Annotated in this window: 42 protein-coding genes (1 of these 42 running past the window's edge); 18 read left to right on the top strand and 24 right to left on the bottom strand. The window is 63.8% G+C overall.

Annotated features, from left to right (window positions below):
- Together typA and thiI are read right to left on the bottom strand one after the other, a co-directional pair.
- Positions 1-226: the beginning of a translational GTPase TypA gene (gene typA, locus E3U47_RS10585; protein ID WP_134691390.1), read on the bottom strand. 1,595 nt of this gene lie to the left of the window's left edge; 226 of the gene's 1,821 nt are visible here — the first part of the coding sequence; its start codon is at positions 224-226; its stop codon lies beyond the left edge, outside the window.
- Between the two features lie 127 nt (positions 227-353).
- Positions 354-1,808: a tRNA uracil 4-sulfurtransferase ThiI gene (gene thiI, locus E3U47_RS10580; RefSeq protein ID WP_134691389.1), complete on the bottom strand. Its 1,455-nt coding sequence runs from the start codon at positions 1,806-1,808 to the stop codon at positions 354-356.
- A gap of 390 nt (positions 1,809-2,198) precedes the next feature.
- Here thiI and glnA point away from each other — a divergent pair, with 390 nt between their 5' ends.
- The 4 genes from glnA to ntrC all read left to right on the top strand — a co-directional run bounded on the left by glnA (position 2,199) and on the right by ntrC (position 7,067).
- The gene (glnA, locus tag E3U47_RS10575; protein ID WP_134691388.1) at positions 2,199-3,605 is read left to right on the top strand and encodes a type I glutamate--ammonia ligase; all 1,407 of its coding nucleotides are present in this window, start codon (positions 2,199-2,201) and stop codon (positions 3,603-3,605) included.
- Positions 3,606-3,751: 146 nt separating this feature from the next.
- Positions 3,752-4,294 (top strand): gamma subclass chorismate mutase AroQ, encoded by a 543-nt coding sequence (gene aroQ, locus E3U47_RS10570; RefSeq protein WP_134691387.1) that lies wholly within the window; start codon positions 3,752-3,754, stop codon positions 4,292-4,294.
- Positions 4,295-4,548: 254 nt separating this feature from the next.
- Complete coding sequence (gene glnL / locus E3U47_RS10565; RefSeq protein WP_134691386.1) at positions 4,549-5,634, top strand: nitrogen regulation protein NR(II); 1,086 nt, start codon at positions 4,549-4,551, stop codon at positions 5,632-5,634.
- The gene (gene ntrC / locus E3U47_RS10560) at positions 5,631-7,067 is read left to right on the top strand and encodes a nitrogen regulation protein NR(I) (RefSeq protein WP_134691385.1); all 1,437 of its coding nucleotides are present in this window, start codon (positions 5,631-5,633) and stop codon (positions 7,065-7,067) included. The genes glnL and ntrC overlap by 4 nt, the downstream gene beginning before the upstream one ends.
- Before the next feature lie 243 nt (positions 7,068-7,310).
- Here the strand turns inward: ntrC and E3U47_RS10555 are convergent, their stop codons facing one another.
- Positions 7,311-7,748 (bottom strand): hypothetical protein, encoded by a 438-nt coding sequence (locus E3U47_RS10555; RefSeq protein WP_134691384.1) that lies wholly within the window; start codon positions 7,746-7,748, stop codon positions 7,311-7,313.
- Here E3U47_RS10555 and trmL point away from each other — a divergent pair.
- Positions 7,747-8,208, top strand: a complete 462-nt coding sequence (gene trmL / locus E3U47_RS10550) for a tRNA (uridine(34)/cytosine(34)/5-carboxymethylaminomethyluridine(34)-2'-O)-methyltransferase TrmL (RefSeq protein WP_134691383.1) — start codon at positions 7,747-7,749, stop codon at positions 8,206-8,208. The two genes, E3U47_RS10555 and trmL, sit on opposite strands and share 2 nt — an antisense overlap.
- A gap of 83 nt (positions 8,209-8,291) precedes the next feature.
- Here the strand turns inward: trmL and secB are convergent, their stop codons facing one another.
- From secB to E3U47_RS10535, 3 genes are read right to left on the bottom strand one after another with little or no spacing between them, the layout of a single operon-like run.
- Positions 8,292-8,777, bottom strand: coding sequence for a protein-export chaperone SecB (gene secB / locus E3U47_RS10545; protein ID WP_134691382.1), 486 nt, complete (start codon positions 8,775-8,777; stop codon positions 8,292-8,294).
- Between the two features lie 39 nt (positions 8,778-8,816).
- The gene (gene grxC / locus E3U47_RS10540) at positions 8,817-9,071 is read right to left on the bottom strand and encodes a glutaredoxin 3 (protein ID WP_134691381.1); all 255 of its coding nucleotides are present in this window, start codon (positions 9,069-9,071) and stop codon (positions 8,817-8,819) included.
- A gap of 1 nt (position 9,072) precedes the next feature.
- Positions 9,073-9,486: a rhodanese-like domain-containing protein gene (locus E3U47_RS10535; protein ID WP_134691380.1), complete on the bottom strand. Its 414-nt coding sequence runs from the start codon at positions 9,484-9,486 to the stop codon at positions 9,073-9,075.
- Between the two features lie 206 nt (positions 9,487-9,692).
- On the opposite strand from E3U47_RS10535, the gene gpmI reads away from it, so the two are divergent.
- From gpmI to E3U47_RS10515, 4 genes are all read left to right on the top strand, one after another.
- Positions 9,693-11,228, top strand: coding sequence for a 2,3-bisphosphoglycerate-independent phosphoglycerate mutase (gene gpmI / locus E3U47_RS10530; protein WP_134691379.1), 1,536 nt, complete (start codon positions 9,693-9,695; stop codon positions 11,226-11,228).
- Positions 11,229-11,414: 186 nt separating this feature from the next.
- Positions 11,415-12,713: a murein hydrolase activator EnvC gene (locus E3U47_RS10525; RefSeq protein ID WP_134691378.1), complete on the top strand. Its 1,299-nt coding sequence runs from the start codon at positions 11,415-11,417 to the stop codon at positions 12,711-12,713.
- Positions 12,714-12,800: 87 nt separating this feature from the next.
- Positions 12,801-14,132 carry a S41 family peptidase gene (locus E3U47_RS10520; RefSeq protein WP_134691377.1) on the top strand — a complete coding sequence of 444 codons (1,332 nt, stop codon included), beginning with the start codon at positions 12,801-12,803 and terminating at the stop codon, positions 14,130-14,132.
- 8 nt (positions 14,133-14,140) lie between these two features.
- On the top strand, positions 14,141-14,908 hold the full coding sequence (locus tag E3U47_RS10515) for a divergent polysaccharide deacetylase family protein (RefSeq protein WP_134691376.1): 768 nt from the start codon (positions 14,141-14,143) through the stop codon (positions 14,906-14,908).
- Between the two features lie 4 nt (positions 14,909-14,912).
- Here E3U47_RS10515 and E3U47_RS10510 read toward each other — a convergent pair whose 3' ends face one another.
- Together E3U47_RS10510 and E3U47_RS10505 are read right to left on the bottom strand one after the other, a co-directional pair.
- A complete protein-coding gene (locus E3U47_RS10510; protein WP_134691375.1) occupies positions 14,913-19,544 on the bottom strand; it encodes a dermonecrotic toxin domain-containing protein in 4,632 nt (1,543 codons plus the stop codon).
- A gap of 145 nt (positions 19,545-19,689) precedes the next feature.
- On the bottom strand, positions 19,690-21,693 hold the full coding sequence (locus tag E3U47_RS10505) for a BCCT family transporter (protein WP_134691374.1): 2,004 nt from the start codon (positions 21,691-21,693) through the stop codon (positions 19,690-19,692).
- Positions 21,694-22,171: 478 nt separating this feature from the next.
- On the opposite strand from E3U47_RS10505, the gene betI reads away from it, so the two are divergent.
- From betI to trxC, 7 genes are all read left to right on the top strand, one after another.
- Positions 22,172-22,828 (top strand): transcriptional regulator BetI, encoded by a 657-nt coding sequence (gene betI, locus E3U47_RS10500; RefSeq protein WP_134691373.1) that lies wholly within the window; start codon positions 22,172-22,174, stop codon positions 22,826-22,828.
- A 38-nt stretch (positions 22,829-22,866) separates the two neighbouring features.
- Entirely contained in the window at positions 22,867-24,339 is a 1,473-nt protein-coding gene (gene betB / locus E3U47_RS10495) for a betaine-aldehyde dehydrogenase (RefSeq protein WP_134691372.1), read from the top strand.
- Between the two features lie 75 nt (positions 24,340-24,414).
- The gene (betA, locus tag E3U47_RS10490) at positions 24,415-26,112 is read left to right on the top strand and encodes a choline dehydrogenase (protein ID WP_134691371.1); all 1,698 of its coding nucleotides are present in this window, start codon (positions 24,415-24,417) and stop codon (positions 26,110-26,112) included.
- 248 nt (positions 26,113-26,360) lie between these two features.
- A complete protein-coding gene (locus E3U47_RS10485) occupies positions 26,361-28,103 on the top strand; it encodes a potassium/proton antiporter (RefSeq protein WP_134691370.1) in 1,743 nt (580 codons plus the stop codon).
- 35 nt (positions 28,104-28,138) lie between these two features.
- Positions 28,139-31,444, top strand: a complete 3,306-nt coding sequence (mscK, locus tag E3U47_RS10480; protein ID WP_134691369.1) for a mechanosensitive channel MscK — start codon at positions 28,139-28,141, stop codon at positions 31,442-31,444.
- Between the two features lie 156 nt (positions 31,445-31,600).
- Positions 31,601-33,061 (top strand): protein adenylyltransferase SelO, encoded by a 1,461-nt coding sequence (gene selO, locus E3U47_RS10475; protein WP_134691368.1) that lies wholly within the window; start codon positions 31,601-31,603, stop codon positions 33,059-33,061.
- Positions 33,062-33,189: 128 nt separating this feature from the next.
- On the top strand, positions 33,190-33,624 hold the full coding sequence (gene trxC, locus E3U47_RS10470; RefSeq protein WP_134691367.1) for a thioredoxin TrxC: 435 nt from the start codon (positions 33,190-33,192) through the stop codon (positions 33,622-33,624).
- Here the strand turns inward: trxC and E3U47_RS10465 are convergent.
- Together E3U47_RS10465 and E3U47_RS10460 are read right to left on the bottom strand one after the other, a co-directional pair.
- Positions 33,621-34,394 (bottom strand): ParA family protein, encoded by a 774-nt coding sequence (locus tag E3U47_RS10465; RefSeq protein ID WP_134691366.1) that lies wholly within the window; start codon positions 34,392-34,394, stop codon positions 33,621-33,623. The two genes, trxC and E3U47_RS10465, sit on opposite strands and share 4 nt — an antisense overlap.
- A 52-nt stretch (positions 34,395-34,446) precedes the next feature.
- Positions 34,447-35,352, bottom strand: a complete 906-nt coding sequence (locus E3U47_RS10460; protein WP_134691365.1) for a LysR family transcriptional regulator — start codon at positions 35,350-35,352, stop codon at positions 34,447-34,449.
- 124 nt (positions 35,353-35,476) lie between these two features.
- Here E3U47_RS10460 and E3U47_RS10455 point away from each other — a divergent pair, with 124 nt between their 5' ends.
- The gene (locus E3U47_RS10455) at positions 35,477-36,739 is read left to right on the top strand and encodes an MFS transporter (RefSeq protein ID WP_134691364.1); all 1,263 of its coding nucleotides are present in this window, start codon (positions 35,477-35,479) and stop codon (positions 36,737-36,739) included.
- A gap of 75 nt (positions 36,740-36,814) precedes the next feature.
- Here the strand turns inward: E3U47_RS10455 and E3U47_RS24950 are convergent, their stop codons facing one another.
- From E3U47_RS24950 to pilM, 13 genes are all read right to left on the bottom strand, one after another.
- Positions 36,815-36,991: a diguanylate phosphodiesterase gene (locus tag E3U47_RS24950; RefSeq protein ID WP_167659467.1), complete on the bottom strand. Its 177-nt coding sequence runs from the start codon at positions 36,989-36,991 to the stop codon at positions 36,815-36,817.
- A gap of 59 nt (positions 36,992-37,050) precedes the next feature.
- Positions 37,051-37,398 (bottom strand): NirD/YgiW/YdeI family stress tolerance protein, encoded by a 348-nt coding sequence (locus E3U47_RS10450; RefSeq protein ID WP_134691363.1) that lies wholly within the window; start codon positions 37,396-37,398, stop codon positions 37,051-37,053.
- A 116-nt stretch (positions 37,399-37,514) separates the two neighbouring features.
- Positions 37,515-38,579 carry a uroporphyrinogen decarboxylase gene (hemE, locus tag E3U47_RS10445; RefSeq protein ID WP_134691362.1) on the bottom strand — a complete coding sequence of 355 codons (1,065 nt, stop codon included), beginning with the start codon at positions 38,577-38,579 and terminating at the stop codon, positions 37,515-37,517.
- Between the two features lie 86 nt (positions 38,580-38,665).
- Positions 38,666-40,150, bottom strand: coding sequence for an amidase family protein (locus tag E3U47_RS10440; RefSeq protein WP_134691361.1), 1,485 nt, complete (start codon positions 40,148-40,150; stop codon positions 38,666-38,668).
- A 128-nt stretch (positions 40,151-40,278) separates the two neighbouring features.
- Positions 40,279-41,697 (bottom strand): FAD-dependent oxidoreductase, encoded by a 1,419-nt coding sequence (locus tag E3U47_RS10435; RefSeq protein ID WP_134691360.1) that lies wholly within the window; start codon positions 41,695-41,697, stop codon positions 40,279-40,281.
- A gap of 123 nt (positions 41,698-41,820) precedes the next feature.
- Complete coding sequence (gene gltB / locus E3U47_RS10430) at positions 41,821-46,266, bottom strand: glutamate synthase large subunit (RefSeq protein WP_134691359.1); 4,446 nt, start codon at positions 46,264-46,266, stop codon at positions 41,821-41,823.
- Positions 46,267-46,641: 375 nt separating this feature from the next.
- On the bottom strand, positions 46,642-48,252 hold the full coding sequence (locus tag E3U47_RS10420; protein WP_134691358.1) for an SPOR domain-containing protein: 1,611 nt from the start codon (positions 48,250-48,252) through the stop codon (positions 46,642-46,644).
- 15 nt (positions 48,253-48,267) lie between these two features.
- Complete coding sequence (gene aroB / locus E3U47_RS10415; protein ID WP_134691357.1) at positions 48,268-49,365, bottom strand: 3-dehydroquinate synthase; 1,098 nt, start codon at positions 49,363-49,365, stop codon at positions 48,268-48,270.
- 98 nt (positions 49,366-49,463) lie between these two features.
- Positions 49,464-49,982 carry a shikimate kinase AroK gene (gene aroK, locus E3U47_RS10410; protein ID WP_134691356.1) on the bottom strand — a complete coding sequence of 173 codons (519 nt, stop codon included), beginning with the start codon at positions 49,980-49,982 and terminating at the stop codon, positions 49,464-49,466.
- Between the two features lie 4 nt (positions 49,983-49,986).
- The gene (locus E3U47_RS10405; protein WP_372239498.1) at positions 49,987-51,228 is read right to left on the bottom strand and encodes a type IV pilus secretin PilQ; all 1,242 of its coding nucleotides are present in this window, start codon (positions 51,226-51,228) and stop codon (positions 49,987-49,989) included.
- Positions 51,179-52,189, bottom strand: coding sequence for a pilus assembly protein PilP (locus E3U47_RS10400; protein ID WP_134691354.1), 1,011 nt, complete (start codon positions 52,187-52,189; stop codon positions 51,179-51,181). Before E3U47_RS10400 ends, E3U47_RS10405 begins: the two co-directional genes overlap by 50 nt.
- Entirely contained in the window at positions 52,186-52,725 is a 540-nt protein-coding gene (locus tag E3U47_RS10395; RefSeq protein ID WP_134691353.1) for a PilN domain-containing protein, read from the bottom strand. The genes E3U47_RS10400 and E3U47_RS10395 overlap by 4 nt, the downstream gene beginning before the upstream one ends.
- Positions 52,722-53,561, bottom strand: coding sequence for a type IV pilus biogenesis protein PilM (gene pilM / locus E3U47_RS10390; protein WP_167659466.1), 840 nt, complete (start codon positions 53,559-53,561; stop codon positions 52,722-52,724). Before pilM ends, E3U47_RS10395 begins: the two co-directional genes overlap by 4 nt.
- A 172-nt stretch (positions 53,562-53,733) precedes the next feature.
- Between pilM and E3U47_RS10385 the strand changes: the two genes are divergently transcribed.
- Positions 53,734-56,184, top strand: coding sequence for a penicillin-binding protein 1A (locus tag E3U47_RS10385; protein ID WP_372239500.1), 2,451 nt, complete (start codon positions 53,734-53,736; stop codon positions 56,182-56,184).
- A gap of 103 nt (positions 56,185-56,287) precedes the next feature.
- Here E3U47_RS10385 and E3U47_RS10380 read toward each other — a convergent pair whose 3' ends face one another.
- Complete coding sequence (locus tag E3U47_RS10380) at positions 56,288-57,556, bottom strand: malic enzyme-like NAD(P)-binding protein (RefSeq protein ID WP_134691350.1); 1,269 nt, start codon at positions 57,554-57,556, stop codon at positions 56,288-56,290.
- Positions 57,557-57,671 lie beyond the last annotated feature (115 nt).

The following is a 57,671-nucleotide window of genomic DNA, read 5'->3' as shown; positions in this document are numbered from 1 at the left end:
GGGTGTCGACGATGTTGATGTGGTAGCCGTTCCAGTTGATGGCGGTGTTCTTCGCCAGAATGGTAATGCCGCGCTCTTTTTCCTGGTCGTTGGAGTCCATGACGCGCTCGTCGTTGAGCTCGTTACGCTCCAGGGTGCCGGACTGGCGCAGGAGTTTGTCGACCAGGGTGGTTTTACCATGGTCAACGTGGGCGATGATGGCGATGTTACGCAGATTTTCGATCACAACTGTATCTCGAGCAGAGGATTCGGTTGCCACCAGTGTAGGCGGCGAATATGTACGGTTTGCGGCTCAGCGGGCCCGGTGGTCGGGAGGGCGATGGCGGATGCTGCCGCCATACAGCCCTGGCGTCTTATGTCGGACGATAAACACGCACATTGGCATGTCCCTCACTGAGCAGGTGGTGTGCGTGCAGACGGCTCATCACACCCTTGTCGCAATACAGCAAGTACTGGCGCGTGGGGTCCAGGTGCTTGAACTTGCTGTTGATGGCGTAGAACGGCATGGCCTGGACTTCGATGCCTTCCAGCACCAGAGGTTCGTCTTCCTGGGCGTCGGGGTGACGAATGTCGATGACGATCTGGCCTGGCAGCGCCTCGGCCACTTCCTCGATTTCGATGTCCTTGCCCAGCTCGTCGATCACATGGTCGATGGAGATGAACTTGGCACGCTCCAGGGCGCGCTCCAGCACGGCCATGTCGAACTGCTTTTCTTCGTGCTCCATGCGGTGACGCTTGGCATGGGTAGTCGGGTTCACCGAGATCACGCCGCAATATTCGGGCATGTGCTTGGCGAAGTCGGCGGTACCGATTTCGCTGGCCTGGTCGATAATGTCCTGCTTGTGGCTAGCCAGCAGCGGGCGCAGCACCAACTTGTCGGTGGCCGAGTCGATGATCGACAGGTTCGGCAAGGTCTGGCTCGACACCTGGGAGATCGCCTCGCCGGTGACCAGCGCGTCGATCTGCAGACGGTCGGCCATGTGGGCGGCGCCGCGCAGCATCATGCGCTTGAGGGTGACGCCCATGTAGCTGTTGTCGACCTTGTTGAGGATCTCGCCGACCACTTCCTCGAACGGCACGCTGATGAACAGCACGCGCTGGCTGCTGCCGTACTTCTTCCACAGGTAGTGGGCCACTTCCATCACGCCCAGCTCGTGGGCACGGCCACCGAGGTTGAAGAAGCAGAAATGGGTCATCAGGCCGCGACGCATCATCTGGTACGCCGCCACGGTGGAGTCGAAGCCACCGGACATCAGTACCAGGGTCTGCTCCAGGGCGCCCAACGGGTAGCCGCCGATGCCGTTGTGCTGGCTGTGGATCACGTACAGGCGCTGGTCACGGATCTCCATGCGTACCACGACTTCTGGCGTCTTCAGGTCGATGCCGGCGGCGCCGCACTGCTGGCGCAGTTGGCTGCCGACGTAGCGGTCGACGTCCATCGAGGTGAAGTCGTGGTGACCGCCGCGCTTGCAGCGTACCGAGAAGCGCTTGCCGGCCAGCAGGTGGCCGAAGTGGTGCTTGCACTTGGCGACGATGTCGTCGAAGTCGCCCAGTGCATACTCCTCGACCTGCAGGAAGTGGGTGATACCCGGCGTGCAGGTGAGGCGCTCGATCATTTCGCGCTGGATCTTTTCGTCCTCGACGCGGGTGACCACCTCGAGATTATCCCAGACACCATCAACCGCGAGCTCGGGATCAAGGTCCTTGAGCACGTTGCGGATGTTCTTGGCGAGCTGGCGGATGAAGCGTTTGCGCACCGGCCGGCTCTTGATGGTGATTTCTGGGAAGACTTTGACGATAAGTTTCATTGGTTTAACAGCGCGCCCAGGGCCTACCGAAAATGAGGGGCGCGAATTATAGCGGAAATTGCTCAGCTTTTGACCAACTTTTGTACAGAGGTTGGATTTCTCGCGCACGTACCCGTGGGAGCGGGTTTGCCCCTCGATGAGGCTTTCACCCAGGCAAGCACCATAATGGTGCATTAGTCCCGAAAAGCGCATCTTATGAGTGCACTCTTTATCAGCGCCACCTTGGCAAATGCCCGCCAACGTCCCCTTTTATCCCGCCCTCGCCATTTTCGGGCACTGGCATGCAATTTGCTCCCTTGTGAGGCAGGTAAGCTTGGCCGACTATCCGCGCCCAGCGACACCCTTTTTCCAGGGCCGCGGCCAAGCGCCCTAGACCATCCGGAGGACAACATGTCGAAGTCGGTTCAACTCATCAAAGATCATGACGTCAAGTGGATTGATCTGCGTTTCACGGACACCAAAGGCGTTCAGCATCACGTGACCATGCCGGCGCGCGATGGCCTGGACGAAGACTTCTTCGAAGTCGGCAAGATGTTCGACGGCTCCTCCATCGCTGGCTGGAAAGGCATCGAAGCCTCGGACATGATCCTGATGCCGGTCGACGAGACCGCCGTGCTCGATCCGTTCACCGAAGAGCCGACCCTGATCATCACCTGCGACATCGTCGACCCGTCGAGCATGCAGGGCTACGATCGCGACCCACGTGCGATCGCCAAGCGCGCCGAAGAGTACCTCAAGAGCACCGGCATCGGTGACACCGTGTTCGCCGGCCCTGAGCCTGAGTTCTTCATCTTCGACGAAGTGAAGTTCAAGTCGGACATCTCCGGCTCGATGTTCAAGATCTTCTCCGAGCAAGGCTCGTGGATGTCCGATGCCGACGTCGAAGGCGGCAACAAAGGCCACCGTCCGGGCGTGAAAGGCGGTTACTTCCCGGTTCCGCCGTTCGACCACGACCACGAAATCCGTACCGCCATGTGCAACGCACTGGAAGAGATGGGTCAGACCGTCGAAGTTCACCACCACGAAGTGGCGACCGCCGGTCAGAACGAAATCGGCGTCAAGTTCAACACCCTGGTGAAGAAGGCTGACGAAGTACAGGCCCTGAAGTACGTGGTGCACAACGTTGCCGACGCCTACGGCCGTACCGCCACCTTCATGCCCAAGCCGCTGTACGGCGACAACGGTTCGGGCATGCACGTGCACATGTCGATCTGGAAAGAAGGCAAGAACACCTTCGCCGGCGAAGGCTATGCAGGCCTGTCCGACACCGCCCTGTACTTCATCGGCGGCATCATCAAGCACGGCAAGGCCCTGAACGGCTTCACCAACCCGTCGACCAACTCGTACAAGCGCCTGGTCCCAGGCTTCGAAGCCCCGGTCATGCTGGCCTACTCGGCACGCAACCGTTCCGCCTCGATCCGTATTCCCTACGTCGGCAGCCCGAAAGCCCGCCGTATCGAAGCGCGCTTCCCGGACCCATCGGCCAACCCGTACCTGGCCTTCGCGGCCCTGCTGATGGCTGGCCTGGACGGTATCCAGAACAAGATCCACCCAGGCGACGCCGCCGACAAGAACCTGTATGACCTGCCGCCGGAAGAGGCCAAGGACATCCCGCAGGTTTGCGGCAGCCTGAAGGAAGCCCTGGAAGAGCTGGACAAGGGCCGTGCGTTCCTGACCAAGGGCGGCGTGTTCTCCGACGACTTCATCGATGCCTTCATCGAGCTGAAGAGCGAGGAAGAGATCAAGGTCCGTACCTTCGTGCACCCGCTGGAATACGAGCTGTACTACAGCTGCTGATCTGATCGGCGCTCCGCGTCGATGACAGCATGACGGCCTCCTTCGGGAGGCCGTTTCTTTTTCACGCCCTCATCATCGAACAACACCTATATAGCCGCCGTAAAGCCAAAGGCGACACTCGAGGCTTCATTCCAAAGGAGATCGCCATGCGTGCCACCACCCTCGCCCTGACCTGCTGCTTCGCCCTATCCGGTTGTGCCTCCTCACCGAGCATCACGCCTTCCCTGGACCAGTTGCTTGCCACCATCGACCGGCGCCTGGACCTGGCCGAGGCTGTCGCGCTGCACAAGTGGGATCACCAGCAACCCGTGCAAGCCAGCGACCGCGAGCACCAGGTGTTGCTCAGCGCACGCCAGGCCGCCGTCGCCCACCATCTGGACCCGGCTCGCGCCGGGGCGTTTTTTGCCGACCAGATCGAAGCCAACAAGCTCCTGCAGTACCACCTGCTCGACACCTGGCATCGCGCCCGACAAGCACCAACCCAGCCACGCCGCGACCTGGCCAACGAAGTGCGCCCTGAACTGGACCTGCTCCAGGAACAGCTGTTGAGCGACCTGGCCCGCTTTGACCAGACCCCACCAGAGCATTGCGCCAATCACTTGGCCGACGCCTTGCAACATCGCACCCAGGACTCCACGCGCCATCTCGCCCTGGTTCGCGCCAGCGCCCAGCTGTGCAAATTGCGCTGACCACCCTATGCTCCATATTGGTGCACGGATAGGCGATGCGCCCTATCATGCACCCCATTTTGGATCGAAAGAATCAATAACCCAGGGCTTTCTGGCTAGAGTTCGCGCAATTTCAGGTCTTTGTCTGGATTTCCCGCTTCTTTTCGGAGCTTTGGTTTGGTTCTTGCATTTTCACTGCATCCAGCACTCTTCCGTGCGCGCCCCAGGCCAGAGCCCTCGGGCGCCACTGTGCCAAAAGAGGTCAACGACGCCTTATGACCATCAGCGATGCACAGCACCGTCTGCTTCTGGACAACCTGACCACAGCCACGCTGCTGCTCAATGGCGAATTGCGCCTGGAATATATGAACCCGGCCGCGGAAATGCTCTTGGCCGTCAGCGGCCAGCGCAGCCATGGGCAGTTCATCAGTGAGCTATTCACCGAATCGACCGAGGCGCTCAACTCGCTGCGCCAGGCCGTGGAGCACGCGCATCCGTTCACCAAGCGCGAAGCCCAACTGACCTCGCTGACCGGGCAGACCATCACCGTCGACTACGCCGTGACCCCCATCCTGCACCAGGGCCAGACCCTGCTGTTGCTCGAGGTGCACCCGCGCGACCGGTTATTGCGCATCACCAAGGAAGAAGCCCAGTTGAGCAAGCAGGAAACCACCAAGATGCTGGTGCGCGGCCTGGCCCACGAGATCAAGAACCCCCTCGGCGGCATCCGTGGCGCAGCCCAACTGCTAGCCCGCGAACTGCCCGAGGACGGTCTGCGCGACTACACCAACGTGATCATCGAAGAAGCCGACCGCCTACGCAATTTGGTCGACCGCATGCTCGGCTCGAACAAGTTGCCGTCGCTGGCCATGACCAACATCCACGAAGTGCTCGAACGGGTATGCAGCCTGGTCGAGGCCGAGAGCCAGGGCGGCATAACCCTGGTGCGCGACTACGACCCGAGCCTGCCGGATGTGCTGATCGACCGCGAGCAGATGATCCAGGCCGTGCTCAACATCGTGCGCAACGCCATGCAGGCCATCGGCGGCCAGAACGAGCTGCGCCTGGGCCGCATCACCCTGCGCAGCCGCGCGGTGCGCCAGTTCACCATCGGCCATGTGCGCCACCGCCTGGTGGCGCGGGTCGAGATCGTCGACAACGGCCCCGGCATCCCAGCCGAACTGCAGGACACCCTCTTCTACCCCATGGTCAGCGGCCGCCCGGACGGCACCGGGCTGGGCCTGGCCATCACCCAGAACATCATCAGCCAGCACCAGGGCCTGATCGAGTGCGAGAGCCACCCCGGCCACACCACGTTCTCCATCTACCTGCCCCTGGAACAAGGAGCCACCGCCCCATGAGCCGAAGTGAAACCGTCTGGATCGTCGATGATGATCGTTCCATCCGCTGGGTGCTGGAAAAAGCCCTGCAACAGGAAGGCATGACCACCCAGAGCTTCGACAGCGCCGATGGCGTCATGGGTCGCCTGGCCCGCCAGCAACCGGACGTGATCATCTCCGATATCCGCATGCCGGGGGCCAGTGGCCTCGACCTGCTGGCGCAGATCCGCGAACAGCACCCAGGGCTGCCGGTGATCATCATGACCGCCCACTCCGACCTGGACAGCGCCGTGGCCTCATACCAGGGCGGCGCCTTCGAGTACCTGCCCAAGCCGTTCGACGTGGATGAAGCGGTATCGCTGGTCAAGCGCGCCAACCAGCACGCCCAGGAGCAACAGGCCCTGGAAGTACCCCAGGCCCTGGCCCGCACCCCCGAGATCATCGGCGAGGCGCCGGCAATGCAGGAGGTGTTCCGCGCCATCGGCCGGCTCAGCCACTCCAACATCACCGTGCTGATCAACGGCGAGTCGGGAACCGGCAAGGAGCTGGTGGCCCACGCCTTGCACCGCCACAGCCCACGGGCGGCTGCGCCGTTCATCGCGCTGAACATGGCGGCGATCCCCAAGGACCTGATGGAGTCCGAGCTGTTCGGCCATGAGAAAGGCGCGTTCACCGGTGCCGCCAACCTGCGCCGCGGCCGTTTCGAGCAGGCCGACGGCGGTACGTTGTTCCTCGACGAGATCGGCGACATGCCCGCCGACACCCAGACTCGCCTGCTACGGGTACTGGCCGATGGCGAGTTCTACCGGGTCGGCGGGCATGTACCGGTGAAGGTGGACGTGCGCATCATCGCCGCCACCCACCAGAACCTCGAATCCCTGGTCCAGGCCGGCAAGTTCCGTGAGGACCTGTTTCACCGCCTGAATGTGATTCGCATCCATATCCCGCGCCTGGCCGACCGTCGCGAGGACATCCCGGCGCTGGCCCGTCACTTTCTCGGCCGCGCTGCCCAGGAGCTGGCCGTGGAGCCCAAGCTGCTCAAGCCGGAAACCGAGGCGTTCATTCGCAACCTGCCCTGGCCGGGCAACGTGCGCCAGCTGGAGAACACCTGCCGCTGGATCACCGTGATGGCCTCCAGCCGCGAAGTGCTGATCGGCGACTTGCCACCCGAGCTGCTCAACCTGCCACAAGACGCCGCGCCGGTCACCAACTGGGAGCAGGCCCTGCGCCAGTGGGCCGACCAGGCCCTGGCCCGCGGTCAGAGCGACCTGCTGGACAGCGCGGTGCCGAGCTTCGAGCGGATCATGATCGAGACCGCGCTCAAGCACACCGCCGGGCGCCGTCGCGATGCGGCGCTGTTGCTGGGCTGGGGACGCAATACCCTGACGCGCAAGATCAAGGAGCTGGGGATGAATGTTGACGGCGGGGATGACGACGAAGCGCAAGAGCACTGAGCCCAAACGTTGCAACGAATTGCAGGGCAAGCCCGCTCCCACGCTATGGATGTCGTGGGAGCGGTTCATGCACCGATTACGTGCCCCTTGCACCGTGGCGAGGCAAATAATCCGCCAAGACCGCTGTAGATATGGGCAAACCCTTGCTTTTCCATACCCATAAAACTGGCACGACACCTGCAATAACCCAGACATCTCCAGTTTCGGGGACCCTGGTACAGGCAGGCCGGGCAATCCCCTCTTTTATTCGTGCAGGCGCACCTGCACCCGCCAACGCCCCGCCTCCTGCGCGCCAGACCATTCCCCGCGCAGGGGGCGTGCGGCGACCAGCGTCAGCAGCAAGCCTTCCTCGCTTTTCTGCAAACGCCAACCCACCGGCTTGCCCTGCAACAGCAACTGACCGCGGGCGGCCTTGCCCTCGGCCTGGAACACCAGCGCCACGGTGCCCTCGACATTCTCGCCATGCAACTGCGGTTGTTCGTTGAACCACAGGTCGAGACCACCCTGTACCACTTCCACCTGCTCCAGCACCCGCTCCTCGGGTGCCGTCAAGCGGCCGATCATCAGGCCCACGAGCATGCCGAAGATCGCCAGCGACAACAGCACTCGCGGCCAGGCCTTCGAACGCGGGTCCGCTTCGGGGGTAGAATGCTCGTCATCTTCATGCTTGGAGCCGTGCATGTTTCACGTCATCCTTTTTCAACCAGAAATTCCGCCGAATACCGGCAACATCATCCGCCTGTGCGCCAACAGCGGCTGCGCCTTGCACCTGATCGAGCCGATCAGCTTCGAACTGGACGACAAACGCCTGCGCCGCGCGGGGCTGGACTACCACGAGTATGCCACGCTACAGCGCCACCAAAGCCTGGCCGAATGCCTGGAAAGCCTGAATCAGCCTCGACTGTTCGCGTTCACCACCAAAGGCTCGCACCCGTTCAATGAGGTCGAGTACCAGCCCGGTGACGCCTTCCTGTTCGGGCCCGAAAGCCGTGGCCTGCCGGCCGAGGTGCTGGACAGCCTGCCTGCCGAACAACGCCTGCGCCTGCCGATGCGGCCGGGGTGCCGGAGCTTGAACCTGTCCAACACCGTGGCGGTGACGGTGTACGAGGCGTGGCGCCAGCAGGGGTTTGCCGGAAGCTGATGTGCTCGCCTCTCAGGCCCTATACCAGCACAAGACATGAAAAAGGCGACCACGAAGGTCGCCTTTTTCTTTACCGGCAGAAATTACTGCACGGTCGGCACTTCACCGGCTTCCTGCATGCGCTGCATCTCTTGCGCGTACAGGGCGTCGAAGTTGACCGGCGACAGCATCAGCGCCGGGAACGAGCCGCGGGTCACCAGGCTATCCAGGGTCTCGCGGGCGTACGGGAACAGAATGTTCGGGCAGAACGCGCCGAGGGTGTGGCTCATCGAAGCGGCATCCAGGTTGGCGATCAGGAAGATACCAGCCTGCTGCACTTCGGCGATGAACGCCACTTCGTCACCGTTCTTGACGGTAACCGACAGGGTCAGCACTACTTCGTGGAAGTCGCCTTCCAGGGCTTTCTGACGGGTGTTCAGGTCCAGCGAGACGCTCGGCTCCCACTGCTGGCGGAAGATCTGCGGGCTTTTCGGCGCCTCGAACGACAGGTCGCGCACATAGATGCGCTGCAGGGAGAATTGTGGTGCGGTTTCTTCAGCGGCAGCGCCGTTGGTCTGTTGCTCGGTCATGGCAGATCCTTTTCCTAATGTTCTTGAATGCAGTGCGAATCAGGCCGCCAGCAGCGCGTCGAGCTTGCCGGCGCGCTCCAGGGCATAGAGGTCATCGCAACCCCCGACATGCATACTGCCGATCCAGATCTGCGGCACCGAGGTGCGGCCCGCCTTCTGGCTCATCTCGGCGCGCAGTTGGGGCTTGCCGTCGACCTTGATCTCTTCGAACGCCACGCCCTTGCTCTGGAGCAGGGACTTGGCGCGCATGCAGTAGGGGCAGTAGTCGCTGGAGTAAACGATGACGGGCTTCATGTCACTTCACCAGGGGCAGGTTATCGGCTTTCCAGCTGGATACGCCACCGCTGAGCTTGGCCGCGGTGTAACCAGCCTTGAGCAGCTCGCGGCAAATGCTGCCGGACTGCTGGCCCATCGCGTCGACGACGATCAGGGTCTTCTCTTTGTGCTTTTCCAGCTCGGTCATGCGGCTGACCAGCTTGTCCTGCGGGATGTTCACTGCCCCGACGATGTGCCCGGCCGAGTAGTCCTTGGCGGGGCGGATATCGATCACCAGCGCCTTGTCGGCGTTGACCAGCGCGGTCAGCTGGCCGTTGCTCAGGCTCTGGCCGCCGCGGCGGACTTCGTTGATCAGCAGCAAAACCAGCAGAACGACGAAGATCGCCACCAGGATGAAGTGATCTGTCGCGAATTGAATCAGGTGAGCAACCATCGGGGGTGTTCCAGGCGATTGAAAATGGCGGCCAGTATACACAGCCCCCCATGACCGCCAAAGCCCACCGGGCCACCGGCAAACCGGGCTGGATGGCACATAGCCGAGTGCGCCGGTCAGGCAAAGGGAGGAATATTCGCCGCCGCTGGCGTATTTGCCCTAAAATGCGTGTCTTTATCATCTTTGAACAACCGTGAGTTTGATTGATGACGAGCACGCCTAAACCCCTGGTCCTGATCATCCTGGATGGCTTCGGTCACAGCGAAAGCCCCGAATACAACGCCATCTACTCCGCCAACACACCGGTCTACGACCGCCTGCGCGCCACCCAGCCGCATGGCCTGATCTCCGGTTCCGGCATGGACGTGGGGCTGCCCGACGGGCAGATGGGCAACTCGGAAGTCGGTCACATGAACCTCGGCGCCGGCCGCGTGGTGTACCAGGACTTCACCCGGGTGACCAAGGCCATCCGTGACGGCGAGTTCTTCGAAAACCCGGTGCTCACCAGCGCAGTGGACAAGGCTGCCGCCGCCGGCAAGGCCGTGCACATCCTTGGCCTGCTCTCCGACGGCGGCGTGCACAGCCACCAGGACCACCTGATCGCCATGGCCGAACTGGCCGCCCAGCGTGGCGCCGAGAAGATCTACCTGCACGCCTTCCTCGATGGCCGCGACACTCCGCCACGCAGCGCCCAGTCGTCCATCGAACTGCTCGACGCCACCTTCGCCAAGCTGGGCAAAGGCCGCATCGCCAGCCTGATCGGCCGCTATTACGCGATGGACCGCGACAACCGCTGGGACCGCGTGCAAGCCGCCTACGACCTGATCGTCGACAGCGCCGCCGAATACACCGCGCCGAACGCCGTGGCCGGCCTTGAGGCCGCCTACGCCCGCGATGAGAGCGACGAGTTCGTCAAAGCCACGCGCATCGGCGAGGCGGTGAAGGTCGAAGACGGCGATGCGGTGATCTTCATGAACTTCCGCGCCGACCGCGCCCGCGAACTGTCGCGCGTGTTCGTCGAGCCCGAGTTCAACGAGTTCCCGCGCGCGCGCCTGCCCAAGCTGGCGGCCTACATCGGCCTGACCCAGTACTCGGCGAAGATCCCCGCCCCCGCTGCCTTCGCCCCGGCCAGCCTGCACAACGTACTCGGCGAATACCTGGCGAAAAACGGCAAGACCCAGCTGCGCATCGCCGAAACCGAGAAATACGCCCATGTCACCTTCTTCTTCTCCGGCGGGCGCGAAGAACCGTTCGAAGGCGAAGAGCGCATCCTGATCCCATCGCCAAAGGTCGCCACCTACGACCTACAGCCGGAAATGAGCGCGCCGGAAGTTACCGACCGCATAGTCGAAGCCATCGAGCAGCAGCGCTTTGACGTGATCGTGGTCAACTATGCCAACGGCGACATGGTCGGCCACACCGGCGTGTTCGACGCCGCGGTCAAGGCCGTGGAGGCCCTGGATGGCTGTGTCGGGCGCATCGTCGAGGCGCTGGACAAGGTCGGCGGCGAAGCACTGATCACCGCCGACCATGGCAACGTCGAACAGATGGAGGACGAATGCACCGGCCAGGCGCATACCGCGCACACCACCGAACCGGTACCGTTCATCTATGTCGGCAAGCGCAAGGTCAAGGTGCGTGACGGCGGCGTGCTGGCCGACGTGGCGCCGACCATGCTCAAGCTGATGGGGCTGGAAAAACCGGCAGAGATGACCGGGACCTCGATCCTGGTTGATGCCTGATCGAGACCTGTTCGCCGGCAAGCCGGCTCCTACAGAAGCCTCGTAGGAGCCGGCTTGCCGGCGAACGGTAGCGCTAAAACACCTGGATTCCAGACAAACGCCTCGCCACACACGCCGCGAGGCGTTTTTTTTGCAGGCCCGGGCGGGCATACTAGGCCAGTCTCCATCCCTGGTACGCCCAACCCCATGCTCCGCGCCCTCATCCTACTCGCCCTGTCATGCCTGCTCACCCCGGCCTTCGCCGCCGATGAGCGCGCACAGACCCAGCAACAGCTGGACGCCACCCGCCAGGACATCGCCGAGCTGAAAAAAATGCTGGGCAAGCTCCAGGAGGAAAAAGCCGGCGTACAGAAAGACCTCAAGTCCACCGAGACCGATATCGGCAACCTCGAAAAACAGGTGGAGGCACTGCAAAAAGAATTAAAAAAGACCGAGGGCGAGCTGGAGCGCCTTGATCACGAGAAAAAAAAACTCCAGAGCGCCCGCGTTGAACAGCAACGCCTGATTGCCATCCAGGCCCGTTCGGCCTACCAGAACAACGGTCGCGAGGAATACCTCAAGCTGCTGCTCAACCAGCAGAACCCCGAGAAATTCGCCCGCACCCTGACCTACTACGACTACCTGAGCCAGGCGCGCCTGGCGCAGTTGCGCGCCTTCAACGAAACGCTGCGCCAGCTGGCAAACGTCGAGCAGGACATCGGCCGCCAGCAGGAACAACTGCTGACCCAGCGCGCCGATCTCGACAATCGCCGCCAGGCCCTGGTCGCCGAGCGCGACAAGCGCCAACAAGTGCTGGCCAAGCTCAACAACGACATGAAAGCACGCGACCAGAGGCTGCAAAGCCGCGAGCAGGACCAGGCCGACCTGAGCAAGGTGCTCAAGACCATCGAGGAAACCCTAGCCCGCCAGGCCCGCGAAGCCGAGGAAGCCCGCCAGCGCGCCCTGCTGGCCAAGCAGGAAGAAGAACAGCGACGCAAGGCCCAGGCCCTGGCCGCCGCCCGTGACAATGCCCCCGAAGAAGCCCCGAAAAAAGCCCGCACCACCCTGGGCCCGGTGGTTTCCAGCGACGGCGCCAGCTATGGCGGCGCTTTTTCTGCAGCCCGGGGCAAACTTCCATGGCCGGTCAATGGTCGATTGCTGGCACGCTTCGGTGACGCCCGCGGCAGCGATGCCCGGGCCAAGTGGGACGGGGTGATGATCGGCGCCAGCGCCGGCACCCAGGTGCGCGCTGTGCATGGCGGGCGCGTGGTGTTCGCCGACTGGTTGCGCGGCGCCGGACTTCTGGTCATCCTCGACCATGGCAACGGTTACCTGAGCCTGTACGGCCACAACCAGAGCCTGCTCAAGAGCGCCGGCGACATCGTCAAGGCCGGCGAGGCGATCTCCACTGTCGGCGACAGCGGCGGCCAGGACAGCGCCGGGCTGTACTTCGCGATTCGCCAGCAAGGCCGGCCCAGCGACCCCGCGCAATGGTGCCGAGGCTAGTTAATGCTACTTTTACGGCGCCACCCACGAAACGGCGGCGCCGATGCTCCCAACAGGAGCACCAACAGGATCAGGAGTTCGTTCGACATGCTGCACTCGCCCCGCCTCACCCAGCTGGCCCTGACCATCGCCCTGGTCGTCGGCGCGCCCCTGGCCGTTGCCGCCGAGCCGGCCAAGCCGATGGCGGCCAAGCCCGCCGCGGTGCCGGCCACCGAGGTGACCGCCAAGGCGCCGCTGCCGCTGGACGAGCTGCGCACCTTCGCCGAGGTCATGGACCGCATCAAGGCCGCCTATGTCGAGCCGGTGGATGACAAGACCCTGCTGGAAAACGCCATCAAGGGCATGCTCAGCAACCTCGATCCGCACTCGGCCTACCTCGGCCCCGAGGACTTCCAGGAGCTGCAGGAAAGCACCAGCGGTGAGTTCGGTGGCCTGGGCATAGAGGTCGGGATGGAAGACGGCTTCGTCAAAGTGGTCTCGCCCATCGACGACACGCCTGCCTCGCGCGCCGGCATCGAGGCCGGCGACCTGATCGTCAAGATCAACGGCGCGCCGACCCGCGGCCAGAGCATGACCGAAGCCGTGGACAAGATGCGCGGCAAGATCGGCGAGAAGATCACCCTGACCCTGGTCCGCGATGGCGGCACGCCGTTCGACGTCACGCTGGCCCGCGCAGTGATCCAGGTCAAGAGCGTCAAGAGCCAACTGCTGGAAAACGACTACGGCTACATCCGCATCACCCAGTTCCAGGTCAAGACTGGCGACGAGGTAGGCAAGGCCCTGGCCAAGCTGCGCAAGGACAACGGCAAGAAGCTGCGCGGCGTGGTCCTCGACCTGCGCAACAACCCCGGCGGCGTGCTGCAATCGGCGGTGGAAGTGGCCGACCACTTCCTGACCAAGGGCCTGATCGTCTACACCAAGGGCCGTATCGCCAACTCCGAACTGCGCTACTCCGCCGACCCGGCCGACGCCAGCGCGGGCGTGCCATTGGTGGTGCTGATCAACGGCGGCAGCGCCTCGGCCTCGGAAATCGTCGCCGGCGCCCTGCAAGACCAGAAACGCGCCGTGCTGATGGGCACCGACAGCTTCGGCAAGGGCTCGGTGCAGACCGTGCTGCCACTGGCCAACGACCGCGCGCTCAAGCTCACCACCGCGCTGTACTTCACCCCCAACGGCCGCTCGATCCAGGCCCAGGGCATCGTTCCGGACATCGAGGTGCGCCCGGCCAAGCTCACCGCCGAGGCCGACACCGACAACTTCAAGGAAGCCGACCTGCAGGGCCACCTGGGCAACGGCAACGGTGGCGCCGACCGCCCGAGCGGCAGCGCCAAGCGCAAGGACCGGCCGCAAGACAACGACTTCCAGCTCAGCCAGGCCCTCAGCCTGCTCAAGGGCCTGAACATCACCAAGGGTGACTGAAGCCTCCCATGCGTTATCTGCTGTCCCTGCTGTTCTGCCTGTTGGCCGGTGTCGCGCACGCGGCACCTGCCGGCAAGGCCTACATGAGCATCATCATCGACGACCTCGGCCAGAGCAGCGCACGCGACAGCCGCACCCTCGCCCTGCCCGGACCGGTGACGATGGCGATCATGCCCGACACCCCGCACGCCACCGACTTCGCCCGCCAGGCCCACAAGGCCGGGCGCACGGTGATCCTGCACATGCCCATGGACCCGGCTACCGGGCCCTATGCCTGGCATCCAGGCATCGCCATCGAGGAACTGGCTCGACGCCTGGACCATGCCCTGGCCAAGGTGCCCTATGCCGCGGGCATCAACAACCACATGGGCAGCCGCATGACGGCGCAGCGCGAACCCATGAGCTGGTTGATGGGGGATCTGCAACGGCGTCATCTGTTCTTCGTCGACAGCCGTACCAGCGCGGCCACCGTGGCAGCAGCCGAGGCCCAGGCACGGGGACTGGCGCATGTCTCGCGGGACGTGTTCCTCGATGACGAGCGCACCACCGAAGCCATTGCCGGGCAGTTGCGCAAAGGCATCGAGCTGGCGCGCAAGCAAGGCTCGGCGGTACTGATCGGACACCCCTACCCGCAGACGCTGGAAGTACTGGAACGCGAGATCCCCCGGCTCAAGGGCCAGGGGGTCGAACTGATCAGCCTGCGCCAGATGATCGCCGAACGTGGCAACCAGGCCATGCCCGCTCATGGCAGGCATGGGGTCTACAGCAACCGCTGAGGCATCAATCGAACGGGATCAGGCCGTCCACCTGGGCAAGTTGTACATTGCCGCGATAGATCGGCAGCAACTCATTGCGCGCGAGCGCCGCGCGCAACTGGGCCTCCCGCCCCAGCTTGCGCTCGGCCCAGAGCTTGATATGCCCCTTGCTGAACTGCCGCCTGGGGGTATCCGCCGCCGGGTAGTGGAAGTGCGCCTCCCATAAGCCGCCCCCAGGACGCCCCTCTTTTCTGGGCTTGCGCCGGATCTCGTAGACATCCAGATAATCATCCGCCTTGAGCGGCGTGCGCCCAGGCACGCGGACAACGGTCACCTGATCACGCCCCAGCAGGTAGCGCAGGCTCTCGGCATTCGGGTGGCTCGTCGTCAGGTACAGGGCCTCGAGCAGGTCTTGACGAGACGAGTCCAAACGGTTGATTCCAGCCTCCAGCGCTTCGCGCAGCTCAACGTACTCAGCGTCATCCGGCAGGCCCCCCAGCACGTCCCGGAGCTTGTCGATATGCTCGTCGATGATAGTGGACAACCCGTTGGGCTCGTCGGTCTTGACATACTGCTTGGCCAACTTGACCACCGACTCGATCTGCCCGACCAGCTTGCGCCCCTGCTTTCCCAGCCTGCCAGTGTCGACGACTGGCGCAGGTTGCGAATCACGGAGGGTAACGTCCTCGACCCACTCCTCCCCCTGGCGACGAAACGTTTTAAGCACCGAGTTGCGCGAGTCCATCTGCTGCACGACATCCTCGCCATCCAATTGTCGGTGCTCACCGACGATGCTCTTGCCACGCTGAGTCCTGACTACCCGTCGCTTGCCGCCACGCATCGCGTATACAGCCGGACGAGGCGGCGCTGTTTCAGCCAGTTGTTGCTCGCGAACGGCTTGCCCCAACGCGTCCTCGGCGCTGTCTATCAACGCTCGAAGCGCCTTGCGATAGTCCTGCAATCGGGGTGGGCGAATTGCATCCCCTCCCAGACTGGACAGGTATTGGCTCATGACCTCGGCCTGGGCATAGGACTCCAGCACCCCCGTGAGAATATCGATGCGTTCGTTTAGGGTCACGCCGCTCCCCGCCAGATCCCCATGGGCGGCTCCCGCGCTGACCAGCTCAGGCCCGGACAAGTACTGCGCATATGCCTCCAAGGTGCTCTCATCAACGCTCGCCAGACGATTCAGACTCGCCTCGGCGAGATCCGTCAAGCGCCTGAAGGCCAGTTCGGTGGCGGTCAAACGGCGCTGCTCGATGACGTTCTGCAATTGCCTTTGCTTATCGGCTGGCCTGCCATTGGCGCCTGGCTGGAAGAGGATAGAATCATCGCGCAGGGTATCCTCCAATAGCTGGTCATACTCAACAGACAGGCTGATCAACTCGCCCTCCCAACCAATGACTCGCTCCAGCTGTGTATAAAAGTCCTGGTAATACTGGATCTCTTCCGACGAATCAGGAAGGATCGCCATGGCATCGCTCAACGCTTGCACGTCCACATCGTTGATCAAGGTAGTCAGCTCGTTGTAGTAGATCTCACAACGCGAAAGCAGCTCCTCACGCGTGGCATTGCGCTGCAGCCTGATCGCCTCCGGCAGCATGGGGTCAGTCAGCCTCATCGACTCAAGGCGCGAAACCACCTTGTCCTGCGCGAGGCCCTTCTCGACCAGCCCCCTCAAGTCCTCGACAACTCGCAACTTGGCCTGATGCTGTATTCTCTGCTGGAGCTGCAAGCGTTGTTCGACGTGCGCCTCCCTGGGCTCGATAGCTTGCAGCGCTCTCAAGTCCGCAGTCGCCCGGGTGTAGAAATCGCGATGCCTGGCGAACTCCCGATCCAGTCCGAGCAATTCGGTAATGAGTCTTTTCTCTTCGTCCTTCAGTGCCACGATCAGGCGCTGGTTCTCCTGCTGCTTGAGCGCGAGACGGGTTTTGGGCCCTCCTCCTGCCAGCCTCATCGAGGCGTCGATACGCCAAGCACCATCCTGCTGGGTGATCCATGCCTGCGGCGCACCCTGCGCATCGAGGAGGCGTACTTCGCCGTCGAGTACCGTCACCGGATAGACATCATTGGCCATTACCGCATACAGCCGCCCATCAACTGGATAGAGCCCGCTCGCCTCCCCCGCGCCCAACGGCGCGATACCTTCGAGGTTCACGCTCACACGCAACTGGCGAACAGCCTGGCGCCGCTGCGGATCGAGCCAGTTGAAGCCGGCGTTACCACGCCAGGAAAAATCCAATTGCGTATCCACTACCGCGCCCGGCAAACCGACTTTGCCTTGGGTCGGCTCCACGCTTGCTTCGCGGCCCTGCGAGTAGCCGTGCAAGGCGTAGTCAAACCCAGCCACAGGCTCAGGCAGCGTGGACGTCACCCCAGGTAGTTGCTTATGCAGCAAGACCATGCCGACATTGAGTACCAGGTCCACCACCGCTTGCGATGCATCAAACGCAGTACCTTCGAGCAATGCCGACACATCGCTCGAAAACGCCATGACCGATTGTGTCAACCATGCCACCACCGCGACCGGCCCCCGCAACAGCGGCGCTGCAGTCTGGAACAACAGCCAGGCTACCTGTTCGAACATCCGCCAACGGCTTTGCGCCGTGGAGGTCGTCGCTTGTTCGGCGATGGCTACCAACCAGTCACGATTGGCGTTGTACAGCTTGCTGTCGACATCGATGTGCCAGAAGCGCTGAGCCAACTGCGCCGGCTCGGGCAGCAGGCCAGGGTCGATGCCAGCGTGCACCAGGAGGGTATCGCCGCTGAGATCGCCGTGGTAATGCGTGCGCGCATCCTCGTCCAGCCATTGCAGAACGCTGGCGCGCAAGGTGGACGACTGACGAATCGAACTACCGAGCGCCTCCAGGTCGCTGAACTCCCGCACAGCCTCGTGGCCGTATAGTGGCCGATAAAGGATCACCCGCGCAGGTGCGATGCAGCTCAGCACATACATGCCATGCACGGTGTCATGGCGCGATGATGGTCCCACCTCGGTGTAAGCCAGCGGCATCAGCGAGGTAGTCGTATCGGCCAAGCCGCGCACATAGTCGGTGACAATCTGCAGCCCAGCCTCGCTGAGCTTGCCGTCGAGCCTTGCCGCCAGCGCGCTGAACAGCAGCGCCTGGCGCCACTCCCTGGCGAAGTGCTCGACACGCTGTGCGCGCCCTTGCTGCGCGTCCATTGACCGCGCCACGTAAGCGGGATATCGGCCACCGATATCGACGCGCTGGACCAGCGCCCGCAAGTAATCGGCGGTCAACCACGGCATGATCAGCTGGCCATCGCGGTGCTGGACCGCCGTGATGAGCGCGCCCTGCAACGACCCCAGGTTGCCGATGGCGAAGTCCGTCAGCGACTTGCCGGCAAGCGGCACCAGCGGCTCGCCACCGCCCGCCCCCGTGGCGGCCCCTCCGGGCACGCCCTCGGCGCTTTTAAGCTCGAGGATCAGGTCATCCGACTGGTAGTTGGCATCGAGCGGATGATCCTCCAGCATGGCCTGACGCAACTGCTTACGGGTATAGCTGCGCAAATCCTCAATGCCGTCCAACGCCCGTGCCCCCTGCGAGACGGCCTGGTCCAGCGCCAGCGCGAACAGCGCATCCTGGTAGGCAAAACTGCTGGCCACGCCAGCCCTGGCCACACCCGGCGGCAGCACGGCCTGGCGGGGCGGGGCGAGGTAATAACCGTCGATGAACCATTGCGCGGGATCGCTCAAGGCATCGATCACGCGGTTTTTCTCAGACGCCCCTTCCTGCACCCGGCCAGCAACCTGCTGCGACCGCGCAAACATGGCCTCCAGCATCAGTGCCGCCTGCTGGGCGAACACATCGCCCTCCAGCTCCTGACGATGCCAGGTCATCTCATCGAAGCGATGGCGACCGGCCAACTCGTCACGCAGCGCCGTGGCAAAATCGCCGAGCGAGTCGAAGGCCCTGACCACGCTCGATGGCGAACACCACAGGATCACCTGCTGCTCATCCCATTCCCCGGTCACCAGCAGGCACGCCTGCTGTTCGTTGAAGTGCTGGCCCTTGGACGTCATCTGCACGTTCACCGCGAAGACCGACGGACGCTTGGCGATCGGGCCAAGCAACCCATGCACGCAGGCTTGCTGATAAGTATCCAGCCCCTGCAGCGGCAAGTTGCGCAACAGGGCCATCTTCAGCACCAATTGCAACCAGCGGTCGCGACTGACACCGGACGGGCCAGCGGCGCGCCAATAATCCACCTGCGCCTGACGCCAATAGTCGGAGAGCGCCAAGAGCAGCTCGTCTAGTTCGGCATCGGACGCGTCGATCTGGTGGTACTCGAAACGATCCGAAGCCCCCGGGAATCGGTACGGCTCAGCTAGCGCCAAGCCGAAGTGGCGCCCGCCGACCGGATCGAGGCTCAGCGCGGTGCCGTCCAGCGCGGCCTGCACGGCCACATCGAGCAGCGGTTTTCTTTGCCAGGACTGCCTGTGCGGGTCAGGGATCAACAACTCCAAGGCATCCGCCGAAGCGAGCGTCGGCGTCACTCGCGCCAGAATGGGGTGTTTTCTGACCAGCAGCGCCAGCAGTTGCTCGCCCAGCACCTGTCGCAGCCTGGGTCGGTCGGCGAACTGCCGGGCAACCACCGCCTTGAAGTCGAAGAGAGGAAGTGTCGCGATTGACATGAGGGTGCACTCCATTGAACAGAGGCACCAGGGTGGCCATTTCGCCGTATCACCAGGCACTACATGTTGATAGTGCGCAGGCCGCAGGCGAAACGAAAAGGGCCCGGTTCTCGCGAACCGGGCCCTTGCCTGAGATCAGCCGTTATCAGCTGTACACACGCCCCAGCAACTGGCGGTGGCTTTCGAACTGATCAAGCACATCACGCACGATCTGCTCGCGGGTGAAGCCCATCAGGTCGTACTCCTGGCTGCCGTCGTGCAGGTACACCTCGGCGCGATAGAAGCGCTGCTGCACTTCCGGCTCGCCCTCGACCGGCGCCTCGCTCGGCGCGGCCAGGTAGCCATCCAGGCTGGCTTCGTAGACGAAGGGGTTGCCCTCTTCCATCATCACCCGCAGGCCCATCATGTTGCGCGATTGACCTACCCGGGTCTCGACCTCGAAGCCCAGGGTACGCAGCTGCTCGGCGGCTTCTTTCAGCGCCGGGCTGACCTGTTTGTCCATGAACCGCTGCACCACGGCCTGGGTCGGCTGCAGGTCCAGCTGGCTGAGACGCTCGCTGAAACCGCGACGGCCACGGGCGGCCAGTTCGGCGCGCTCGCTTTCGACCGCGACGTCCTGCTTCATGGCCTTCATCAGGCCGAACATGAACAGCACCAGGACTACCGAGAACGGCAGGCCGGCCAGTACCACCATGGTCTGCATGGCTTCGAAGTTACCGGCGAACAGCAGGCCGATGGTGACCAGGGTGATGACCACCGACCAGAACACCACCATCCAGTGCGGGGCGTCTTCGTCGACCTTGCCGCCTTTGCACGACAGGTTGGCCATCATCACCGCGCCGGAGTCGGCCGGGGTGAGGAACAGCACGAAGCCGACGAACACTGCCAGGCCGATGACGATCTTGGCGGCCGGGAAGAACTCCAGCAGCTGGTAGATCGACATTGATGGCTGTTCGAGCGCGGTCTTGCCCAGCTCCACCGCGCCCTGGTTGATCACCAGGTCCAATGCGGTGTTACCGAAGATCGACAGCCAGGCCAGGGTGAAGCCCAGCGGGATCAGCAGCACGCCGCTGACCAGCTGGCGCACGGTCCGGCCCTTGGAGATACGGGCAATGAACATGCCGACGAACGGGCCCCAGGAGATCCACCAAGCCCAGTAGAACACGGTCCACAGGCCCAGCCAGCGCTCGGACTTGTCGTTGTCGCCTTCATAGACATACAGGTCGAAGGTCTTCAGCACGACGCCGTTGAGGTAGTCACCGATGTTCTGCACGAAGCCGTTGAGCAGGTGCAGGGTATTGCCGGCCAGCAGCACGAAGATCAGCAGGCCGCTGAACAGCAGGATGTTCAGGTTGGACAGACGGCGGATGCCGTTCTCCACGCCCGACACCGCGGCCACGGTGGCAACGCCGGCCATGACCAGGATCACCACCAGCAGGTTGGTCTTGCTGTGGTCCATGCCGAACAGGTATTCCAGGCCCGAGGCCACCTGCATCGAGCCGATACCCAGGTTGGTCACCAGGCCCAGCAGGGTGACGAACATGCCGAAGATGTCCACGGCGTGGCCGGCACCGCCCTTGACCCAACGCTCGCCGACCAGCGGGTACAGCGCCGAGCGCAGTGCCAGCGGCTGGTTGTGGCGGTAGGCGAAGTAACCCACGGCCAGGCCGACCAGGGCGTAGATCGCCCAGCCGTGCAGGCCCCAGTGCAGGAAGGTCAGCTGCAGGCCCTGGCGCGCGGCCTCGAGGCTGGCGGGCGTGCCTTCTGGCGGGTTGAAGTAGTGATCCAGCGGCTCGGAGGCGCCAAAGTACAGCAGCGAGATACCGATACCGGAGGAGAACAGCATGCCGGCCCAGGCGCCGTAGCTGAAGTCGGGGGTGTCGTCCTTGCCGCCAAGCTTGAGCTTGCCGTAGTCGGAGAAGGCCAGGTAGACGACGAACAGCAGGTAACCGCAGATCACCAGCATGTAGTACCAGCCAAAGGTACGGGTCAGCCATTTCTGGGCGACACCCAGCACCTGGCCGGCGATATCGGGTACAGCGATCAGCAGGGCAGTCAGAACGAGGATCATCATCGCCGAGGTGAAGAACACCACGCGATTGACCCGTACCCGCTCGGCGGGAGGCTTTGTCAGGGAGGCAGAACTCATTGCACGAATGCTCCGGGCAGTGCGGCAGTGGAGGCTAAACAGTTATTTCCCACGCAATTGGTGCAATAGCCCTACTGCGACAGGTGTTATAAAAGCACCCTGGAAACCGTGATCCCGAATAGAAACGTTGCAAAAAAACCAGACCGGTCGCCTGTGAAAAACCACGCTCTCCGAGTGGAGGTGCGCGCATTCGCCACAGACACCTGGCCCGCTCCAAGGGCCGACCGCGCAGCCTGTGACCGCTCGGCAGAATCTGTATTTTGCATCGCCCATGCCCGTCAACGCCTTGTATTCCGGGGGTTACGCGATTTCCTGGGGTGTCGATTCGTGCTTCTGTGACCGTCCTGAAAACTGTCAATGGCACAAATTGTCGCAGAGCTTATTCTTTATTGATTGAACGTTCAATCAAAACAAAATAGACTGGCCTTCGCCGAGGCAGCCGCTCGTCGTCTGCCCGCAGGCCTGAGGAGATAGCAAGATGCCCAAGGTCGGTATGCAACCCATCCGCCGCCAGCAGTTGATCGAAGCCACCTTGCTGGCGGTCGATCAGGTCGGTCTGGGAGATGCCAGCATTGCGCTGATTGCCCGTTTGGCCGGTGTGTCGAACGGCATCATCAGTCACTACTTTCAGGACAAGAACGGCCTGATCGCAGCGACGATGCGCTACATCATGAACATGCTCAACGAGGGCGTGATCGCGCGTCGGCAGGCCCTCACGGATGACAGCCCGCGCGCCCACCTGAAGGTGATCATCGAGGGCAACTTCGATGCCAGCCAGGTGAACGGCCCGGCAATGAAAACCTGGCTGGCCTTCTGGGCCTCCAGCATGCACCAGCCGTCTTTGCACAGGTTGCAGCGGATCAACGATCACCGCTTGTATTCCAACCTGTGCTGCCAGTTCCGCCGCGTCCTGCCGCTTTACCATGCGCGCAAGGCTGCCCGCGGGCTGGCGGCGTTGATCGACGGCTTGTGGCTGCGTGGCGCCTTGTCGGGTGACGCATTCGACACCGAGCAGGCAATACGCATCGCTTACGAATACATGGATCTACAACTGGCTAAGCAGCAGACCCTGGGCACAACCGACCAGGCCGCTGAACAGCCGCGCGCAGCGACCAGCCAACCGGCAGGAGCGTGACGCGGTAGCCAACCACACACTGCACTTGCGAGGACACTATGGCCCGTTTCGGAACGCAAAAACTCTACATCGATGGCGCTTATGTCGACGCTGGCAGCGATGCCACCTTCGAAGCCATCAACCCAGCCACCGGCGAAGTCCTCGCCCACGTGCAGCGCGCTACCCAGGCTGACGTCGAGAAGGCCGTCGAGAGCGCAGAACGTGGCCAGAAAGTCTGGGCCGCGATGACCGCCATGCAGCGTTCGCGCATCCTGCGCCGCGCCGTCGAGATCCTGCGTGAGCGCAACGACGAGCTGGCCATGCTGGAAACCCTGGACACCGGCAAGTCGTACTCCGAAACCCGCTACGTCGACATCGTCACCGGCGCCGACGTGCTGGAATACTACGCAGGCCTGGTCCCGGCCATCGAAGGCGAGCAGATCCCGCTGCGCGAATCGTCCTTCGTCTACACCCGCCGCGAGCCGCTGGGCGTGACCGCCGGTATCGGTGCCTGGAACTACCCGATCCAGATCGCCCTGTGGAAATCCGCCCCGGCCCTGGCCGCCGGCAACGCGATGATCTTCAAGCCTTCGGAAGTCACCTCGCTGACCACCCTGAAACTGGCCGAGATCTTCACCGAGGCCGGCCTGCCGAACGGCGTGTTCAACGTCCTGACCGGCAGCGGCCGCGAAGTCGGCACCTGGCTGACCGAGCACCCGCGCATCGAGAAAGTCTCCTTCACCGGCGGCACCACCACCGGCAAGAAAGTCATGGCCAGCGCCTCGAGCTCCTCGCTCAAGGAAGTCACCATGGAACTGGGCGGCAAGTCGCCGCTGATCATCTGCGACGACGCCGACCTGGACAAGGCCGCCGACATCGCCATGATGGCCAACTTCTACAGTTCCGGTCAGGTCTGCACCAACGGCACCCGCGTGTTCATCCCAGCCTCGATGAAAGCTGCCTTCGAAGCCAAGATCGCCGAGCGCGTCGCGCGCATCCGCGTTGGCAACCCGGAAGACGAGAACACCAACTTCGGCCCGCTGGTCAGCTTCGCCCACATGGAAAGCGTGCTGTCGTACATTGCCAAGGGCAAAGAAGAAGGCGCCCGCGTTCTCTGCGGCGGTGAGCGTCTGCTGGATGGCGACTTCGCCAAGGGCGCGTTCGTCGCCCCGACCGTGTTCACCGACTGCTCCGACGACATGACCATCGTCAAGGAAGAGATCTTCGGCCCGGTGATGAGCATCCTCAGCTACGAGACCGAGGAAGAAGTCATCCGTCGCGCCAACGACACCGAATACGGCCTGGCCGCTGGTGTCTGCACCAACGACATCAGCCGCGCCCACCGCATCATCCACAAGCTCGAAGCCGGTATCTGCTGGATCAACGCCTGGGGCGAATCGCCGGCCGAAATGCCGGTCGGTGGCTACAAGCAGTCGGGCGTCGGCCGTGAGAACGGTGTCAGCTCGCTGGCTCAATACACCCGCATCAAGTCGGTCCAGGTCGAGCTGGGCGGCTACAACTCGGTTTTCTAAACCCTGTCTAGCCACGCCCGTGCCTTCGTGCACGGGCGTTTCCGCTCCCTGACAACTGCCAACGAGGGTACTTCAATGTCCCAAGAATTCGATTACATCATCGTCGGTGCCGGTTCGGCCGGTAACACCCTGGCCACCCGCCTGACCGAAGACGCCAGCGTCACCGTCCTGCTGCTGGAAGCCGGCGGTCCGGACTACCGCTTCGACTTCCGCACCCAGATGCCGGCCGCCCTGGCCTTCCCGCTGCAGGGTCGTCGCTACAACTGGGCCTACGAGACCGACCCGGAGCCACACATGGACGGCCGCCGCATGGAATGCGGTCGTGGCAAGGGCCTGGGTGGCTCCTCGCTGATCAACGGCATGTGCTACATCCGCGGCAACGCCATGGACTTCGACGGCTGGGCTGAACTGCCAGGCCTCGAGGACTGGACCTACCTGGACTGCCTGCCGTACTTCCGCAAAGCTGAAACCCGTGACATCGGCCCGAACGACTACCACGGCGGCGAAGGCCCGGTCAGCGTGGCCACGCCCAAGGCCGGCAACAACCCGCTGTTCCACGCCATGGTCGAGGCCGGCGTGCAGGCCGGTTACCCGCGCACCGAAGACCTCAACGGCTACCAGCAGGAAGGCTTCGGCCCGATGGACCGTTCGGTAACCAAGAAAGGCCGTCGTTCGAGCACCGCGCGCGGCTACCTGGACCAGGCCAAGAAGCGCCCGAACCTGACCATCGTCACCCACGCCCTGAGCGACCGCGTGCTGTTCGATGGCAAGCGCGCCGTGGGCGTGACCTACCTGGTCGGTGACAGCGAAGAGCGCGTCGAAGCCCGCGCGCGCAAAGAAGTCATCGTCAGCTCCGGCGCCATCGCCTCGCCGCAACTGCTGCAGCGCTCCGGCGTCGGCCCCCGTGCCCTGCTGGAAAGCCTCGACATTCCGGTGGTCCACGACCTGCCGGGCGTCGGCGAGAACCTGCAGGACCACCTTGAGCTGTACCTGCAGTACGCCTGCACCCAGCCAGTGTCGCTGTACCCATCGCTGCTGTGGTGGAACCAGCCGGCCATCGGTGCCGAGTGGCTGTTCAACGGCACCGGCATCGGCGCCAGCAACCAGTTCGAGGCCGGTGGTTTCATCCGTACTCGCCCTGAGTTCAAATGGCCTAACATCCAGTACCACTTCCTGCCGGTAGCCATCAACTACAACGGCTCGAACGGCGTGAAGGAACACGGCTTCCAGGCGCACATGGGTTCCATGCGCTCGCCGGCCCGTGGTCGCATCCAGGCCAAGTCGAAGAACCCACGCCAGCACCCGAGCATCCTGTTCAACTACATGTCCACCGAGCAGGACTGGCAGGAGTTCCGCGACGGCATCCGCCTGACCCGCGAAATCATGGCCCAGCCAGCGCTGGACCCGTACCGCGGTCGCGAGATCAGCCCGGGCGCCCACGTGCAAACCGATGAAGAACTGGACAAGTTCATCCGCGAGCACGCCGAGACCGCCTTCCACCCGTCCTGCTCGTGCAAGATGGGCACCGACGACATGGCCGTGGTCGATGGCGAGGGCCGCGTGCATGGCATGCAGGGTCTGCGCGTGGTCGACGCCTCGATCATGCCGCTGATCATCACCGGCAACCTCAACGCCACCACGATCATGATCGCCGAGAAAATCTCGGACAAGATCCGTGGCCGCAAGCCACTGCCGCGCAGCACCGCCAAGTACTACGTGGCCGGCGATGCCCCGGTGAAGGGCAAGCCGATGCGGGAAGTGAAGCAGGCGTAATACTGCTCCAGCCCCATCGCTACAGGGATGGCGCAGGTTTCACGGCCTGCGATCATCCCGTAGGAGCCGGCTTGCCGGCGATGAGGCCCTCCCTGGCGACGCATGGAAAGGCACCCTTCGGGTGCCTTTTCTACATCTGCAGAAACGCTTTACAGCCTGCCAATTCATCAGGTTAGAATCGATTGGCACGCGACCTGCTAGTTCACGCGGCAGGTCCCTTTTCTCTGCGCTGTCCCGGAGTACCGCCTTTGGATGCGAGCACCATCAACAGTCTGTTCCTGATCGGCGCGTTGCTGGTCGGGGCCAGTATCCTGGTCAGCTCGCTGTCGTCGCGCCTGGGCATCCCCATCCTGGTCATCATCCTCGCCGTCGGCATGGTCGCGGGCGTGGACGGTGGCGGCATCATCTTCAACAACTACCCGACCGCCTACCTGGTGGGCAACCTGGCCCTGGCGGTGATCCTGCTCGACGGTGGCCTGCGCACCCGGGTGGCGAGCTTTCGCGTGGCGCTATGGCCGGCGTTGTCGCTGGCCACCGTCGGCGTCCTGATCACCACTGGGCTGACCGGCATGGTCGCCGCCTGGCTGTTCGACCTGAGCCTTATCCAGGGCCTGCTGATCGGCGCCATCGTCGGTTCCACCGACGCTGCGGCGGTGTTCTCGCTGCTCGGCGGCAAAGGCCTGAACGAGCGGGTCACCGCCACCCTGGAAATCGAGTCGGGCAGCAATGACCCGATGGCGGTGTTCCTTACCGTCACCCTGATCGACATGATCGCCAGCGGCCAGACCGGCCTGCACTGGAGCCTGCTGACCCACCTGCTGCGCGAATTCGGCATCGGCGGCCTGCTCGGCCTGGGCGGCGGCTGGCTGATGCTGCAACTGGTCAATCGCATCAACCTGGCCGGCGGCCTATACCCGATCCTGGTGGTGGCCGGCGGCCTGGTGGTGTTCTCGCTGACCAACGCCCTGCACGGCAGCGGTTTCCTCGCCGTCTACCTGTGCGGCCTGGTGCTGGGCAACAAACCGATCCGCAGCCGCCACGGCATCCTGCACATGCTCGACGGCATGGCCTGGCTGGCGCAGATCGGTATGTTCCTGGTGCTGGGCCTGCTGGTCACCCCCCACGACCTGCTACCCATCGCCCTGCCAGCGCTGGGCCTGGCGCTGTGGATGATCCTGTTCGCCCGGCCACTGTCGGTGGTTGCCGCGCTGTTGCCGTTCAAGGCCTTCCATGGTCGCGAGAAGGGCTTCATCAGTTGGGTCGGCCTACGCGGCGCGGTGCCGATCATCCTCGCGGTGTTCCCGCTGATGGCCGGCCTGCCGGATGCGCAGCTGTTCTTCAACCTGGCGTTCTTCATCGTGCTGGTATCGCTGCTGGTGCAGGGCACCAGCCTGCCGTGGATGGCCAAGCTGCTGAAAGTCACCGTGCCGCCAGACCCGGCGCCCATCTCCCGCTCGGCGCTGGAGGTGCATATCACCAGCGAGTGGGAGCTGTTCGTCTACCGCCTGGGCGCGGAAAAATGGTGCATCGGCGCCGCCCTGCGCGAGCTGAAGATGCCCGAAGGCACGCGCATCGCCGCGCTGTTTCGCGCCGAGCAACTGCTGCACCCCTCGGGCAGCACCGTGCTGGAAGTCGGCGACATGCTCTGCGTGATCGGCCACGAACACAACCTGCCGGCCCTGGGCAAGCTGTTCAGCCAGGCGCCACAGCGCGGCCTGGACCTGCGCTTCTTCGGCGACTTCGTGCTCGAGGGTGACGCCGAGCTGGGCGCGGTGGCCGCACTGTACGGCCTGAAACTCGATGGCCTGGACGCAAAAATGCCGCTGGCGCAGTTCATCCGACAGAAGGTCGGAGGCGCGCCAGTAGTAGGCGACCAGATCGAATGGCACAGCACGATCTGGACCGTCGCGGTCATGGACGGGAACAAGATCCAGAAAGTCGGCGTCAGATTCCCCGAAGGTACTCGACCCGGCCCCGGGTTGTTCCTCTAAACTCCGATTTGCCTCGTAATCCAAGAATGTTGCCTATGTCCCTGCGTGCGTACTGCCGCACAGCCCTGCTGGGGCTGTGCCTGACCCTCCCGTTCACCGCCATGGCGGAAGTCCCGACTACCCCGGGCATCCAGGGCAGCCTGAGCAAGATCACCGAGCGCAAGCTGCCCGAGCCCGAGCAGAAAGCCGTGCAGCAGGTGCTGGAACAGACCCTGGCCCTACTGGCCGCGCGCGACGACAGCGAGAAGAAACTCGCCGAACTCAAGCAACAGCTGGCCAGCGCGCCTCAGGAAATACGCGACAACCAGCGCGAGCTGATCAAGCTCAAGGCCACCAACCCGATACCGGTGGCCCAGCGCTATGCCGCCCTCCCGGTGCCGCAGCTCGAACAGATGCTCAGCGAACGCAGCGCCCAGCAGGGCGACCTGCAAAAGGCGCTGTCCGAGGCCAACAGCCTGATCATCAACTCCCAGACCCGCCCCGAGCGTGCCCAAGCCGAGATCAGCAACAACCAGATACGCATCCAGCAGATCAACAACAGCCTGAAAAGCGGCAAGGATAACGGCAAGGCCCTGAACGCGGACCAGCGCAACCAGCTCAACGCCGAGCAGGCCTCGCTCAATGCCCTGAACTTGCTGCGTCGCCAGGAGTTGGCGGGTAACAGCCAACTGCAAGACCTCGGCAACGCCCGGCACGACCTGCTGATCGAACGGGCGACGCGCCTGGAGCAGGAGATCCAGGACCTGCAGACGCTGATCAACCAGAAGCGCCTGGCCCAATCGCAGCAGACCGTCACCCAGCAGTCGATCGAAGCGCAGAAGGCCGGCGGCAGTAATCTGCTGGCCAGCGAGAGCGCCGAGAACCTGCAACTGTCCGACTACCTGTTGCGCAGCACCGACCGCCTCAACGAGGTCACCCAGCAGAACCTGCGCACCAAGCAGCAGCTCGACAGCCTGACCCAGGCCGACCAGGCCCTCGACGAACAGATCAGCGTGCTCAAGGGCAGCTTGCTGCTATCGAAGATCCTCTACAAGCAAAAGCAAGCCCTGCCGCACCTGAAGGTCGACCGCGACCTGGCCGACCAGATTGCCGATATCCGCCTCTACCAGTTCGAGATCAACCAGGAACGCGAGCAGATGAGCAGCCCGTCCAGCTATGTGGACAAGCTGCTGGCCAACCAGCCCCAGGAAGACATCACCCCCCAGCTGCGCAAGGCCCTGCTGGAGGTGGCGATTACCCGCAGCGACCTGCTGGAACGGCTGAACCGCGAACTGTCGGCTCTGCTCAATGAAAGCATCACCCTGCAACTGAACCAGAAGCAGTTGCTGAGCACCGCGCAGAACCTGCGTACCACCCTCGAAGAACAGATGTTCTGGATCCCCAGCAACAAGCCGCTGGACTGGCAATGGCTGCGCGACGTACCCCAGCGCCTGACCTACCAGGTGGCCAGCCTGCCCTGGGGCGCCGGAGTGAAGGAACTGGGCGACGGCCTGGTGCAGCAGCCACTGCTGTTCCTGCCGCTGATCCTGGTGATCGGCGCCCTGCTGTGGCGGCGCAAGGCGCTGTACCGGCGCCTGGGCAAGGTCCACCAGGACATCGGCCATTTCAAGCGCGACAGCCAGTGGCACACGCCCCAGGCGATCCTGATCAACATCCTCCTGGCCTTGCCGGTGGCCCTGGCCCTGACCCTGGGCAGCTACGCCCTGCAACTCGACGCCCGTGGGCAGAACGCCAACCTCGGCGCCGCGCTGTGGCAGCTCGCCCAGGCCTGGCTGGTGTTCTACACCGCCTACCGCATCCTCGCCCCCGGTGGGGTCGCCGAGATCCACTTCCGCTGGCACAAGCCGCAGGTCGAGTTCCTGCGTGGCTGGGTACGCCGCCTGGGCACCGTGGTGCTGGCCCTGGTCGGCGTGGTGGCGGTGGCCGAGCACCAGCCTTCGGCGCTGGCCGACGACGTGCTGGGCATCGGCGTGGTGCTGACCTGCTACGCGCTGATGGCCTGGCTGCTCAGCCGCCTGCTGCTGAGCAGCCCGGCGCACCGCAACACCTCGCTGTTCCGCAAGGCGGTAGGGGTGGCCTTCACCGCGCTGCCCATCGCCCTGTTCGTGGCGGTGTGCTTCGGCTATTACTACACCGCCCTCAAGCTCACCGACCGCCTGATCTACACCCTGTACCTGCTGCTGTTCTGGCTGGTGATCGAAGCCGCGTTCGTCCGCGGCCTGTCGGTGGCGGCGCGGCGCCTGGCCTACCAGCGCGCCCTGAGCAAGCGCCAGGCGGCCAAGGAGGGCCTGGACGGCGAAGTGGTGGTCGAGGAGCCGACCCTGGACATCGAACAGGTCAACCAGCAGTCGCTGCGCCTGATTCGCCTGGCCTTGCTCGGCGGTTTCATCGGAGGCCTGTACTGGGTCTGGGCCGACCTGATCAGCGTGTTCGCCTACCTCAACAACGTCACCCTGTACGAATACAGCAGCGGCACCGGCGCGGCCGCCAGCATGGTGCCGATCAGCCTGGGCGACCTGCTCGGCGCCATGGTCATCGCCGGCATCGCCGTGGCCCTGGCCAGCAACCTGCCAGGCCTGCTCGAAGTGCTGGTGCTATCACGCCTGAACCTGGCCCAGGGCAGCGCCTATGCGATCACCACGCTGCTGTCCTATGTCATCGCCGGCGTTGGTATCGTCAGCACCCTGGCCACCCTCGGGGTCAGCTGGGACAAGCTGCAGTGGCTGGTAGCGGCCCTGTCCCTGGGCCTGGGCTTCGGCATGCAGGAGATCTTCGCCAACTTCATCTCCGGCATCATGATCCTGTTCGAACGCCCGGTGCGCATTGGCGACACCATCACCATCGGCAACCTGTCCGGCACGGTCAGCCGTATTCGCATCCGCGCCACCACCATCACCGACTTCGACCGCAAGGACATCATCGTCCCCAACAAGACCTTCATCACTGGCCAGTTGATCAACTGGTCGCTGACCGACACGGTCACTCGGGTGACGCTGAAGCTGGGCATCGACTACGGTTCAGACCTGGACCTGGTGCGCGACCTGCTGCTCAAGGGCGCCCACGAGAACCCGCGGGTGCTCAAGGACCCGGAGCCGCTGGTGTACTTCCTCAACTTCGGCGAAAGCTCGCTGGACCACGAACTGCGCATGCACGTGCGCGACCTGGGCGACCGCAATCCGACCCTGGACGAGATGAACCGCTACATCAACCGCGAGTTCAAAGCGCACAACATCAAGATTTCGGTGCGCCAGGTGGAGGTATTCCTCATGGACCAGAAGGGCGGCAAGCAGCAACTGATCCCGATGGAGCAATCGAAGCCGGATGGCACGGCGTCGGCCTGAGAACGCTCGAATACTTTATCCTGTGCACATTCGCTGCGAGGGCTTTGCCCTCGTTCGCCGGCAAGCCGGCTCCTACACCGCCCACCTGTAGGAGCCGGCTTGCCGGCGAAGGGCCGCAAAGCGGCCCCATGGCACCGCCACCCAGGAGCAGGCCTCGTGAAGTCCCTCGACCAACTCGTCTTCGACAACCGCTTCGCCCGCCTGGGCGACGCCTTCTCCACCCAGGTCCTACCCGATCCGATCGCCGACCCGCGTCTAGTTGTGGCCAGCGCATCGGCGATGGCCCTGCTCGACCTCGACCCGGCCCAGGCCGAGCAAGCCGTGTTCGCCGAACTGTTCAGCGGCCACAAGCTGTGGGAACACGTCGACCCGCGGGCGATGGTGTACTCCGGCCACCAGTTCGGCTCCTACAACCCGCGCCTGGGCGATGGCCGTGGCTTGCTGCTGGGCGAAGTGCTCAACGACGCCGGCGAACACTGGGACCTGCACCTCAAGGGCGCCGGCCAGACGCCTTACTCACGCATGGGTGATGGCCGGGCCGTGCTGCGCTCGTCGATTCGCGAGTTCCTTGCCTCCGAGGCCCTGAGCGCGCTGGGCATCCCAAGCAGCCGGGCACTGTGCGTGATCGGCTCGAGCACCACGGTGTGGCGGGAAACCCGCGAAAGCGCCGCGATGCTGCTGCGCCTGGCCCAGAGCCATGTGCGCTTCGGCCATTTCGAGTACTTCTACTACACGAAACAGCCAGAGCAGCAGCGAGTGCTCATCGACCATGTGCTGCACCAGCACTATCCCGAATGCCGCGACGCCGAACAGCCTTACCTGGCCATGTTCCGCACCATCGTTGAACGCAATGCCGAGCTCATCGCCCGCTGGCAGGCCTACGGCTTCTGTCACGGGGTGATGAATACCGACAACATGTCGATCCTCGGCATCACCTTTGACTTCGGCCCCTACGCCTTCATCGACGACTTCGACGCCAACTTCATCTGCAACCACTCCGACGACCGTGGCCGCTACAGCTACGCCAACCAGGTGCCAATCGCCCATTGGAACCTCAGCGCCCTGGCCCAGGCGCTGACCACGGCAATCGAGGTCGAGCCACTGAAGGAGACGCTGGCGCTGTTCCTGCCGCTGTACCAGGCCCACTATCTGGACCTGATGCGACGCCGCCTCGGCCTGACTACCGCCGAGGACGACGACATGGCGCTGGTCGAACGCCTGCTGCAACGCATGCAGAGCGGCGGTGTGGACTACACGCTGTTCTTCCGCCGCCTGGGCGAGCAACCGGTAGCCCAGGCCCTGCAAGTGGTGCGCGACGATTTCGTCGACCTGACCGGTTTCGATGCCTGGGGTGCGGACTACCTGGCACGCTGCGAGCGTGAGCCGGGTAATGCCGAAGGTCGCCGTGAGCGGATGCATGCGGTCAACCCGCTGTACATACTGCGCAATTATCTAGCGCAGAAGGCTATCGAAGCGGCAGAGGCCGGTGATTACAGTGAAGTGCGTCGGCTGCATCAGGTGCTGAGCAAACCGTTCGAGGAACAGCCCGGGATGCAAGCGTATGCCGAGCGACCGCCGGAGTGGGGCAAGCACCTGGAGATCAGCTGTTCGTCCTGATTTCATTGCTGCACGTGAAACTCTGCGAGGGCTTCGCCCTCGATCGCCGGCAAGCCGGCTCCCACAATGAGCGCGCCAACCCTGTGGGAGCCGCAGTTCGCCGCAGCATCTTTCGACTGGAGACCCCGATGTCCAATCCGCTGGTAATCCCCTGCCCCCACTGCAACGGCCTCAACCGCATCCCCACCGACCGCCTGGGCGACACCCCGAAATGCGGCCGCTGCAAACAGAACGTGCTGCTGAGCACCTCGTTCGAGCTGACCGAAGGCAACTATGCCGCCCAGATCAAAGGTGATCTGCCGCTGCTGCTGGATGTCTGGGCCGACTGGTGCGGCCCGTGCAAGAGCTTCGCCCCGACCTTCGAGCAAGCCGCGCGGCAGCTCTCGGGCCGCTGCCGCCTGGCCAAGCTCGACAGCGAAGCCAACCGCAACCTGGCCGGCCAGTTGGGTATCCGCTCGATCCCCAGCCTGATCCTGTTCAAGAATGGCCGCGAATTGACCCGCCAGGCCGGTGCGTTTCCACTTCAGTCATTACTGGAATGGCTACGCAGCCAAGGGATCTAGGCGCTGCGCTCCAGCAGATCATGCAACTCGACGAACTGCTGGGTCAGCTTGTGCCGTGGCTCCAGGTGGATCAGCGGCAGGCTGGCGTGGTGCGACTCACGCATCTTCACCGAACTGCCGAGGTACACCGGCAGCACCGGCAGGCCTTCGGCCAGCAGCTCGTCGAGCATCTGCTGGGGCAGGCTGGCGCGGGACTGGAACTGGTTGACGACGATGCCCTCGACCACCAGTTCGTCGTTGTGGTCTTCCTTGAGCTCATCGATCTCGGCCAGCAGGCCATACAGGGCCTGGCGCGAGAAACTGTCACAGTCGAAAGGGATCAACACGCGATCGGCGGCGATCAGCGCAGAAACCGCATAGAAGTTCAAGGCCGGCGGAGTATCGATATAGATCCGCTCATAATCCTCGTCCAACTCGTCGAGCAGTTTGCGCAGCTTGTTGATCTTGTGCTTGGCCTCGAGCTTGGGCTGCAGGTCGGCCAGCTCGGGGGTGGCAGTGACCACGTGCAGGTTGTCGAACGGCGTTTCGTAGATATCGACCTTGTTCTTCTTGGCGAACGGCCCGCTGGACAGCGACTGCTTGAAGAAGTCGGCGATACCCATGGGGATGTCGTCGCCGGTCAGGCCGGTGAGGTACTGGGTCGAGTTGGCCTGGGCATCCAGGTCGATCAGCAGGGTCCGGTAGCCCTCGTTGGCGCTGACCGCCGCCAGGTTGCAAGCGATGCTCGACTTGCCCACGCCACCTTTCTGATTGAACACCACGCGCCGCATGAGAGACCTCCGTGTATCAACGAATGCCCGAGTATGTGGCCAGCGCGGCGGTTTAGCCAGCACCATCGGGCTGCTCCAGCCCAGCCAGCAGGGCGACGAAGGCATTGGCCATGGCCGAGCCCGACGCCGCGCGACGCACCAGCCAGACAGCAGTCATCGCCTCCTCGTCCAACAGGGTGCGATACACCACGCCCTCGATGCGCATGCGCTGGAACGACGCCGGCAGCACCGATACCCCCAGCCCCGCCGAGACCAGGCCGATGATGGTCATCGCCTCGCCCGCCTCCTGGGCGAAATGCGGGGTGAAGCCGGCCTTGCGCGCCAGGCTCAGCAATTGGGCGTGCAAGCCGCTGCCGTAGCTGCGCGGGAAGAACACGAACGGCTCCTGGGCCAGGGCCTGCATGTACAGCCCCTGGGCGCTGCCGGCCGCCAGCGGATGCGAGGCATTGAGCACCGCCACCAGGGGCTCGCGGAACAACTCGGTACAGACGATACCGTCCGGCAAAGGCATTGGGCGCATCAGGCCGACCTCGATGGACTCGTCAAATACGGCCTCCACCACTTCGCGGCTGCTCATTTCCTTCAGGTTCAGGTGCACCGCCGGGAAGCGCTGGCGGAAAGCATGGATGGCCTGGGGAATACGCGAGGTGAACGGTGCCGAAGAGGTGAAGCCGACCTTCATCTCGCCCAGTTCGCCCAACTGTGCCCGGCGGGCCACATCGGCGGCCTTTTCCACTTGCGCCAGCACCTGTCGGGCCTCTTCCAGGAATAACCGGCCGGCCTCGCTGAGCGCTACACGACGGTTGGTGCGCTCGAACAGGCGCGCCCCAAGCTCCTGTTCCAACGCCTGAATCTGCTGGCTCAGCGGCGGCTGGGAGATTCCCAGTTGCTGGGCGGCGCGACCGAAATGCAGCTCTTCGGCCACAGCGACGAAATAACGCAGGTGACGCAGTTCCATGGCCCGCTCCAAACAAGTCGTAAAACGTCTCAAACAGGTCGAACAATATATTGGATCTAATCATTAGCCAGCTATATGCTTTTTTCACCGCAACACCTGGCCCCTGCGCCCGAGGTATCCGTCCGTGAGATCCGCCGTCGCCCCCCTGCCCCCTGAACCCACACCCGTGGTCAACGATATCTGGATCGAAAAAGGCACTCCCGCCTTCATCAAGACCGTGCTGGCGCTGTTCAGCGGCGGCTTCGCCACCTTCGCCCTGTTGTACTGCGTGCAACCGATGATGCCGCTGCTGTCCCGGGAATTCGCCATCAACGCCGCGCAGAGCAGCCTGGTGCTGTCGGTGTCCACCGCCATGCTGGCCATCGGCTTGTTGATCACTGGCCCTATTTCCGACCGCATCGGGCGCAAGCCGGTGATGGTCTTCGCCCTGCTGTGCGCGGCATTGTCGACCCTCGCCAGTGCGGTGATGCAAAGCTGGGAACTGGTGCTGGTCGCCCGCGCCCTGGTGGGCCTGTCGCTGAGCGGTCTGGCGGCGGTGGCCATGACCTACCTGAGCGAAGAGATCCACCCGCAGCACATCGGCCTGGCCATGGGCCTGTACATCGGCGGCAATGCCATCGGCGGCATGAGCGGGCGACTGATCAGCGGCGTGCTGATCGACTTCGTCAGCTGGCATACGGCAATGCTGGTGATGGGCGGCCTGGCCCTGGTGGCAGCCGTGGTGTTCTGGAAAGTCCTGCCCGAGTCGCGCAACTTCCGCCCTCGGCCATTGCAGCCACGCAGCCTGCTGGACGGTTTCGTCATGCACTTCAAGGACGCCGGGCTACCTTGGCTGTTTCTTGAGGCGTTCCTGCTGATGGGTGCCTTCGTCACCCTGTTCAACTACATAGGCTACCGGCTGCTGGCCGGGCCTTACCACATGAACCAGGCCTTGGTCGGCCTGCTGTCGGTAGTGTACCTGTCGGGGATCTACAGCTCGGCGCAGGTCGGCGCGCTGGCCGACAAACTGGGGCGGCGTAAGGTGTTCTGGGCCAGTATCGTGGTGATGGCCGGCGGTTTGCTGATGACCCTGGCCAGCCCGCTGGCGCTGATCATCGTCGGCATGCTGGTGTTCACTTTCGGCTTCTTCGGCGCGCACTCGGTGGCCAGCAGCTGGATCGGACGGCGGGCGCTGAAGGCCAAGGGGCAGGCGTCGTCGCTGTATCTGTTCAGCTATTACGCGGGGTCGAGTGTCGCCGGGACGGCGGGCGGGGTGTTCTGGCACCAGTGGGGCTGGAACGGCATCGGGCTGTTCATCGCCAGCCTGCTGGCGGTGGCGTTGCTGGTGGCGTTGCACCTGAGCAAGTTAGCGCCGAAGACGGCCCCAGACGTGACGCAAGCAACGTAGGAGCCGGCTTGCCGGCGAACACCGGCACGGCCGGTGCCATGCAGCGCGGCGCCTGGTTCGCCAGCAAGCTGGCTCCTACGGGTGTTGCAGGCCGTAATCGGCGTAGGAGCCGGCTTGCCGGCGAACACCGGCACAGCCGGTGCCATGCAGCGCGGCGCCTGGTTCGCCAGCAAGCTGGCTCCTACGGGTATTGCAGGCCGTAATCGGCGTAGGAGCCGGCTTGCCGGCGAACACCGGCACAGCGGGTGCCATGCGGCACGGCGCCTGGTTCGCCAGCAAGCTGGCTCCTACCGAACGATATCAGCCTGGGATCAGTTGATGATCTCGACGATATCCACATCCACTTCACGGCTCATCAGATGCTTCTCCACCTCGCCGGTCAGCTTGACCTTGGTCTTCTCATTGAATGGCGTCGGCGGCAGGTCTTCATCGTCGATTTCAACGGTGATGCTGCCGGTGTTGTCCTTGAACTCGTACTTGTCGTCGTTGTTGATCTTCTTGGTCACGTAACCCTGCAGCACCACGGGGGTGTCATCGGCAGCCTCCTTGGCGGCGGCAACGGTGGTCACGGCTTGAGCGCCAGGGCCGGTGTAGCCGGCTGCCAGGGCGGCGGTGCTGAACAGTGGGGCGAGGATCAGGGGCAGGTAACGGGCTTTCATGGTGATCGGGTCCTGTTTGCGTTTTGATGGCAACAGATTACCGACGATCGCTGAATTGAAACTTAATACAACAAAAAGCCCGGCACCTGGCCGGGCTCCTTGCAACACAAAGGCGCTTACTGGTGGTACTGCGCCGACAGCTCATGCACAGCGTTGATAAACACGCCGGCGTGCTCCGGGTCGACTTCCGGCGTGATGCCGTGGCCCAGGTTGAACACATGGCCAGTGCCCTTGCCATAGCTGGCGAGGATGCGCGCGACTTCCTGGCGGATGGCCTCGGGCTTGGCATACAGCACGGTCGGGTCCATGTTGCCTTGCAGCGCCACTTTGTCACCGACGCGGCGGCGGGCATCGCCGATTTCGCAGGTCCAGTCCAGGCCCAGCGCGTCGGCACCGGCCTCGGCGATGCTTTCCAGCCACAGGCCACCGTTCTTGGTGAACAGGATCACCGGCACCTTGCGCCCTTCGTGCTCGCGGATCAGGCCACTGACGATCTTGCGCATGTAGGCCAGGGAAAACTCCTGGTAGGCCGCCGCCGACAGGTTGCCGCCCCAGGTGTCGAAGATCTGCACCGCTTGAGCACCGGCCAGGATCTGGCCATTGAGGTAGCTGGTGACCGACTGGGCCAGCTTGTCCAGCAGCAGATGCAGGGCCTGGGGGTTGTCATAGGCCATGGCCTTGGTCTTGCGGAAGTCCTTGGACGAACCGCCCTCGACCATGTAAGTGGCCAGGGTCCAAGGGCTGCCGGAGAAACCGATCAGCGGTACGCGACCATTGAGTTCGCGGCGAATGGTGCTGACCGCGTCCATCACGTAGCCAAGGTCTTTCTGCGGATCAGGAATCGGCAGCGCCTCGATGTCGGCCAGGGTGCTGATGACCTTCTTGAAACGTGGACCTTCGCCGGTCTCGAAGTACAGACCTTGGCCCATGGCGTCAGGGATGGTGAGGATGTCCGAGAAAAGGATCGCCGCGTCCAGCGGGTAGCGGTCCAGCGGCTGCAGGGTGACCTCGCAGGCGAACTGCGGGTTCATGCACAGGCTCATGAAGTCGCCGGCCTTGGCCCGGCTGGCGCGATACTCCGGCAGGTAGCGGCCGGCCTGGCGCATCATCCACACTGGGGTTACGTCCACGGGTTGCTTGAGCAGTGCACGCAGGAAACGATCGTTCTTCAGGGCGGTCATAGCGATATCCGGCAGAAAGGTGGGGGCATTTTCGCAGACCCCGCCGGAAAAGGCACGGCGCCAAGCCGTGCCTTTTAGCTGAAGGGTTACTCTGAGAGACTGCGTTCGAACCCCAGCCCCAGCGACAGCAGCAATTGATCGCTCCACTGCGCGCCACCCAAATACAAGCCGACCGGCACTGCGCTGTCCCCTGGGACCGGTACCATCAGCCCTGGATAACCGGCGTTGGCGCCATACGCGGGCAACGCCCCCATTGGCTGGTCGAGCAGCGCGATCACATTATGCGTGGCGAGGGCGTCATCGATCAGCGCACGGCTTTGGCTGACCAGCCTGCCGACAGCCGCCACATAATCCGCTTCCTCAAGCTCCTGTGCCTGAGCATATTCCAGAAGCCCTTGCTTATACTCCTCCGGTAGCGGGTTCGCCGTATTGAAGGCGATCACGTCGGCCAGGGATTTCACCTCGATTCCCGGGCGCGAGGCCAAGTATTCGGCCAGGTCGCGCTTGAACTCATGTTTCACCACCGAGAACAGGTCAGCGAACATGGGCGGGAACACAAGCTCGACCGGCACCAGAGTCGCACCAGCATTCTCCAGGGCCGTGACCACGGAGGACGGCAGTGGGCTGTCCGAACGATAACCCAGCCGAGCGCCGTTCAGAGCTGCCGCATCCAACCCACCCGCGAAATCGGTCTGTTCCGTGGGCACGCCAGTTGGCGGCTCACTCCAGGCCCCCGTACCGAACATCGCATCCAGCAAAATCGCGGCATCAGTCACGTTGCGCGCCATCGGCCCAGGAGTGTCCAGGCTTTTCGACAGCGGAACGATACCCGACTGGCCAAGCAGCCCATGCGTTGGGCGCATGCCGACCACCTGGCTGAGATAAGCCGGCTTGATCAGCGAACCACTGGTCTCGGTACCCACGGCGACAGTGGCCAGGCCCGCACTCACCCCAACCGCGGATCCGACACTCGACCCCGAAACCGGCATGCCCTTGCCCCGCGCGCTCAGGGTCTGGCCGCCACGACCACTCCATCCCTCTGGGACAGCCATGTCACGGAACCCCATCCACTCCGAGGTGTTGGCCTTGCCGAGGATGACCGCGCCGGCCGCCCGCAGGCGCTCAACGATGTAGGCATCCGTCGAGGCCGCCTGGCCCACCAGCGCCAGCGATCCGGCACTGGTCTGCATGCCGTCACCCGTATCGATGTTGTCCTTGATCAACACCGGAATGCCATGCAGTTGGCCACGCACGGTTCCCGCGGCTCGTTCCGTGTCCAGGGTCTGGGCAAGCGTCAACGCAGCAGCGTTGATCTCGATGACAGCCTTCAGCGCTGGGCCTTGCTCGTTGAGGGCGGCAACCCGCGCCAAGGCGCGCGTTACCAGATCCGCGGAGGTCAGAGTCCCATCGGCCATCTGCGCCTGAAGCGCGGAAATGCTAGCGAAATCGTTGTCGTCAGGGGTAATGACCGAGGCAAAGATCGGACCGTCAAAGTCCTCACCTGGATTTTCATTGAGGGGGGAATAGTTCCCCATTACAGAATTAGCTGGTTGCTGCTGTTGATTTTTCATACTTCTGATTCCTTGACTGAATATTCGCCCTGTGAAGGGAACCTCCAGTCTCGGAATCAGCTGTACGCAGAACTAGCCTGACATTTCGCCCAGACATGTAGGATGCATCCTACATTCCAGGCGACCGGTTACACACCAAGGTAATCGAGAATTCCTTCAGCCGCCGTGCGCCCTTCGAAGATCGCCGTCACCACCAGGTCCGACCCCCGTACCATGTCGCCACCGGCGAACACCTTTGGGTTGCTGGTCTGGTGCTTGAACTTGCCCTTCTCCGGCGCCACCACGCGACCTTGGCTGTCGAGCTGAATGTCATGCTGCTCGAACCACGGCGCCGGGCTCGGACGGAAACCGAAAGCGATCACCACGGCATCTGCCGGCAGGATCTCTTCGGAACCCGGGATTGGCTCGGGGCTGCGACGGCCACGGGCATCCGGCTCACCAAGACGGGTCTCGACCACCTTCACGCCCTCGACCTTGTCCTCGCCGACAATGGCGATAGGCTGGCGGTTGTAGAGGAACTTCACGCCCTCTTCCTTGGCGTTCTTCACTTCCTTGCGCGAACCCGGCATGTTCGCTTCGTCCCGGCGATAGGCGCAGGTCACCGATTTGGCGCCCTGGCGGATCGAGGTGCGGTTGCAGTCCATCGCGGTGTCGCCACCGCCGAGCACCACGACCTTCTTGCCCTGCATGTCGACGAAGTCTTGCGGCGACTTTTCAAAGCCCAGGTTGCGGTTGACGTTGGCAATCAGGAAGTCCAGCGCGTCGTGCACGCCCGGCAGGTCCTCCCCAGGGAAACCGCCCTTCATGTAGGTGTAGGTGCCCATGCCCATGAACACCGCATCGTACTCGGCCAGCAGCTGCTCCATGCTGATGTCCCTACCCACTTCGGTGTTCAGGCGGAACTCGATGCCCATGCCGGTGAAGACTTCGCGGCGGTTGCTCAGCACAGTCTTTTCCAGCTTGAACTCAGGGATGCCGAAGGTCAGCAGGCCGCCGATCTCCGGGTTCTTGTCGAACACCACCGGGGTCACGCCAGCACGCACCAGCACGTCGGCGCAGCCCAGGCCCGCAGGGCCGGCACCGATGATGGCGACACGCTTGCCGGTGGGCTTGACCTTGGACATGTCCGGGCGCCAGCCCATGGCGAAGGCGGTGTCGGTGATGTACTTCTCCACCGAGCCGATGGTTACCGCGCCAAAGCCGTCGTTCAGGGTGCAGGCACCCTCGCACAGGCGATCCTGCGGACACACCCGGCCACACACTTCCGGCAGGGTGTTGGTCTGGTGCGACAACTCCGCCGCGGCCAGGATGTTGCCCTCGGAAACCAGCTTCAGCCAGTTGGGGATGAAGTTGTGCACCGGGCACTTCCACTCGCAATACGGGTTGCCGCAGCCCAGGCAGCGGTGGGCCTGCTCGACCGATTGCTGCGGCTTGAAAGGTTCGTAGATCTCGACGAACTCCTTCTTGCGCTGGCGCAGCAGCTTTTTCTTGGGGTCTTTACGCCCCACTTCGATGAACTGGAAGTCGTTGCTCAGACGTTCAGCCATTTTTCAAAACCTCTTAACAGCAGCTGCAAGCTACAAGCTGCAAGCCGCAAGACGATCACTTAAGCCGGGCAAACCTCGAAGCGCATTTACTTGCAGCTTGAGGCTTGCCACTTGCAGCTGCTTTTACTGTGGGTTGGCGCGGGTGCTGGACATCAGTTGCTTGAGGTTGGCCGCCTTCGGCTTGACCAGCCAGAAGCGCCGCACATAGTCGTCCAGGTTCTCCGAGAGCTCACGCCCCCACTCGCTGCCGGTTTCTTCCACGTACTCGCCCAGGACCCGCGCCAGGTGGCTGCGGTAGGCCTCCATCGCTTCACCACTGATACGCTGGATTTCCACCAGCTCATGGTTGAGTTTGTCGACGAAGGAGTTGTCCATGTCGAGCACGTAGGCGAAACCGCCGGTCATGCCAGAGCCGAAGTTGTAACCGGTCTTGCCCAGGACGCAGACAAAGCCGCCGGTCATGTATTCACAGCAGTGATCGCCGGTGCCCTCGACCACAGCGTGGGCGCCGGAGTTACGCACAGCGAAGCGCTCGCCTGCAGTGCCGGCGGCGAACAGTTTGCCGCCGGTGGCACCGTACAGGCAGGTGTTGCCGACAATGGCGCTGTGCTGGGTTTCGAATGGGCTGCCGGCTGGTGGCACGATGGTCAGCTTGCCACCGGTCATGCCCTTGCCGACGTAGTCGTTGGCGTCGCCTTCCAGGCGCAGGTTCAAGCCGCCGGCGTTCCACACGCCAAAGCTCTGGCCCGCGGTGCCCTTGAAGCGGAAGGTGATTGGCGCCGCGGCCATGCCCTGGTTGCCGTGCAGCTTGGCGATCTCGCCGGAGATGCGCGCACCAATGGAGCGATCGCAGTTGCAGATGTCCATGGCGAACTCGCCACCGGCCAGGTCGCGGATCGCCGGCAAGGCCATGGCGACCATCTTCTCGGCCAGTTCGCCCTGGTCGAAGGGCGGGTTCTTGTCCACTTGGCAGAACTGCGGCTTGTCGGCCGGAATGTGCGGGCTGCCCAGCAGCGGCGACAGGTCGAGGTGGCCCTGGCGCTCGGTGTCGCCCGGCAGCACGTCGAGCAGGTCGGTACGCCCGATCAGCTCGCCGAGGCTGCGCACGCCCAGCTTGGCCAGCCATTCGCGGGTTTCCTCGGCGACGAAGGTGAAGAAGTTGATCACCATGTCGACAGTGCCGATGTAGTGGTCCTTGCGCAGCTTGTCATTCTGCGTGGCCACGCCGGTGGCGCAGTTGTTCAGGTGGCAGATACGCAGGTACTTGCAACCCAGGGCGATCATTGGCGCGGTGCCGAAGCCGAAGCTCTCGGCGCCGAGAATTGCGGCCTTGACTACGTCCAGGCCGGTCTTCAGGCCGCCATCGGTCTGTACCCGCACCTTGCCGCGCAGGTCGTTGCCGCGCAGGGTCTGGTGGGTTTCGGCCAGGCCCAGCTCCCACGGGGCGCCGGCGTACTTGATCGAGGTCAGCGGCGACGCCCCGGTGCCGCCGTCGTAGCCGGAAATGGTGATCAGGTCGGCATAGGCCTTGGCCACGCCGGCGGCGATGGTGCCCACGCCGGCTTCGGCGACCAGCTTGACCGAGACCAGGGCCTGCGGGTTGACCTGCTTGAGGTCGTAGATCAGCTGGGCCAAGTCTTCGATCGAGTAGATGTCGTGGTGCGGCGGCGGCGAGATCAGGGTCACGCCGGGTACCGCATAGCGCAGCTTGGCGATCAGGCCGTTGACCTTGCCGCCTGGCAGCTGGCCGCCCTCGCCGGGCTTGGCGCCCTGGGCCACCTTGATCTGCAGCACTTCGGCGTTGACCAAGTACTCCGGGGTCACGCCAAAGCGGCCGGTGGCCACCTGCTTGATCTTCGAGCTCTTGAGGGTGCCATAGCGGGCCGGGTCTTCACCGCCCTCGCCGGAATTGGAACGCGCACCCAGGCGGTTCATCGCCTCGGCCAAGGCCTCATGGGCTTCTGGCGACAGCGCGCCCAGCGAGATGCCGGCCGAGTCGAAGCGCTTGAGGATCGCCTCCAGCGGCTCGACCTGCTCCAGCGCCAGTGGCTGGTCGGCAACCTTGACCTTGAGCAGATCGCGAATCATCGACACCGGGCGCTGGTCGACCAGGCTGGTGTATTCCTTGAACTTGCCGTAGTCACCCTGCTGCACGGCGGCTTGCAGGGTGTTGACCACATCCGGGTTGTAGGCGTGGTACTCGCCACCGTGGACGAACTTGAGCAGACCGCCCTGCTGGATCGGCTTGCGCGCGCTCCAGGCTTCGGCGGCGAGCAGCTTCTGGTCGCTCTCCAGGTCTTCGAAACGCGCACCCTTGATGCGGCTGGACACGCCCTTGAAGCTCAGGCCCACCACTTCCGCGGACAGGCCGATGGCTTCGAACAGTTGCGCGCCACGGTACGAGGTGATGGTGGAGATGCCCATCTTCGACAGGATCTTCAGCAGCCCCTTGGAGATGCCCTTGCGGTAGTACTTGAACACTTCGTCCAGATCGCCCAGCACTTCGCCGGTGCGGATCAGGTCGGCGAGCACTTCGTAGGCCAGGTACGGGTACACGGCCGAGGCACCGAAGCCCAGCAGCACGGCGAAGTGGTGCGGGTCGCGGGCAGTGGCGGTCTCGACCAGGATGTTGCTGTCGCAACGCAGGCCCTGCTCGGTCAGACGGTGGTGCACCGCACCGACGGCCAGGGAGGCATGCACCGGCAGCTTGCCCGGCGCAATGTAGCGGTCGCTCAGCACCAGTTGGGTCTTGCCGCTGCGCACGGCCTCTTCGGCCTGATCGGCGATGTTACGAATGGCCGCTTCCAGGCCGACGCCCTCGTCATAGTTGAGGTCGATCAGTTGGCGCTCGAAGCCCTCACGCTCCAGGTTCATCAAGGACCGCCACTTGGCGGGCGAGATCACCGGCGAGCTGAGGATCACCCGCGAGGCATGCTCGGGGGATTCCTGGAAGATGTTGCGCTCGGCGCCCAGGCAGATTTCCAGCGACATGACGATCGCTTCGCGCAGCGGGTCGATCGGCGGGTTGGTCACCTGGGCGAACTGCTGGCGGAAGAAGTCGTACGGCGAACGCACACGCTGGGACAGTACGGCCATGGGCGTGTCGTCACCCATCGAGCCGACCGCTTCCTGGCCCTGCTCGCCCAACGGACGCAGCACCTGGTCGCGCTCCTCGAAGGTGACCTGGAACATTTTCATGTATTGCTTGAGCTGGTCGGCGTCGTAGCTGGCCACGCCCTGGTCGTCGCTCAGGGTCGCCTGGATGCGCGTGGCGTGCTGACGCAGCCAGCGCTTGTAAGGGTGGCGCGACTTCAGGCGGTTGTCGATGGCGTCGGTGTCGAGGATCTGGCCGGTTTCGGTGTCCACGGCAAGGATCTGCCCCGGTCCGACCCGGCCCTTGGCCAGCACTTCTTCAGGCTGGTAGCCCCACACGCCGATTTCGGAGGCGATGGTGATATAGCCGTTGGTGGTGGTCACCCAGCGCGCCGGGCGCAGACCGTTACGGTCGAGCAGGCACACCGCGTGGCGGCCTTCGGTCATGACGATGCCGGCCGGGCCATCCCACGGCTCCATGTGCATGGAGTTGTATTCGTAGAAAGCGCGCAGGTCGGCGTCCATGGTCTCTACGTTCTGCCAGGCTGGCGGTACCAGCATGCGCACGCCACGGAACAGGTCGATGCCGCCGGTTACCATCAGTTCGAGCATGTTGTCCATGCTCGAGGAGTCGGAACCGACGCGGTTGACCAGCGGGCCGAGCTCTTCGAGGTCGGGGATCAGGTCGTTGGCGAACTTGGTGCGACGGGCCATGGCCCAGTTGCGGTTGCCGGTGATGGTGTTGATCTCGCCGTTGTGGGCGAGGAAGCGGAAGGGCTGGGCCAGCGGCCACTTCGGCAGGGTGTTGGTGGAGAAGCGCTGGTGGAACACGCAGATCGCGGTTTGCAGGCGCTCATCGCCCAGGTCCGGATAGAACGCCGCGAGATCGCGCGGCATCATCAAGCCTTTGTAGATGATGGTCTTGTGCGAGAAGCTGCAGATGTAGTGGTCGGCGTCATGGGCATTGGCCACGGACGAACGGCGACGGGCACTGAACAGCTTGATGGCGAATTCCTGATCGCTCAGGCCTTCACCGCCGATGAACACCTGTTCGATCTGCGGCAGGCGCTCCAGGGCCAGGCGTCCGAGCACGCTGGTGTCGATCGGCACCTTGCGCCAGCCGACCAGCCTCAGGCCGGCGTTGACGATCTCGCGATCCATGTTGGCGCGGGCAGCTTCGGCTTTGACCGGGTCCTGGTTGAAGAACACCATGCCGACGGCGTACTGCTTGGGCAGCTCGACGGCGAAGTGTTCCTGGGCCACGGCGCGCAGGAATTGATCGGGCTTCTGCATGAGCAGACCGCAACCGTCGCCGGTCTTGCCGTCGGCGTTGATGCCGCCGCGGTGGGTCATGCAGGTCAGCGCCTGCATGGCGGTTTGCAGAAGGTGGTGACTCGGCTCGCCCGTCATGTGGGCGATCAGGCCGAAACCACAGTTGTCCTTGAATTCTTCGGGATGGTACAGACCTGTTTTCATAGACACTTTCTCACCAGGTTCACCTCTCAACCGGAGGCAAATCTCTTTTTTAACAACCACTTACCATCCACGCCGATCAAACGCCAGCTTTTTTGCGGTGGTCATGGAAAACCATTGTTGCACAGCGACAGCGACGCCCACAAATTTTCATGTCTCACCATTGAAAATTTATGTCGCAATTTTGAATGTTTTTAAGTCGTACGCCGTGATAGCGGCACGACTGGAGTCTGAAGCGTTTCAGCCAGGACTGCAAGAAAGGGCTTGTGGCCGGCAGTCTGGGACAGAAAAGCCTGCCGCGCGGGGTGCGCAGCAGGCTAGACGTGAATCAGGATTCGCTCAGCAACTGGGCGGCGGGGTGGTGCCGCCCGGAAGGTATCAGCGGGCCGTGGCCAGCTCTTGTTGGACGCTGCCGACGGTACGTGGCCAAGGTTTACCAGCCTGGACCTTGGCTGGCAAGTTCTTGATGGCGGCGGCGGCGGCGTCGCGGTTGGCGAAATTGCCGTAGGTCACCACGTACAGCGGCTTGCCCTGCAAGTTTTTCTTGAAGTAGCGATAGTCGCCACCCTGGGCCTTGACGAACGACTGGGCCGACGCCTCGGAGCTGGTGCCGAAGATCTGCACCACGTAATTACCGGGTTTCTGCCCAGCGTACCAGCTGCTGTTGCCGGCGCCACCGGCAGCCGGTTTGGCTGCGGGCTTGGCACTGGCGACCTGGGTCGGGGCCGCTGCCGGCTTGGCAGGTGCAACCGATTTGACCGGCTGGGTTGCAACGGGTTTCGTAACTGGAGCAACCGACTGCGCCGGAGCGGTTGCTACCGGCTGGGCCGGGGTTGGCGCGGGGCTTGCGGTGGCACCGGCTGGCGGCGCGATGGTGGTCACGGTCGGCGGTACGGCCGCCGAGGGCGCGGCAGGTTGCAGCGCGGTATTGCCGGCCGGGCCGCCTTCCTCGCCCTCGCCCATGCCAGCGGCTTCGGCCAGCGGCTCGCGCATCACCGGTTGCGACTGGCCAACCAGCGGCAATGGCATTGGCTGCGAGGAACCGGAGAACTCAATGGCGGGCGCGCCGCCATTGCCGCCCTGGCCCAACGGCAGCTGAGCCTGGGCGGCGGGCGCCTCGGCCGGGGCCTTGTCGCCCTTCTTGGGCATCAGGACCGCCGCGCCAACGGCGACCACGACCACAGCGGACAACGCGAGCACGTGTTTCTTAGGCATTTTGAACCCCATGGATGGTCGCTTGGCCGTGGTGCGGCTGGCGATCATGGCTTCGATCAAGGTATCGCGGGCAACCTGGTTGATGTTGCCAGGCCAACCGTCGGAGTTTTCGTGGATGTCGACGATCTGTTCGCGGGTGAACACCTCGATACCCCGGCCGGCGCCGTCCAGGCGCTGCTCCAGGTATTCGCGGGTCTCTTCCTCGCTATAGGGCGCCAGCTCGATGACATGGAAACGCTCGCCATCGGCATTGAGCTCCTCCAGCCCGGCGATCAACGACGGCTCGCCAAACAGGAACACATGCGGTCGCCCTTCGGCGACGCCGGCCGCCAACTCCAGCAACGCTTGGAGTGCCGACTCGTCGAGTTGTTCCGCGTCGTCCACCAACAGATAGACTTCCTGGCCGGTCAGGGCCAGTTGCACCACCTGCTTGAGGATCGCCTGCACTTCGGCCTGGGCCACACCCAGCGACTGGGCCACCTGACCGAGCACGCTGGCCGCGTCCGAAGCGCCGCGGGCGGAAACCACCACGCTTTGCACCGACTGTTTGTTGGTACTAGCCACCAGCGCCTGGCGCAGCAACGTCTTGCCGCTGCCCATGGGGCCAGTGACCGCCAGCATCAGCTGGCTGTAGCGCGCCAGGTGATGCAGTTGGCCCAATACCGGCTTGCGCTGGGCAGGGAAAAACTTGAAGCCAGGCACCCGCGGCGCGAACGGATCGTGGGTCAACTGGTAATGTTCGAGGAACGCCTCATCGGCATGCAGAGTGCTCATTGCGTTGTCACAACCTCAAAGCTGGGCCACGATCGCGCGGTAGTCCGCCGCCAGCGTGGCCTGTAAAATCTCTTTCGGATAGTCGTCGGTGACGACGGCCTCGCCCAGCTGGCGCAACAGCACCAGGCGCAGGCGCCCGTCGAGCACTTTCTTGTCGACCGCCATGTGCTCCATGAAATGCGCCGGGGTCATTTCCTGTGGTGGCACCACCGGCAATCCTGCGTCCTGCAGCAGGCGAATGGCGCGGTCCCGCGCCGACTGGTCGATCCAGCCCAGGCGCATGGACATTTCCAGGGCCATGACCGTGCCCGCCGCCACGGCTTCGCCGTGCAGCCAGACGCCATAGCCCATATGGGTTTCGATTGCATGGCCAAAGGTATGGCCAAGGTTGAGCGTGGCGCGTACGCCCGACTCGCGCTCATCGGCGCCAACCACGACGGCCTTGGCCGCGCAGGAACGACGGATGGCCTCGGTCAGCGCAACCGATTCCAGCGCCCGCAGTGCCTGCATGTTGTCTTCGAGCCAGGCCATGAACGGTTCGTCGCAGATCAGGCCGTACTTGATGACTTCGGCAAGACCGGCGGATAGCTCGCGTTCGGGTAGGGTCTTCAGGCTGGTGGTGTCGATCAGCACCGCGTTGGGCTGGTAGAAGGCACCCACCATGTTCTTGCCCAGCGGGTGGTTGATACCGGTCTTGCCGCCCACCGAGGAATCGACCTGGGACAGCAGGGTGGTCGGCACCTGGATGAAATCGACGCCGCGCTGGTAGCAGGCGGCGGCAAAGCCGGCCATGTCGCCGATCACCCCGCCACCGAGGGCGACCACGGTGGTACGGCGATCGTGCCGGGCCGTGAGCAGCGCATCGAAAATCAGCTGCAGGGTTTCCCAGTTCTTGTGGGCCTCGCCGTCAGGCAACACCACCGGCAGCACCGAATAGGCACCCAGGGTCTTGCTCAGGCGTTCGAGGTACAGTGGGGCGACGGTCTCGTTGGAGACGATGGCGACCTGCCGGCCGGCAATGTGCGGCGCCAGCAGCTCGGGCTGGTCCAGCAGGCCCTCGCCAATGTAGATCGGGTAGCTACGTTCGCCCAGGTCGACCTTTAGTGTCTGCATGTATCCCCACAATGTACTAAGGCGCGGTGGCGTCGGAGCGGCCCCGCGCGATGACGTTCAACCCCGTCTCGGCGTTGGTCGCCGAGCATAGTCCCCGCTCAGCGGGGCGGCAACTTCTGCAAGCGCTCGAGAATGTCCAGCACCACCATGCGCGGTGGCCGTTCGTCGGTTTCTACCACCAGGTCGGCGATCTCGCGATAGAGCGGGTCCCGGGTTTCCAGCAAGGCCCGCAGGGTGGCCTCTGGGTTGGCAGTGCGCAGCAGCGGTCGGTTGCGATCCCGCGAGGTGCGCCCGACCTGCTGCTCCACCGAGGCATGCAGGTAGATCACCCGCCCACCGGCGTACAGCGCGGCACGGTTGGCATCGCGCATCACCGCGCCGCCACCGGTGGCCAGCACCACGCCATCAAGGGCGCAAAGCTCGGCGATCATCGCTTGCTCGCGATCACGAAAGCCCGGCTCGCCTTCCTTGTCGAAGATCCACGGGATGTTGGCGCCGGTTCGCAGCTCGATTTCCTTGTCGGAATCCTTGAACAGCAGGCGCAGCTCTTTGGCCAACAGGCGTCCGATGGTGCTTTTTCCAGCGCCCATGGGCCCCACAAGTATCAAATTTCGCACAGAATCAACGACTCACAGCAATCGCCTGGTCACTCATGATACGCGGAGTCAGGAAGACCAGCAGCTCGGATTTTTTCTCTTGTAAAGCATCGCGTCGAAACAGCCGTCCAACATACGGCAGATCGCCAAAAAATGGCACCTTGTCGACCACTTTGTTATGCGACGTCGAGTACACGCCGCCAATCACAATGGTTTCGCCATCGGCCACGCGCACCTTGGCATTGACCTCGTTCTTGCGAATCGGCGGTACGTTGTTCAGGGCATTGATGAAGTCCGGCTCGTCCTTGGTCACCCGTACCGCCATCACTACCTTGCCGTCAGGGGTAATCTGCGGGGTCACCTCCAGCGACAGCGAGGCCTCGCGAAAGGAGATGGAGGTGGCACCGCTCCTGGTGGTTTCCTGGTAGGGTACCTCGGTACCCTTGAGGATCCGCGCGGTTTCCTTGTCGGCGGTGACCACCTTGGGCTGGGAGATGATCTCGCCATTGCCGCTCTTTTCCATGGCACTGAGCTCCAGGTCGAGCAGAATGTCGCTGCGCAGCAGGCCGACACCCAGGCCGGAGGTGGCACGCTCGACACCAAGGTCAACGAACAGCTCGCTGCCCAGGCCGTTGTCCTGGCCATACAGCGGCCCGCCCCAGCGTACGCCGAGGGCCTTTTCATAATCGACGCTGGCCTCGACGATCCGCGCCTCTATCATCACCTGGCGCACCGGCACGTCCAGCTGCGCCACCAGCCTGCGCAGCTCCACCAGCTGCCGCGCAGGCTGGACGAGCACCAAGGTATTGGTACGCGCATCCACACTGACGGTGCCACGCCCGGCGAGGATATCGTCGCCGGACAGGCTAGCCATCAGCAGCTCGGCCAGCTCCGCCGCCTTGGCATGGAACACCGGGATCAATGCGCGTTGCAGCGGCTCCAACTGCGCTTCCAGGGCCTGCTCCTGGCGAACGCCCATAGTCCGCTCGGTCAGCTCCGCCAAGGGCGCGACCAGCAACACGTTACCCTCCTGACGACGACCAAGGCCCCGGCTGCGCAGCACCAGGTCAAGGGCCTGGTCCCATGGCACCTGCTCCAGACGCAAGGTGATCCGCCCCTGCACTGTGTCACTGGCCACCAGGTTGACCCCCACATAGTCCGCCATGATCTGCAGGACCGCGCGAACTTCGACGTCCTGGAAGTTCAGCGACAGCGGCTCACCCTCTGTCGCCAAGGCGCCCCGCGCCCCCACCAGTACGAGCAGCATCGTGCCCAACCATTGCATCGACTTCATCCCTGACCTCCCCCTTCACACGCCCCCCAAGCAGCAGATACCGGTGGCGCTCCTGCCAGGCATCCCCGATATAGATCCGCTCGCGCACTGTTACCTGGTCCGCCGCAATGGCCACCACTAGCCCTTCGTCACGCCCCAGCGTCTCGCCCTCCCCGACCCGATACACATGACCACCCGAGCGCAACAGCGCTTGATGCCGCCCGCCACGCGCCAGAGTGCCAACCATTTCCAACTGGTCCAGCGGGATACGGCCAAGCCCAAGACCCGGCCGCGCCGATGACCAGGCCCGGAATGGATCGAATGCCGTCACGGCCAGGGCCTGCCGAGCAGGCTCGTGCGCCAGCTCGGCCGGTACCGGCAACGCTTCGCCGGCGTGATAGGCATTGATCAGCAACTGCCCCACGATCAGGTCCGAACGCTCATCAGCCCGAGTCAGGCGCAGCCGCGCCACGTTCAACAAGCGCAACTGCCGTTGCCCTTGTTCCAGCCAGGCACGCACCGCCGGGTAACGCCCCCTCACCCGGACTTCCAGGGGAATCAGCCGATAATCCAGCTCACGCTGTTCCTCGCGCACATCGAGGCGCTCGAACAACAGGCCGTGCTCGTGGCCGGATACCGCCAAGGTATCGAGCCAGTCGCTGATGCCCTCCCCTGCGGAAAGTCGCCAGCGCTCCGTGCGCACATGCTGTTCGGCCTCCTCAAGCGCCTGACGTTCGGCACCCAGCTCAACGAGCTGCGCTTCACGCTCCCGCAACGCTTGCTGCACGGCACGTGCCTGGACGGCAGCCGCGCCATACGCAAGGCCCGGCTCGCGAAGACGAATGAAGTACCCCGCGACCAGCACCGCTAATACGCCTAACGAGACCAGCACGACGCCGAATGCCGGGGACCGACAGACCCGCGCTTGCCAGTCGCCCCAGCGCCAGCCATTCATGACGCCTCCGGCGACAAACGCGCCGCCAGCAGAAACTCGTCACCCGCCTGGTGGTAACGCAAATGGACCAGCTCGACCTCCTGCAGCACACCGGTCTGCTGCAAGTCACGCATGAGCCGCGCCACCACCGCCGCCGAGGCGGCCAGCCCGGCTAGCTGCAAGCGCTCGCCCTGCCAGTCCACCTCGGTCAGTTGCGCCCCCTCGGGCATCGCCTGCTCCAGGCTGAGCAACAGCCCCGGTAGCAACGCCTGCCTGGCACGCAGCGTGGTCAAGGAGGCATATTGCGCCTGCGCCGCCTGGCGCGCCTCACGCAGCCGCTCAAGCTGCAGCAGTCCACTCTCTAGCCGGGCAAGCTCAGCCTGGTGCCGGGCAACCACTTCGGCCTGCCTCGCCAGCCGTGCCCGCGCCGCCTGGTCGAGCAGCAACACACCAGCCAAGGCCAGGACCAGGCTGAGCACCAGTACCTGCTGAAAGCGCCGCAATGTCTTCGCCCGCCGCTGCTCGCGCCAAGGCATCAGGTTCAGTCGCACCCTCATGCGGCACCGCCCTGCGCCAGCCCGTAAGCCAGCACCATGGATGGACCGATATCCTCCAAGCCAGCCAGTGCGGGCGGACAAGCCATGCGGCAGGCCACTCCCAGCCGCTCGGAGATCGACCGGGCTCGCCCAGGACTGGCAGCGGCCCCGATCAACAGGACCTCCTGGGCTGTAGCCAACCCATCGATGTGTTCACCCCATTGATCCGGCGAAACCATCACGTTTTGCTGGCGCTGGGGCACATCACCATCCGCCCAGCGGTGCGTCACCAGTTGCGTGTTTTCCATCTGCAGGACCAGGCTGTCGCCAGGTGTCAGTGCGCGCCAAAGCACTACGCTGTCCACCTCTACCGCCACCAGCTCCAACCCAACCTGAGCGAACAGTTGCTCGAAGGGATCGAGCTGGCTCTGCCGACAGGCCACGACCAGGGCGTCGATCATGCCCGGCGCCTGGGCGCTGGGCCCGAGCAGTTGAAAGTCCAGGGCAAGATCATCCAGCGGGAAAGGAAAGAGCTGGTCGGCGAGCCCCAACAATTGTGCCTCCATGGCCTCACCGGACGGGTCGGCCACCACTTGGCAAACCTTGCAGATTAGCTGGGAGGCCGGCAGTGCCAGGGCCACCTGACGCTGACGTGTCGCGCAACGTTCATGCGCTTTGCGCAACGCCGTTTGCAGTTGCCCGCCGCCCGCGGACGGCGTGCCCAGCAAAGGCTCGACGGCCCAACCGGCGACCCGCAAGGCCCGCCTTTGCCGGCCCAGATGCAGCATTCTTATGGAATCGTCGGTGATTTCCACCCCCAGCAGTGAACCGACGCTGCCGCCAAAGTCTCCAAGCATGACTGTCACTTCCCTGTCGTGCGCAGCCCGTGCCATTGCGCTGCAGGCGGTCGCCGCGCCGCCCCGGACGGTCACCCGGCGGGGCGAAAAATGCTTATAATGCCCAGCGAATTTTCCCGTCCGCCGGCCCCTCGCGCCCTCCACTCCTCAACCAGGACACCCCAAAGCCTTGATACGCCTGCTGAAGTTCTTCTGGTGGTCTTTCGTCGCAGTCATCTGCGCGCTCGTACTCGGTGTGAGCGGTGCGTTTCTGTATCTTAGCCCTAGCCTGCCCTCGGTCGACGCGCTCAGAAGCGTCCAGTTGCAAATCCCCCTGAGGGTCTACAGCAGCGACGGCAAGCTGATTGCCGAGTTCGGCGAAATGCGCCGCTCGCCCATCAAGTTCCAGGAAATTCCCCCACAGTTCATCCAGGCGCTTCTGTCGGCCGAGGACGACAATTTCCTCAACCACTACGGCGTCGATCCCAGCAGCCTGATGCGCGCAGCGTCGCAGCTGCTCAAGTCCGGGCACATCCAGACCGGCGGCAGCACCATCACCATGCAGGTGGCGAAGAACTTCTTCCTGACCAGCGAACGCAGCTTCTCGCGCAAGACCAACGAGATTCTCCTGGCCCTGCAGATCGAGCGCGAGCTGACCAAGGACGAGATCCTCGAGCTGTACGTCAACAAGATCTACCTGGGCAACCGCGCCTATGGCATCGATGCCGCGGCGCAGGTGTACTACGGCAAGTCGATCCGCGATGTCAGCCTGGCGCAGATGGCCATGATCGCCGGCCTGCCGAAGGCGCCGTCGCGCTTCAACCCGCTGGCCAACCCGGTGCGCGCCAAGGAGCGCCGCGACTGGATCCTCGGGCGCATGTACAAGCTCGGCAAGATCGACCAGACCAGTTACCAGGCCGCCCTGGCCGAGCCGCTGAACGCCAGCTACCACGTGCCGACCCCGGAAGTGAGCGCCCCCTATGTGGCCGAGATGGCCCGCGCCGAGATGGTCGGCCGCTACGGTAGCGACGCCTATACCGAAGGTTTCCGCGTCACCACCACGGTGCCCAGCGCCACCCAGCAGATGGCCAACAACGCCGTGCTCAACGGCCTCAGCGTATACGACGAGCGCCACGGCTACCGCGGCCCGGAAGCACGTTTCCCTGGCAAGACCCGCGCCGCCTGGCTGCAGGACCTGGGCAAGCAACGCACCCTCGGCGGCCTGGAGCCGGCGATCGTCACCCAGGTCGAGAAGACTGGCCTGAAGGTGATGACCCGTGGCGGCCTGGAAGAGACCGTGGCCTGGGACACCATGAAGTGGGCCCGGCCATACCTCAACAGCAACGCCCAGGGCCGCGCGCCGCAAGCACCGGCCGATGTCGCCCAGGTCGGCGACCTGGTGCGCCTGCAGCGCCTGGAAGACGGCACGCTGAAGTTCAGCCAGGTGCCGGGCGCGCAGAGCGCACTGGTCACCCTCGACCCCCGCGATGGCGCCATCCGCGCCCTGGTCGGCGGTTTCTCGTTCGAGCAGAGCAACTACAACCGTGCCATGCAGGCCAAGCGCCAGCCGGGATCGAGCTTCAAGCCTTTCGTCTATAGCGCTGCCCTGGACAACGGCTACACCGCCGCCAGCCTGGTCAACGACGCGCCGATCGTGTTCGTCGACGAATACCTGGACAAGGTCTGGCGCCCGAAGAACGACACCAACACCTTCCTCGGCCCAATCCGCATGCGCGAGGCGCTGTACAAGTCGCGTAACCTGGTGTCGATCCGCCTGCTACAAGCCATGGGCGTGGACCGCACCATCGACTACATCGCCAAGTTCGGCTTCAACAAGCAGGACCTGCCGCGCAACCTGTCGCTGGCACTGGGCACCGCGACGCTGACCCCGATGGAGATCGCCACCGGCTGGAGCGCCTTCGCCAACGGCGGCTACAAGATCAGCCCCTACCTGATCGAGCGTATCGACAGCCGCAACGGCGAGACGCTGTTCACCGCCAACCCGGCTCGCGTGCCCCAGGGCAGCCAGGACCAGGCCGGTCTCGCCGCTCCCGAGCAGCCGATCAACGTCGCACCGGTACCCGGCGAGGCGCCATCGGCCTACGGCCAGGTCGCGGCTGCGCCGCAGGCGCCAGCAGTGGCCGAGCAGATCATCGACGGGCGCACCGCGTACATCCTCACCAGCATGCTGCAGGACGTGATCAAGCGTGGCACCGGCCGCCGGGCGCTGGCCCTGGGCCGTACCGACCTGGCGGGCAAGACCGGTACCACCAACGAGTCCAAGGACGCCTGGTTCTCCGGTTACAACGCCGACTACGTCACCACCGTATGGGTCGGTTTCGACCAGCCGGAAACCCTGGGCCGCCGCGAGTACGGCGGCACCGTGGCCCTGCCGATCTGGATGAGTTTCATGGGCGCCGCCCTCAAGGGCATGCCCGAGCATGCGCCCGCCGAGCCCGAGGGAATTCTCAGCCTGCGCGTTGATCCAGTGAGCGGCCGCGCCGCCACACCAAGCACGCCGAATGCCTACTTCGAGCTGTTCAAGGCCGAAGATTCGCCGCCTTCGGTGGACGAACTGGGCAATGGCGCGGCACCAGGCAGCCCGCTGCCAGCGGATGAAGCAGCGCCGATGGATCTGTTCTAAACCTGACAGGCCGCTCCTACAAGGGACCGCGTCAGCCGGACATCGGCAAACAAAAAGCCCCGACTCTCACGAGCCGGGGCTTTTTCATGTCGCTACGGCTGGATCAGCCGTTGAACACGTCATCCACGCTTTTCAGCGGATAGTGCTTCGGATACGGCAGGGTAGCCACGCCGGATTCGATGGCGGCCTTGGCCACGGCATCGGAAACCACGGTGATCAGACGTGCGTCCAGAGGCTTCGGAATGATGTATTCACGGCCGAATTCCAGGGCCTGCACACCGTAGGCCTCGCACACTTCCTGCGGCACCGGCTGCTTGGCCAGGTCCTTCAGGGCGATGGCGGCGGCGATCTTCATTTCTTCGTTGATGCGCTTGGCGCGAACGTCCAGGGCACCACGGAAAATGAACGGGAAGCCCAATACGTTGTTGACCTGGTTCGGGTAGTCGGAACGACCGGTGGCCATGATCACGTCGCTGCGAGTGGCGTGGGCCAGCTCTGGCTTGATTTCCGGATCAGGGTTCGAGCAGGCGAACACGATCGGGTTGGCCGCCATCGATTTCAGGCCTTCGGCGCTCAGCAGGTTCGGGCCGGACAGGCCGACGAACACATCGGCGCCGTCGAGGGCGTCGGCCAGGGTGCGCTTGTCGGTGGCGTGGGCGAACTGGGCCTTGTACTGGTTCAGGTCGTCACGGCCAGCGTGGATCACGCCGCTGCGGTCGATCATGAAGATGTTCTCGACCTTGGCACCCATGCTCACCAGCAGCTTCATGCAGGAGATGGCGGCGGCACCGGCACCCAGGCAGACGATCTTGGCGTCTTCGAGCTTCTTGCCGGCGATTTCCAGGGCGTTGATCATACCGGCCGCAGTGACGATGGCAGTGCCATGCTGGTCATCGTGGAACACCGGGATGTCGCACTGCTCGATCAGGGTGCGCTCGATCTCGAAGCACTCTGGCGCCTTGATGTCCTCGAGGTTGATGCCACCGAAGGTGATGGAGATGCGGCGTACGGTGTCGATGAAAGCCTGCGGGCTCTCGGACTCGACTTCGATGTCGAACACATCGATACCGGCGAAACGCTTGAACAGAACACCCTTGCCTTCCATCACTGGCTTGGAGGCCAGCGGGCCGAGGTCACCCAGACCGAGGATGGCGGTGCCATCGGAAATCACCGCGACCAGGTTGCCCTTGCCGGTGTACTTGTAGGCCAGCTCTGGATCACGACCGATCTCACGCACGGGTTCGGCGACGCCTGGGCTGTAGGCCAGGGCGAGGTCGCGGGCAGTGGCGGTGGGCTTGGAGAGCTCGACGCTCAGTTTCCCCGGACGAGGCTGAGCGTGGTATTCGAGAGCGGCGGTTTTCAGGTCTGACATGATGGGCATTCCGCTGTTTACTGTTCTGACGGACCGCCGAGGATACGCAAAGAGCCGGGGGGCGACAAGACTGCCCGGTCACTCGGTGTCAAGGCCTCTGGCCTACGACTTTACG

The sequence above is a fragment of the Pseudomonas sp. RIT623 genome (genome assembly GCF_004519305.1).
Classification (GTDB): Bacteria; Pseudomonadota; Gammaproteobacteria; order Pseudomonadales; family Pseudomonadaceae; genus Aquipseudomonas.
The sequence above is the reverse complement of the archived record's forward strand: the minus strand, read 5'-3'. Positions and strand labels throughout refer to the sequence as shown.

Coding starts and splice junctions, on each gene's coding strand:
- thiI (WP_134691389.1), bottom strand. CDS start 1,808: ATGAAACTTATCGTCAAAGTCTTCCCAGAAATCACCATCAAGAGCCGG.
- glnA (WP_134691388.1), top strand. CDS start 2,199: ATGTCGAAGTCGGTTCAACTCATCAAAGATCATGACGTCAAGTGGATT.
- aroQ (WP_134691387.1), top strand. CDS start 3,752: ATGCGTGCCACCACCCTCGCCCTGACCTGCTGCTTCGCCCTATCCGGT.
- glnL (WP_134691386.1), top strand. CDS start 4,549: ATGACCATCAGCGATGCACAGCACCGTCTGCTTCTGGACAACCTGACC.
- ntrC (WP_134691385.1), top strand. CDS start 5,631: ATGAGCCGAAGTGAAACCGTCTGGATCGTCGATGATGATCGTTCCATC.
- trmL (WP_134691383.1), top strand. CDS start 7,747: ATGTTTCACGTCATCCTTTTTCAACCAGAAATTCCGCCGAATACCGGC.
- E3U47_RS10555 (WP_134691384.1), bottom strand. CDS start 7,748: ATGCACGGCTCCAAGCATGAAGATGACGAGCATTCTACCCCCGAAGCG.
- secB (WP_134691382.1), bottom strand. CDS start 8,777: ATGACCGAGCAACAGACCAACGGCGCTGCCGCTGAAGAAACCGCACCA.
- grxC (WP_134691381.1), bottom strand. CDS start 9,071: ATGAAGCCCGTCATCGTTTACTCCAGCGACTACTGCCCCTACTGCATG.
- E3U47_RS10535 (WP_134691380.1), bottom strand. CDS start 9,486: ATGGTTGCTCACCTGATTCAATTCGCGACAGATCACTTCATCCTGGTG.
- gpmI (WP_134691379.1), top strand. CDS start 9,693: ATGACGAGCACGCCTAAACCCCTGGTCCTGATCATCCTGGATGGCTTC.
- E3U47_RS10525 (WP_134691378.1), top strand. CDS start 11,415: ATGCTCCGCGCCCTCATCCTACTCGCCCTGTCATGCCTGCTCACCCCG.
- E3U47_RS10520 (WP_134691377.1), top strand. CDS start 12,801: ATGCTGCACTCGCCCCGCCTCACCCAGCTGGCCCTGACCATCGCCCTG.
- E3U47_RS10515 (WP_134691376.1), top strand. CDS start 14,141: ATGCGTTATCTGCTGTCCCTGCTGTTCTGCCTGTTGGCCGGTGTCGCG.
- E3U47_RS10510 (WP_134691375.1), bottom strand. CDS start 19,544: ATGTCAATCGCGACACTTCCTCTCTTCGACTTCAAGGCGGTGGTTGCC.
- E3U47_RS10505 (WP_134691374.1), bottom strand. CDS start 21,693: ATGAGTTCTGCCTCCCTGACAAAGCCTCCCGCCGAGCGGGTACGGGTC.
- betI (WP_134691373.1), top strand. CDS start 22,172: ATGCCCAAGGTCGGTATGCAACCCATCCGCCGCCAGCAGTTGATCGAA.
- betB (WP_134691372.1), top strand. CDS start 22,867: ATGGCCCGTTTCGGAACGCAAAAACTCTACATCGATGGCGCTTATGTC.
- betA (WP_134691371.1), top strand. CDS start 24,415: ATGTCCCAAGAATTCGATTACATCATCGTCGGTGCCGGTTCGGCCGGT.
- mscK (WP_134691369.1), top strand. CDS start 28,139: ATGTCCCTGCGTGCGTACTGCCGCACAGCCCTGCTGGGGCTGTGCCTG.
- trxC (WP_134691367.1), top strand. CDS start 33,190: ATGTCCAATCCGCTGGTAATCCCCTGCCCCCACTGCAACGGCCTCAAC.
- E3U47_RS10465 (WP_134691366.1), bottom strand. CDS start 34,394: ATGCGGCGCGTGGTGTTCAATCAGAAAGGTGGCGTGGGCAAGTCGAGC.
- E3U47_RS10460 (WP_134691365.1), bottom strand. CDS start 35,352: ATGGAACTGCGTCACCTGCGTTATTTCGTCGCTGTGGCCGAAGAGCTG.
- E3U47_RS24950 (WP_167659467.1), bottom strand. CDS start 36,991: ATGGCACCCGCTGTGCCGGTGTTCGCCGGCAAGCCGGCTCCTACGCCG.
- E3U47_RS10450 (WP_134691363.1), bottom strand. CDS start 37,398: ATGAAAGCCCGTTACCTGCCCCTGATCCTCGCCCCACTGTTCAGCACC.
- hemE (WP_134691362.1), bottom strand. CDS start 38,579: ATGACCGCCCTGAAGAACGATCGTTTCCTGCGTGCACTGCTCAAGCAA.
- E3U47_RS10440 (WP_134691361.1), bottom strand. CDS start 40,150: ATGAAAAATCAACAGCAGCAACCAGCTAATTCTGTAATGGGGAACTAT.
- E3U47_RS10435 (WP_134691360.1), bottom strand. CDS start 41,697: ATGGCTGAACGTCTGAGCAACGACTTCCAGTTCATCGAAGTGGGGCGT.
- gltB (WP_134691359.1), bottom strand. CDS start 46,266: ATGAAAACAGGTCTGTACCATCCCGAAGAATTCAAGGACAACTGTGGT.
- E3U47_RS10420 (WP_134691358.1), bottom strand. CDS start 48,252: ATGAGCACTCTGCATGCCGATGAGGCGTTCCTCGAACATTACCAGTTG.
- aroB (WP_134691357.1), bottom strand. CDS start 49,365: ATGCAGACACTAAAGGTCGACCTGGGCGAACGTAGCTACCCGATCTAC.
- E3U47_RS10405 (WP_372239498.1), bottom strand. CDS start 51,228: ATGCTGCTCGTACTGGTGGGGGCGCGGGGCGCCTTGGCGACAGAGGGT.
- E3U47_RS10400 (WP_134691354.1), bottom strand. CDS start 52,189: ATGAATGGCTGGCGCTGGGGCGACTGGCAAGCGCGGGTCTGTCGGTCC.
- E3U47_RS10395 (WP_134691353.1), bottom strand. CDS start 52,725: ATGAGGGTGCGACTGAACCTGATGCCTTGGCGCGAGCAGCGGCGGGCG.
- pilM (WP_167659466.1), bottom strand. CDS start 53,561: ATGCTTGGAGACTTTGGCGGCAGCGTCGGTTCACTGCTGGGGGTGGAA.
- E3U47_RS10380 (WP_134691350.1), bottom strand. CDS start 57,556: ATGTCAGACCTGAAAACCGCCGCTCTCGAATACCACGCTCAGCCTCGT.